Consider the following 56,736-nt stretch of genomic DNA (forward strand, 5'->3'; position numbering starts at 1 on the left):
TCTTGATCCCGGTACGGCCGCCGATCTTCACGAAGACCAACTGCCCGGCAGCTTGCATCCGGTAGAGATTGCTTCGACTCACTCCGCCCAAGAGGGCAGCGGCATCATTGAGCCGGAGAATTGGGCGGTCCTGCCACGGGATGTCAGAACCGGCCTTGATTGCACGCGTGTTTGCTGTCGTCGTCATCTGGACGCCTCGCGAATAGCGGGCTCCAGGCCCGCGCTATTTTTTAGGAAGTGTTTCCATCGCGGTTCTTTCAGGTCATCCGGTTCTACAAATCATATGCGACGTTGGGGCAATATTACTCAATATGGCACAGACGAGCAACGGCAAATTTCACGCTAAGCCATTCAAAACGTAAGACATTTTAAGCTCCAGCGGTCATAACCCACGGGCCTGATTGAGATAATTCGTACTCGTTGCGGTTGGAAAAAATCTGCATCTTTTCCCTCACGCGCCCGGAGCGACTGGCTCGGTGAAACCGGGATCAAACACGGCGAACCGGGCGATCCTAACGCTGCGCACGAGTTAGGGTAAGCGTTGGGGCGAAGCCTCAAAGCGCCCAAATTTATCAATAATTTCAATGCGGAGTGGCGGACAGGGTGGGATTCGAACCCACGGTACGCTTTCACGCACACACGCGTTCCAGGCGTGCGCCTTAAACCACTCGGCCACCTGTCCAGGGGGAACGCGGGGAAAACCACCGCGGTTGGTCGGGCGCGATATATACCGAGGAATTTCGGCGGATCAACCGAAATCTATCAGAATTTTGACATCGGCCGACAATTCCCTATCTATAGGCTCAGTGCGGCGGGCCCTAAAGGCCGTGCCGGGCTTCAGCCGGAGACATTGGTGGTGCGCTTCCTGTTCAGGGTCTTGAGTTTGCTTGCGCTTTGCGTCGGCGTCGTGTTCGGCGTGATCGATGCCATTGCTTCGGTGTCCGCATCGCAGGTCATCATGACGCCGATTTCGGAGGCCTGGATCGAGACGCATCCAGGCTCGCTGATGACACTCGAAGAGCTTGTTGTCGGGCGTCTCGGAGCCGGTGCTTGGCTTGCGCTTCGCGATGTCGTCCTGCCGCAGCCGGCATTTGCCGCCATGCTGGTGCTGTCACTCGCCTTCTGGATGATCGGTTACAAGAGGCCCTCGCCCGCCGGGCGATTTGCAGCTTGAACCGGGTCTTCGGGGCGCCAAAGGCTCGATAGTGCCCGGCAGATTGTAAGTTTTGGTGCGTGCCGACGACCAATGATCCAAGACCGCAGCCGTTTTGTGCGGCGCGCGGGGATCTGCCGGAAAGGCAGAGTAAAATGCAAAACAGGCCGGGAAACGGCCTCAGGAGGTTTCAAGATGTTCCTGATCGACATGTTCAACAAGAAGACCGTGATGCCGACGGCAGAAAACGCCCTGCCTGGCCGGGCTGAGCCGATCCCGACCGCATCGACGCATTTCATCTCGGGCCTGCCGCTGAAGGGTCCGGTGCCTGAGGGGATGAAGACCGCCTATCTCGGCATGGGCTGCTTCTGGGGCGCCGAGCGCCTGCTCTGGCAGACGCCTGGGGTTTATCTCACCGTGTCCGGCTATCAGGGCGGCATCACACCCAACCCGACCTACCAGGAAACCGTGACCGGCCTGACCGGCCATACCGAAGTGGTGAAGGTGGTCTACGACCCCTCGAAGATCACGCTGGAAGGACTGCTGAAAATCTTCTTCGAGGCGCATGATCCGACACAGGGGATGCGCCAGGGCAATGACATCGGCACCACCTATCGCTCCGCGATCTATGTCGAGGACGACGAGGACATGGCCCTTGCGATCGCCGTGCGTGACCGCTTCCAGGACGCGCTGGTGAAAGCCGGGCGCAACAGCCGGGTGACAACGGAGATCGCCCATGCCGGACCGTTCTACTACGCCGAGGACTATCACCAGCAATATCTGGCGAAGAACCCGAATGGCTATTGCGGTCTGCGCGGTACCGGCGTCTCCTGCCCTATCACGCCCGCAGCGTAAGGGCAATTGCCCAAAGGTGCAGCACAAATCCCATTGATCTGACTGATTTTTCAGCGTCCTGCGCTGAAAAATCAGCAGGCTTGTGAATCTTTACCAGATGAAAAAAATCTGGTGAATTTTGAAGCGAGCCATGCAAGGATGAAAGCCAGCCAGGACCTCCGGAACAGGGGGCGGCGGTTCCGCAGACATGTCTTTCTCGTGAGAAAGGCTTGCGGGAGGACCCAACAAGATCAATAGCAACAACAGGGCTGCACCATGAAGAAAACCCTCCTCAGTCTCTTTGCCTTGGCCGCGATGTCGGCGACCGCGCTTGCGGCCGACATCAAGCCGGCGCTGGTCTACGGCACGGGCGGCAAGTTCGACAAATCCTTCAACGAGGCTGCTTACGGTGGCGCCGAGAAGTTCAAGTCCGAAACCGGTATCGACTACCGCGACTTCGAGCCGACCAGCGACACGCAGGGTGAACAGGCAATCCGCAACTTCGCCTCGCGCGGCTTCAACCCGGTCGTCGCCGTTTCCTTCGCCTGGACCTCGGCCATCGAAAAGGTCGCCGCTGAATTCCCGGATACCCAGTTCGTGATCGTCGATTCCGTCGTCGACAAGCCGAATGTCCGTTCGGTTGTCTACAAGGAAGAGGAAGGTTCTTACCTGGTCGGCCTGCTGGCCGGCATGGCTTCCACCACCGGCAAGGTCGGCTTCGTCGGCGGCATGGACATTCCGCTCATCCGCAAGTTCGCCTGCGGCTACGAGCAGGGCGCACGCGCTGCCAAGGCCGACATCCAGGTCTTCCAGAACATGACCGGCACCACGGGCGCTGCCTGGAACGACCCGGTTCGCGGCGGTGAACTCACCAAGAACCAGATCGACCAGGGTGCGGATGTCGTTTACGCGGCAGCCGGCGCGACCGGTCTCGGCGTGCTGCAGACCGCAGCCGACAACGGCAAGCTTTCGATCGGCGTCGATTCCAACCAGAACCACCTGCATCCGGGTTCGGTTCTGACATCGATGGTCAAGCGCGTCGACCTCGCCGTCTACAACGCCTATGCCGATGCCAAGGACGACAAGTTCACGCCTGGCCTGCAGGTTCTCGGCGTCGCACAGGAGGGTGTCGCCTACGCCCTCGACGACAACAACGCCAAGCTGATCACCGAAGAAATGAAGGCCGCCGTCGAGAAGGCTAAGGCCGACATCGCCGCCGGTACCGTCAAGGTCCACGACTACATGTCGGACAATTCCTGCCCGAAGTGATCTAGAATCCGGGCGCAGGACGGCTCCATTGTCGTCCTGCGCCCTTTTTGTATGTCTGGGGGACCGGAATGAATGCAGCGAGCCAGGCACCCGCGATCGAACTGATCGGCATCGACAAGAAGTTCGGTGCGGTGCATGCCAACAAGAATATCAATCTGACGGTCGCCAAGGGCTCGATCCACGGCATCATCGGTGAAAACGGCGCCGGCAAGTCGACACTGATGTCGATCCTCTACGGCTTCTATCAGGCCGATCAGGGATCCATCCAGATCGACGGCAAGCCGATCACGATCAAGGACAGTCAGGCCGCCATCAATTCCGGGATCGGGATGGTGCACCAGCATTTCATGCTGGTCGAGAACTTCACCGTGCTCGAAAACCTGATGCTCGGTGCCGAAGGTGGCGCGCTTCTCGGCAAGGGCACGGATGCGGCCCGCGCGGCGCTGAAGAAGCTGGAGGAAGACTACGAGCTGGACGTGGATCCCGACGCTGTTGTCGAGGAACTGCCGGTTGGCCTGCAGCAGCGCGTCGAGATCCTCAAAGCGCTCTATCGCGGCGCGGAGATCCTGATCCTCGACGAACCGACGGGTGTGCTGACGCCAGCGGAAGCGGATCACCTGTTCAAGATCCTCGGCGTGCTGCGCGATCAGGGCAAGACGGTCATCCTGATCACCCATAAGCTGCGCGAGATCATGGCGATCACCGATACGGTGTCGGTCATGCGCCGCGGCGAAATGGTCGCGACCCGCAAGACGGCCGAAACCACCGTCGAAGAGCTCGCCGAACTGATGGTCGGCCGCCGGGTGCTGCTGCATGTCGAGAAGAAGCCCGCCAATCCGGGCGAGATCTTCCTGTCGGTGCGCAACCTGACGGTCAAGGACAGCCGCGGCGTGGTCATGGTCGACAACGTCTCCTTCGATGTGCGCTCCGGCGAGATCGTCGGGATCGCCGGCGTCGCGGGCAATGGTCAGAGCGAACTTCTCGAAGCGATCACCGGCATTCGCAAGCCGACTGCAGGCGAAATCTGGATCAATGGCCAGAATGTCGCCGGCCTCGACCCGGCGGAACTGCGCGGCATCGGTGTGGCGCATATTCCGGAAGATCGCCACCATATGGGTCTCGTGCTGCCCTTCGAGGAGAGCCAGAACGCCATTCTCGGCTATCATCGAGACGAGCGCTATGGGAAGGGTCCGTTCCTGAACCCCGACCTGATGCGCAAGGCGGCGGTCGAGGAGATCGAGAAATACGATATCCGTCCCCCGAATCCTCGACTGAAGACCGCCAACTTCTCTGGCGGCAACCAGCAGAAGATCGTGGTTGCCCGCGAAATCGAGCGTGACCCGAAGCTCCTGATCGTCGGCCAGCCGACGCGCGGCGTCGACATCGGCGCGATCGAATTCATTCACAAGCGGATCGTCGAGACGCGCGATGCCGGCAAGGCCGTGTTGCTCGTCTCCGTCGAGCTCGACGAGATCCGCTCGCTCTCCGACCGCATTCTGGTGATGTTCGCCGGCAAGGTCGTCGGCGAGAAAACGCCTGACACAGGCGAACAGACACTCGGCCTGATGATGGCCGGCATTGCCGCTTGAGGATTTGATGAGCACTGCATCCGTACCACTTCCGAACTGGATCAATTATGCGCTGCTGCCGCTGATCAACCTCACGCTTGCCTTCCTGGTCTCGGGCCTCGTGGTTTGGATCATCGGGGAAAACCCGTGGGAGGCGCTGAAGCTGATGCTGGAAGGCGCACTCGGCAGCGGTGAAGGCATCGGCTTCACGCTGTTTTATGCCACGAACTTCATCTTTACCGGACTTTCCGTTGCGGTTGCCTATCACGCCGGCCTGTTCAACATTGGCTCGGAAGGCCAGGCCTATCTGGGTGGCCTAGGCGCAGCGCTCGCTGCCCTTGCGCTCGACCATTACGTGCCGTGGTATGTCACCATGCCCTTTGCAATCATGGCGGCCGCCCTGTTTGGTGCGGCCTGGGCTTTCATTCCAGCATGGCTGCAGGCCAAGCGCGGCAGCCATATCGTCATCACGACGATCATGTTCAACTTCATCGGCGCAGCGCTGATGGTCTATCTGCTCGTCAACGTGCTGATCGTGCCGGGTAAGATGGCACCGGAAACCCGCACCTTCCTCGAGGGTGGCCAGCTGCCGAAGCTCGACTGGCTGATTGCAATGTTCGGCGGCAAGCTCGGGCCTGCACCGTTCAACGTGTCCTTCCTCATCGCGCTCGTCATGTGCGTGCTGGTCTGGATCCTGATCTGGCGCACCAAGCTCGGTTTCGAGATGCGCACGCTCGGGATCAGCCGCTCGGCCGCCGCCTATGCCGGCATTCCCTATGTGAAGATCGTCATGATCACCATGCTGATCTCGGGCGGTCTCGCCGGCATGATGGCGCTCAATCCGGTGCTCGGCGCTTCTGCCCGCCTGCAGGTGGAGTTCGTCGCAGGTGCTGGCTTTGTCGGGATCGCCGTGTCGCTGATGGGGCGAAACCATCCGCTCGGCATCGTGCTTGCCGCCATCCTGTTCGGCATTCTCTATCAGGGGGGAGCCTGGCTCTCCTTCGACATGCCGAACATCACCCGCGAGATGATCGTGGTCATCCAGGGTCTGGTGATCCTGTTTGCCGGCGCGCTCGAATTCATGTGCCGCCCGATGATCGTGCGGATCTACCAGACAATGACAAAGGCCTGAGGACGCGACTATGGAATCCTTTGACATGCTCATCAGCATCCTCGGCTCGACGATCCGTCTGTCGATCCCGCTGATCCTGGCTGCCCTTGCCGGTCTCTATTCCGAACGGGCGGGCGTCTTCGATATCGGGCTCGAGGGCAAGATGCTGGCAGCGGCCTTCGCTGCGGCCTGTGTCGCCTATCTCACGGGGTCGGCCTGGCTGGGGCTTATCTCCGGCATCGCCGTCTCGCTGGTGTTCTCGCTGATCCACGGCTTTGCCTCGATCACCAATCGGGGCAACCAGATCGTCTCTGGCGTGGCGCTGAACTTCGTTGCAGCGGGCCTCACCGTCGTGCTCGGCCAGGCCTGGTTCGGCCAGGGCGGACGCACGCCGCAGGTTTCGGGCGAAGGTCGCTTCTCCCCCATCATCCTGCCGGGTGCAGACATGATGCGCGAGGTGCCCTTCATCGGGCCGCTCTATTCGAATGTCATTTCCGGCAACAACATCCTGACCTATATGGCGTTTCTCGCCGTCCCGATCTCTTGGTGGGTGCTCTATCGCACGCGCTTTGGCCTGCGTCTGCGCGCCGTCGGCGAGAACCCGGGTGCCGTGGATACGGCCGGCATCTCGGTCACCTTTCTGCGCTACCGCGCGGTCCTGATGGCCGGCCTGCTCTGCGGCATCGCCGGCACCTATCTCGCGATCGCCCAGTCTGCGGCCTTCATCAAGGATATGTCGGCCGGCAAGGGCTTCATTGCGCTCGCTGCCCTGATCTTCGCCAAGTGGAAGCCGGTGCCGGTGATGTTCGCCTGCCTGCTTTTCGGTTTCCTCGATGCGCTCGCCAACTTCATGCAGGGCAAGTCGATCCCGCTCATCGGCGAAGTGCCGGTCCAGCTCTTCCAGGCCCTGCCCTATATCCTCACCTGCATTCTTCTTGCGGGCTTCATCGGCTCTGCCAACCCGCCGAAGGCCGGTGGCGTTGCATATTCCAAGGAGCGTTGATCATGGCGCATGATCTTTTCGAAGCCGCACGCGACGCGATGAAATTCGCGCATGCGCCCTATTCCAAGTTCCCTGTGGGTGCTGCCATCCGCGCGGACGACGGCAAGATCTACACCGGTGCCAATATCGAGAACCTCTCCTTCCCTCAAGGATGGTGCGCCGAGCCGACAGCAATCGGCTGCATGATCATGGGCGGGGGCAAGAAGATCGTAGAAATGGCTGTCATCGCCGAGAAGTTGGCTCTATGCCCACCCTGTGGCGGTTGCCGGCAGAAGATCTCGGAATTCGCATCCGCCAGTACCAAGATCTATCTCTGTGACGAAGTCGGTGTACAGAAGACCATGACCATGGACGAGCTTCTGCCGCTCAGCTTCAAGACGGACATCCTCGGATGAAGGCGGCCGTCGATCTGCTCGTCGAGCGCCTGAACGGGCTTATGCCGCGCCACGGCATCGTTCTCGGCTCCGGCTTGGGATCTCTGGTGAACGAGGTTCGTGACGCCGTCCGCATCCCCTACTCCGATCTGCCCGGTTTTCCGTTGAGCGGCGTGTCGGGCCATGCCGGCGAGATCGTTGCAGGCTATCTAGGGCGCACGCCCGTGATCATGCTGGCTGGCCGCATGCATTATTACGAACACGGCGACGCGAATGCGATGCGCAAGCCGATTGAAGTGCTGATGGGACTTGGCGTGAAGTCGCTGATCCTGACCAATGCTGCGGGATCGCTGCGCGAAGACATGGCCCCGGGTTCTGTCATGCAGATCACCGATCACATCAACTTCTCCGGCAAGAACCCGCTGATCGGCGAGCCCAGCGACGGGCGCTTTGTCGGCATGACCTCGGCCTATGACGCAGAGCTGCAGGCCGCGATGCGGGCAGCGGCGGAAGCCGAAGGGGTGCCGCTCGCGCAGGGTGTCTATATGTGGTTCTCGGGCCCAAGCTTCGAGACGCCGGCGGAGATCCGCATGGCGCGTATTCTGGGCGCCGATGCCGTCGGCATGTCGACGGTGCCGGAAGTCATTCTCGCCCGTTTCTATGGCCTGAGGGTTGCAGCCGCCTCCGTGATCACCAATTATGGGGCAGGCATGACCGGTGGCGAACTCAGCCACGAAGAAACCAAGGACATGGCGCCGATCGGCGGCAAACGTCTGGCCATCATCCTCAAACGGATGATCGGCGGAGGAAACGACATTGAATAATCAAGAACTGCGCGCCGTGGCCTCACGCGCGCTTGCGCTGCTCGACCTGACCAATCTGAAGGACGACTGCACACCCGACCAGATCGTGACGCTCTGCGAGCGCGCCCAGAGCGCCTTTGGCCCCACGGCTGCAATCTGCATCTGGCCACGCTTTGTCATGCAGGCACGCACCCTGCTCGGCCCCGACAGTCCGATCCGGATTGCAACGGTCGTCAACTTCCCCTCAGGCGACATGAAGACCGAAGACGTGCTGGCCGAAACGCGGGATGCCGTGGCTGACGGCGCCGACGACATCGATCTGGTGATCCCCTACCGGGCGCTGGCGGCTGGTGACGACAAGGCCGTGACCGACATGGTTTCGGCGGTGAAGGGCGCTTGCGGCTCGGCGATCCTGAAGACGATCCTGGAAACGGGCGAACTCAAGGATATCTCGTTGATCCGCCGTGCCTCAGAGCTCTCCATCGCGGCCGGTGCGGATTTCATCAAGACATCGACCGGCAAGGTTGGCACCAATGCGACGCTCGAGGCCGCCGACATCATGCTGCAGGCGATCCGCGACAGCCGCAAGAAAGTTGGTTTCAAGCCGGCCGGCGGCATTTCGACGGTAACGGATGCCGGCCATTATCTCAGGCTCGCCGACACCATCATGGGTGAAGACTGGGTGATGCCGTCGACTTTCCGCTTCGGTGCATCCGGCCTGCTCGACGATATCGTCGCCGTGCTTTCGGGCGAGCAGTCGAGCGCTACTGCATCGGGGTATTGAGCCATGCTTCCCCAGGAAATCATTCGACGCAAGCGTGATGGCGGGACCCTGAGCGCGCAAGAGATTGCCGCCTTCATCAAGGGTCTATCGAAGGAAGCGATTTCCGAGGGGCAGGTCGCGGCCTTTGCCATGGCCGTCTTTTTCAAGGGCATGACGCCAGACGAGATTGTAGCGCTGACGCTTGCCATGCGCGATTCCGGCGACGTGCTCTCCTGGGCAGGCGTCGGGAAGCCGGTCGCCGACAAACACTCGACGGGTGGCGTGGGCGACAATGTCTCACTGATGCTGGCACCGATCGTGGCGGCTTGCGGGCTGGCCGTCCCGATGATTTCGGGCCGCGGCCTCGGCCATACCGGCGGCACCCTCGACAAGCTGCAGTCGATCCCCGGTTACGATGTGATGCCCGACAATGTCACGTTCCGTCGGACGGTGGACCGCGCCGGCTGCGCGATCATCGGCCAGACGGGCGATCTGGCCCCGGCCGACAAGCGGCTCTATGCGATCCGCGACGTGACGGCGACGGTCGAATCCATTCCCCTGATCACCGCCTCCATCCTCTCGAAAAAGCTCGCGGCCGGGCTCGAGAGCCTGGTTCTTGACGTGAAGGTCGGCAACGGCGCCTTCATGGCGAAAGCTGAGGATGCGGAGGCCTTGGCGCGTTCGCTGGTTCGGGTCGCGAACGGTGCGGGTGTGAAGACCACCGCGCTTTTGACCGATATGAACGAGCCGCTTGCCGACTGCGCCGGCAACGCAATCGAAGTGCTGAGCGCCGTGGATTTCCTCAAAGGCCAGAAGAGCGGTACGCGGCTCGAAGAGGTAACGCTCGCGCTCGGTGCCGAGATGCTGGTCAATGCCGGCGTGGAAAGCGATCAGGCGGCTGCTCTTGCCCGTTGCCATCGAGTTCTAGCATCGGGCGAAGCTGCAGAGATCTTCGGCCGCATGGTGTCGGAACTCGGCGGCCCCACTGATTTCATGGACAAGGCGGAAACGTATCGCCCACGGGCCAAGGTTGAGGTCGCCGTTCTTGCCGATGAGGACGGCTATCTTCGGGAGTGCGACACGCGCGGTCTCGGTCTCGCTGTCGTGTCGCTCGGTGGTGGCCGACAGCGCCCCAGCGACAAGATCGATCACGGCGTGGGTCTCTCAGGCTTAAAGCCGCTGGGCACAAAGGTCGCGAAGGGTGAGCCGATCGCCTTCGTGCAGGCGAATGAGGAGGCGACAGCCGCTCAAGCCGCCAAGACCGTGGCGGAGTGCTACCGGATTTCGGAGACGAAGCCGGCTGCGACACCGGTCATTGGCCTCAGGATCGCTGCCGAGTAACGTGCCTCACTGGATCATCCGCAGCGTGCGTTTCTCCGCCGTGTAGGACTTGAGCTTTGTCATGAAACTCATGCCGACAAGCGTGGATGAAAGCGCCTCGTCACCCAGAACGACAGCTTCGACATCACGCACCCGGATGCTGCCGATTTCGACCCGGTCCAGGGTCACGTATGCACCCTTGGTCAAGCCGTTCGCAGTTCTCACCTGATAACGGAAATCGAGCGCTGCCGGGCTGAACCCGAGGCGGCGCGCGGTCGAGACATTGATCGTGACCCTGGAGGCGCCGGTATCGACCATGGCGTCGATCGGCTTGCCATTCATCTTGAATGTCCCCGTGTAGTGGCCGTCGCGCCCCATGGTGAGAACGGTTTGGCCAGACGGAACAGAGGCGGCAGGCTTGCTTGCGACCGCGGCGGGTTCGGCCGTCTCGCGTTCATCCAGCATGGCCTGAACCTTCTCCGCGATCGTCGGCCATTGGCTAGCGGACAATGCGAGCATCATGACTGTGAACAGCGTGCGAGCGAACATCTGTTGTCCCCGTTAGCGAGGCCGGATCGTAGCAGCGGATCAAAAAAAGTTGGATAAGCCGTGACGCGAAACGGCCCGAAACCGAGGTTTCGGGCCGTCAAAGCTTTCGATCTGGTTAAGAAATCACTTCGTTCCGTACATCCGGTCGCCGGCATCGCCGAGGCCGGGCATGATGTAGCCCTTCTCGTTCAGATGGCTGTCGATCGATGCGGTGAAGATCGGTACGTCAGGATGGGCGGCGTGGAAGTTCTTGATGCCTTCGGGGGCAGCCAGCAGGCAGAGGAAACGAATGTTCTTCGCGCCACGCTCCTTCAGCTTTTCGATGGCGGCGATCGAGGAATTGCCGGTTGCGAGCATGGGGTCAACGACGATGATCAGGCGCTCCGACAGGGCATCGGGTGCCTTGAAGTAGTATTCGACGGCCTGGAGCGTCTCGTGATCGCGATAGACGCCGACATGGGCCACACGGGCAGCCGGCACCAGTTCCAGCATGCCTTCGAGCAGGCCGTTGCCGGCGCGCAGGATCGAGGCGAAGACCAGCTTCTTGCCCTCAAGGATCGGTGACTGCATCTCGGTAAGCGGCGTCTCGATCGTCTCCATGGTCAGCTCGAGATCGCGGGTCACCTCGTAGCAGAGGAGCGTGGAGATTTCGCGCAGCAGCCGACGGAAGCTCGAGGTCGACGTTTCCTTGCGGCGCATGATCGTCAGCTTGTGCTGCACGAGGGGGTGATCGATGACTGTTACGCCGTCCATGGTCGAGCCTTCTTTTCTTGTTTTCTGAGGTGCTTCTATTTTCACGTTCTCTTGGACGCCCGCAAGAGCGATGCCGCTTTTTGGGCGGTCTTCAACAGTTGCGGTGTCACAACCGGGCGAGAAGCCGCGCTCGCGTCTCTTCGTCGACGAAAGCGGCCTCGATGGCTGTGCGCGTCATGCCGTCGATCTCGGCATCCGTGAAGCCGAATTCGCTCGAGGCCCAGTCGTATTCCTGGGCGAGTGAGGTGCCGAAGAAGGGCGGGTCGTCGGAATTGATGCAGACCTTGACGCCGGCTTCATGGAACTTCCTCAGCGGATGGCTGGCGAAATCGGGGAAGACCTTGAGCGCAATGTTGGAGCCGGGGCAGACTTCGAGCACGGTGCCGAGATCGACGAGGCGGCGGACAAGCTCGGGATCCTCGATGGCGCGGACACCGTGGCCGATACGCGCAGGCTTCACGAGATCGAGGGCATCGGTGACGCTGAAGGCACCGCAGACCTCGCCGGCATGGATGGTGAGGCCGAGGCCGGCCTCGCGGGCAATATCGAAGGCGCGGGCGTAATCCGCGACGCGGCCCATGCGCTCCTCGCCGGCCATGTTGAACCCCGTCACCAGCGGATTGTTGCTGCGGGCGGCATATTCGGCGGCGGCAATGACGCTCTCGGGGCCAAAATGGCGTTCACCGGTGACGATGATGCGTGCTTCGATGCCGGTCGCGGCCTTGGCGGCCTCGATGCCGGCGGTGATGCCGGAGAGATAGGTGTCAGCGCCGAGGCCGATGCGGTCGCCATGATCGGGCGAGACGATGATCTCGCTGTAGATAGTATCGACGGCTGCGAGCTCACGGAGATAGGTCTCGGTCAGGAGGGCATAGTCCTCTTCCGTGCGAAAGAGGGCCGCCACACGGTCATAGGCCTTGATGAATTCGGCGAAATCATTCCAGGCATAGGTGCCGTCGCGCATGAAGGTCGCGGGGTCGACGCCATATTTCTCGGCCTGGGCGAGCGCCAGCGCCGGCGGCGCCGCACCTTCGATATGACAGTGCAGTTCGGCCTTCTTCATTTGTCTCGTCACAGGAAGCTCCGTCCGTGGCGGCCGGGAGCGATCCCCAGATGCGCCGCGATGGTTTCGCCGATATCGGCATAGGTGTTGCGGACACCGATGTTGCGCGAGCGCACACCGGGGCCAAAGCACATGATAGGCACGCGCTCGCGGGTATGGTCGGTGCCGCGCCAGGTCGGATCGCAGCCGTGATCGGCCGTCATCAGAACCATGTCGCCGGGCTTGAGCTTGCGGTGAACTTCCGGCAGGCGGCGGTCGAAGGCTTCGAGCGCTGCGGCATAACCCGGCACGTCGCGTCGATGGCCGAAGAGCATGTCGAAATCGACGAAATTGGTGAAGACGAGATCGCCGTCTTCTGCCTCGTCCATGACCTTCAGCGTCGCATCCATCAGCGCCATGTTGCCATTGGCTTTGATGACACGGGAGACACCCTGATGGGCGAAGATATCGCCGATCTTGCCAACGGCATGCACCTTGCGACCGGCCTCGACGAGGCGGTCGAGCAGGGTCGGCTCCGGCGGAAGTACGGAATAGTCGCGGCGGTTGCCGGTGCGTTCGAAGGTCTGGACAGTTTCGCCGATGAAAGGACGGGCGATAACGCGGCCGATGTTCAAGGGATCAAGAAGCTTTCGGACGATCTGGCAGAGTTCGAGCAGGCGTTCGAGGCCGAAATGGACCTCGTGGGCGGCGATCTGGAAGACGGAATCGCTCGAGGTGTAGCAGATTGGATTGCCGGTGCGGATATGCTCCTCGCCGAAGCGGGCGATCACCTCTGTGCCGGATGCATGACAATTGCCGAGGATGCCCGGCAGGTTCGCTTCGCGACAGATCGCTTCCACCAGATCTTGAGGGAAAGCTTCTTCGCCCTCCGGAAAATAGCCCCAGTCGAACATCACGGGCGTGCCGGCGATTTCCCAGTGGCCGGAGGGCGTGTCCTTGCCGTGCGAGACTTCGCTTGCGGCGCCATGAAGTCCAAAAACGCGCTCGGGGATCGGCATGGCGTCAGGCGCCTTGCCGCTGGCGAGCCTGGCGGCCTCAATCAGGCCGAGTGCGGACATGTTCGGCAGGACCAGCGGCCCCTGCCGCAACCCCTTGCGGTTGCCGGCGCCAGCCGCACAGAACTCGGCGATATGGCCGAGCGTATCAGAGCCATCATCACCATAGCCGGGCGCATCGGGAGCGCCGCCGATGCCGAAGGAATCGAGAACGAAAAGGAAAGCACGTGCCATGTGAACACCACGGCCGGGTCTGGTTTGTTGTTCTGCCGGCCTTTGACCGCATCCTTAGCGCCTGGACGAAGGCTTGGCAAACGCCTCAGATCAGCAGTTGCCGCATTTGACTTCGGTGCCAAGACGCTGCCGGAAGAAGTATTCCCGCGCGATGGTGAGGCTCTTGGCTTCGGTGCCAGACAGGCCCGGGAGATACATCATCAACTCGTGGCTGACGCTGAGTTCGCTGCGAATAAGAAACGTATCGGCGACGAGCATGTCGGCGGGCACGGGAGCATCCGTGCCGACCGCATAGGGCGCCACACCCGTGGTTGACCAGGACCAGGCGACTTTCGCCGCCTTCGAGGAGTCGATCTTGATCGCGCTGACCTTGATCAGCAGATCCTTCGACGGATAGGGCACGAAGATTGCGCCGGACACATCCGCCATGGCAGCAAGGAAGGTTTTGTCGACCTCTTCCTCTCGCGAGACCAGATCCGCAATCGTGCTGCTCGCCATCGAGGTCTTCTTGGCAACGCTCAGGCCCATGGTGAGCTCGAATGCCATCAGATAGAGCACGATCAACATCGGGGCGACGAGCGCGAACTCGACTCCACCAACGCCCTGTCTGTCGCCAATCAGGCGCCTCCAGGTGCCGACAAGGCCGAGATAGCCCTGCTGAAGGCTCGTCACTCTTCGTCTCAGCGCGGATTTATCTCTGCCGCTCACGGTCATGGATATTTCTCGTTCTGGAAGGCGGTGGTGGCGACGATCAGGAAGTCTGACGGCAGGGACCCATCCGAGGGCCTGATGGTCGTGATGTAGGGACGGACGAGATCGGTGATCACCTGCCAGCGATAATAGGCGCGCAGCATGTTGACCGTATTTGGTCCTCCCGGCGTGAATTTGAAGCTCGTCGGATCGATGTCGGCGAAATTGGCCGTCGAGACACGCGGGATGGTTTTCGGAATATCCGAAAACTTGGTGAAGGCTCGGGCGTCGATATAGAGCTTGCTCGGAGTGGCGATTTCCGCCTCCGAGCATTGAATCATGATGTTCACCTCGTCACAGAACGCCTTGCGGAACTTGGTGACATCCATGTCCGTGGCAGGGCGGTTGAGTTGATAGGTGATCTGACCGGTGCGGATCTGCCGGCCCAGCGTGTTGACCGCATTGGTCACCAGCTGCTCGGCAGCGAAAGCGACGAAGGTTTCGATGATCGCGAAGACGATAAGGAAATAAGGTACAGCGAGGATCGCGAATTCGATCGCTGCGGCGCCGTCCTTCGATCGCGCAAGCTTGCGCCACAGCCGGAAGCGTGGTCTGCGGCGTTCAATCCGATGCTCTCGATCGATATCCTGGCTGGTCATAGCCTTCTTCATCCTCAAAGCTCAGGAGAAGCTACGGGCCAAATATTGATTTTCCGTTTCCCGAATATTTACACTTTGCCATGCCGGATAAACGCAAAAATCGAGAGTATTACGGCGTAGCGCCCGTCTTGGCATGCTCTTCGCAGTTCGGCGTGCAAGAGAGCACTGTTCGCGCGGTGGACTTGAACACCCGCACAGTGCTGGCCTCGTCGATAGATACGAGGATGCGTTCGTCGACGATGGCATTGCCGTCGGCATCCAGCAGGACCAGGTTCGTCGTGCCATAGGAACGGCCTGTCAGGACGATGGTGCGTGCGTCGGCCACGGTCGCATCGGCAACTTCGGCATTGCCGACGATCACCTTGCTCACCGGGCGATCCAGCTTCAGCACCCGTGCGCTGTTCATATAGACGCGCAGGATGCCTTCATCTTGCGCCTGCACAACGGTTGCTGGCGAGACCATGGCCAGGACCAGGGCCATGGCGGCTGCAGCAGCAAGAAGACGATCGGACATGAACGTGCCTTTGAATACGCGCGTGAGGATGTTGCGGGCAGCATGCCGGCTTTTGGTGAATGAAGGGTTAAGTGCAATTCCGCAGCCTCAGGCAGAGCAGCTGTTCGGCTCGGTTATCAAAATTTGCGTCAGGCTTGAGCTGCCCGTTGGCCGAATGTGTGCCATTCAGGCGCAGCCGGAGAGGCCGATGCGTTAACATTTGCCCGCAACGGTGAGGGCCGCACGGTGCCGGACCCGACACGAGAGCGGAGAAGCTCCCGCCAACGCGCTGTTTTGGCTGAGATCTGCAGCATCTTATCGGTCGAAGCCAGTATTCATTTACCACACCGCAGGCTTGCGCCGTTTCACGATGCGGTAACCGTCTTTCTTAAGCCGATGGCAATAGGGCGCCGCTTAGGTTGGCGACATCCGAGCAACGGCAAACAGTTGCCGGCAGTGCTGATCAACCTCGCGGAGTAGGAGAAATAACATGACCAAGCTTTTCGCACGTTTCGTCAAGGACGAGTCCGGCGCAACCGCAATCGAATACGGCCTCATCGCCGCCCTCATCTCGGTCGCCCTGATCACCGGCGCGACGACCCTCGGCGGCGCTCTGAACGACACGTTCCAGAACATCTCCACCCAGATGGAAGGTGCCCGCGACGCCAACTAAGAGTGGCGTAACCACCTGTTTGAAGGCCGCCTATCCAGGCGGCCTTTTCGCATTTGCGGCCTGTCCAGAAGCAGACAAGGCGTCGTTTCCGGAATCTCAATACAAGTCCTTTAAAGAGGCTGACGAGGAGTAGCGACCATGTATTCAGCGATCGTCTTTATCGTCCTGCCAGCCTGTCTGGTTCTGGCAGCGCTCACCGATTTCCTCGAGATGACGATCCCGAACTGGATCTCTCTCCTGCTCATCGGCGCTTTTGTGCTGATCGCACCCTTTAGTGGATTGTCCCTAGTCGAATTCGGCTGGCATCTCGCGGCTGCCCTGCTGGTGTTCCTCGGATGCTTCGCTCTTTTCGCACTCAATGTCATGGGCGGTGGCGATGCCAAGCTGTTGACGGCTGCCGCACTCTGGTTCGGCTTCAACACCTCGCTCTTCGAGTTTCTCGTCTACACGGGATATCTCGGCGGTCTGCTGACCATCGTGGTGATGCTCCTGCGGGCCAACTGGGACAAGCTCGCCACCGTTGGCGTTCGACTTCCGCAAACCCTCATGGTCGCCAAGAAGATCCCTTACGCCATTGCGATCGGCGGAGCAGGCCTGCTGGCCTATCCGAGTTCTCCTCTTGTTGTTGCCGCCATTCAGAAAGCGCTGTGACGAGGACTGAAGAAACCTTCCGTTAACTACGAATGTAAGTCGCTTATTAACCATAAGTACACCAATTCCTGATCAACCTTGGCGCTAGAATCTATTGCGTCGCCCGAGGATCGATCATGAAACCCGCTCGTCTCATCATACTCGCTGTCGCCGTCGTGGCTGCCGGTATGGCCGGTGTCCTTGCCATGCGGCTAAGCGGCAACCAGACCGTGATCGTGCAGGACGCCGTCGTCGAGAAAGAGCCGACCGTCGACGTGCTCGTCTCGGCGGCCAATCTCCCGGTTGGCGCACGCCTCGATGAAAATTCCATGCGCTGGATGGCCTGGCCGGAAGGCAGTGTGGTGGATGGCTTCATCACATCATCGACGCGACCGGATGCCATCGCCGAGCTTGCCGGCGTCGTGGTTCGCCTGCCCGTCTTCGAAGGCGAGCCGCTGCGGCGTGAAAAGATTGCCGATTCTTCTTCCCGTATCCTCTCGTCGCTCCTGCCATCCGGCAAGCGGGCCGTCTCGACCGAAATCTCGGTGGCGACCGGCGCCGGCGGTTTCATCCTGCCGAACGACCGGGTCGACGTGATCATGGTCCGCAAGGGGGACGAGGACAATTTCCTGACGGAGACCGTACTCTCCAATGTTCGCGTGCTGGCCATCGACCAGCAGATCGCGGAAGCGCCTGATGGCTCCAAATCCGTCATCGGCACGACGGCAACCCTCGAACTGACGCCGGACCAGACCAAGGTCATCGCAGTGGCCCAGCAAATGGCGGATCGTCTGTCGCTCGCCCTGCGTTCGGTCGCCGACGCGCAGGAAGAAGATACGTCAGCTGCCGACCATCTGCTCAGTGGCGGAGACGGTCAGCCGATCATCCAGGTCATCAAGTCTGGCGAGGTGGTCAAGTCGACCTCATCGACCGCCAATTCCATGCAATGAGTGGAGACCCATCGTGGCCAGCCTGACACACAAACTCAAGGTATCGCTGACCGCCAGCATCGCCTTTGCCATGGCGATCACCGGCGCTCCGAGCTCCTTTCTTGACCATGGAACCATGGTGCCTGCAGCAGAGGCTGCGCAGCAGACGGTCTTGCGCATTACCAATTCCGGTCCAGGCGCTCGCCGCGCGGTGAAGCTCGGCCTCAACAAGGCGCTGGTTGTGGACCTGCCTGCGGACGCACATGATATTCTGGTGGCGGATCCGGTCATGGCCGATGCCGTGACGCGCTCGTCGCGACGCATCTATCTGTTCGGCAAGATGGTCGGTCAGACCAATATCTTCATTTTCGGTGCAAATGGCGAAGAGATCGTCAGCCTGGACATCCAGATCGAGCGCGACATTACCGGCCTTGAAGCCAATCTGCGCCGCTTCATTCCAGAATCCGACATCAAGGTCGAGATCGTCTCCGACAACATCGTTCTGACCGGCTCTGTACGCACCCCGCAGGACGCCGCGCGGGCCGCTAGCCTTGCAGAAGCCTTCCTCAAGGGCGGTGAAGCGACCACCCGCAACACGACCGCGACCAGCGAGAGCAGCGGCGACGGCGCCGTGGCCATCTATGCCGAGCAGCGGCAAGTTTCGCAGATCGTCAACCTCCTGACGATTGAGGGCGAGGACCAGGTAACGCTGAAAGTCACCGTCGCCGAAGTCAGCCGGCAGGTGCTGAAGCAGCTCGGTTTCTCGGGCAGCATCTCCGACGGTTCGACCGGCATCAGCTATGCCAATCCGTCCAACCTCGGCAATGCCATCGATCCGACGGGCACGGCGACGATCTCGGCCGGCATCGGCGGCCTCGGGCTCAACACCTATATCAACGCCATGGAACAGGCCGGCGTCATGCGCACGCTGGCCGAACCGAGCCTCACCGCAATTTCGGGCGAGCCGGCGAAGTTCTACGTCGGTGGCGAATTCCGGCTTGCCGGACCGCAGGAAGTGTCGAGCGATGAAGAAGGCACTTCCATCCAGCGCACGACGCAAAGCATCGACTACGGTATCGAGCTGAATTTCCGACCGGTCGTTCTGGCACCTGGCCGTATCAGCCTGCAGATCGAGACCAATGTTTCCGAGCCGACCTGGGAGTCCTCACAGGTCACCGGTAACGTTCTCAATCAGGTACCGGGCTCGACCTTCCTGTCGATCCGCAAGCGTGAAGCCTCGACCACCGTCGAACTGCCTTCCGGTGGCTCGATCGTGATTGCCGGTCTCGTTCAGGACAATATTCGCCAGGCGATGTCCGGACTGCCTGGGCTCTCCAAGGTGCCGGTTCTCGGCACGCTGTTCCGCAGCAAGGACTTCCAGCGCAACGAGACCGAACTCGTGATCATCGCGACGCCCTATCTCGTGCGGCCCGTTGCACGCGGCGCCCTGTCGCGGCCGGATGACAACTTCAACCCCGAAAACGACGGCGCGACCTTCTTCCTGAACAAGGTGAACAAGGTCTATGGCCGCCGCGAGAACAACCAACCGACCGGCCAATATCATGGCGCTGTCGGCTTCATCTACAAGTGAACGGCGTGAGGATCGTGATGAAACATTCGGCGCGTCAAGTCAGGGAAAGTCGGCCAGTCATGGCATCAGTGGGTCATTCATTCCAGCACATCCTCCTCGCCGGCCTCGTTCTGGGGACAGCGGTCGCGCTTTCCGGTTGCGGCAGCACGAAGGACCGGATGACGACGTCCGCCGTCCCCGACGACTACCGTACGCGACATCCGATCATGCTGAGCGAAGTGGAACACACGCTCGACGTTCCGATCGCCTCGGGCGACCGGTCGCTGACGGTCGGCGTGCAGGATTCGATCGCCGGATTTGCCGCCGACTATCTGTCGGCATCGACGGGCACGATCCAGATCATGGTGCCGCACGGCTCACCGAATTCCGGCGCAGCGTCGACCATGCGCAAGCAGATCCGCCATGTTCTGATCACGCGGGGCGTTGCGGCCAACAGGATCATCGAAACGTCTTACCAGGCAGAAGCCAACAGCAATGCGGCTCCGGTGCGCCTCAGCTATGTGGCGATTACCGCAATGACCAATCCCTGCGGCGAATGGCCAGAAGACCTGCAGAGCAATACCTTCAGCAACAAGAATTACCACAATTTCGGCTGCGCGACGCAGAGCAACCTCGCCGCACAGATCGCCAATCCGATGGATCTCGTCACCCCCCGCGACATGGCTCCGATCGACGCCACCAGGCGCTCGACCGTCATCGGCCTTTATCGCCGGGGCGCCGACACCTCAACGAATTGATGCGACTGCGGTCCAAGAGGACAGGATGAGAGCATGAACGCGATCGACTATGACATCGGCGAATCCAATGAGGGATATCGGAGCGCTTCCGAGAGCGTGATCGCAGGCGACGTCGAAAGCCTGCGCCCGCTGCCGCGCATCTCGATTCATGCCTTCTGCATCAGCGAAGGCGTGCATCGGACGATGGAGCAATGCGCCGGCGACCGACGCATGGCCCGCGTCAGCATGCGCATCACGCATGGCAATATCGCCGCTGCGGCGAACATGTTCTCCTCGACGCCCACGCCGAACCTCATCATTCTGGAAACCGACGCCGGGCCACGCGACCTGATGACGGAGCTTGCACCGCTGGCCGAAGTCTGCGATCCGAGCTCGCGGGTGATCCTCGTCGGCCGGCACAACGATATCGCGCTCTACCGCGAACTGATCCGCAACGGCATTTCCGAATACATCGTGGCGCCCTTCACCATGGCCGACATGATGAGCTCCATCGCCTCCATCTTCGTTGATCCAGAGGCAGAACCGCTCGGCCGCAGCATCGCCTTCATCGGCGCCAAGGGCGGCGTGGGTTCCTCGACCATCGCGCACAACTGCGCTTTCGGCATTTCCTCGCTGTTTTCGACCGAAACGGTGCTTGCCGACCTCGATCTGCCGTTCGGTACTGCGAATATCGACTTCGACCAGGATCCGGCCCAGGGCATGGCAGAAGCCGTATTCTCGCCAGAGCGTCTCGACGAGGTCTTTCTCGACCGCCTGCTGACGAAATGCGGGCAGAACCTCTCGCTGCTCGCAGCGCCCTCAATGCTCGACCGCGGTTATGACTACGAGCGTGGTGCCTTCCAGCCGATCCTCGACGTTTTGCAGCGGAGTGCTCCGGTGACGGTGCTCGACCTGCCGCATACCTGGGCCGACTGGACCCGCGCGGTGCTCTCCGACGTCGACGAGATCGTCATCACCTGCGCGCCTGATCTCGCCAATCTGCGCAACATGAAGAACATGCTCGACGCGTTGAAGAAGCTGAGACCGCAGGACAAGCCGCCACATCTCATCCTCAACCAGGTAGGCATGCCGAAGCGGCCGGAGATCGCGCCGGCAGACTTTTTCGAACCCCTCGAGCTCGATCCGGTCGCGATCATTCCGTTCGACGCCCAGCTTTTCGGCACCGCTGCCAATAGCGGCCGGATGATCAGCGAGATGGATGGCAAATCGCCGACGGCGGAGACGTTCTCACAGCTCGCGCATCTCGTCACGGGCCGTGCCACTATCAAGAAACCTAAGAAGGCGGGTCTCGGCTCGTTCATCGAAAAGCTGCGCAAGAAGTAGACCGCTAACAGGAACAGGTAGAGCTCATGTTTGGCAAACGCGGAAACGACGGTTTCGGCAAGGGCGGGGCGGGCGTCGGCACGATCCCGACACAGCCGGCTGCTGCTGCGCCCGCGGCACGCTCCAGCACGCTCATCGAGCCCGGCAGCCCGGAAGTCAGCACGCGTCAGCAGGTGACACCGCCTTCGATGCAGACACCCGGCCGCAAGAAGCCGCCGCGGACCGAAGACTATTACGACACCAAGAGCCAGGTGTTCTCCGCGCTCATCGACACGATCGACCTGTCGCAGCTCGCCAAGCTCGATGGCGAAAGCGCGCGTGAAGAAATCCGCGACATCGTCAACGACATCATCACGATCAAGAATTTCGCAATGTCGATCTCCGAGCAGGAAGAACTGCTCGAGGATATCTGCAACGACGTTCTGGGTTATGGCCCGCTTGAACCGCTGCTCGCCCGAGACGACATCGCCGACATCATGGTCAACGGTGCTGGGCAGACCTTCATCGAAGTCGGCGGCAAGACGATCGAATCGGAAATCCGCTTCCGCGACAATTCGCAGCTCCTGTCGATCTGCCAGCGCATCGTCAGCCAGGTCGGTCGCCGTGTCGACGAATCGAGCCCGATCTGCGACGCGCGTCTGCCTGACGGTTCGCGTGTCAACGTCATCGCACCGCCATTGGCGATCGACGGTCCGGCGCTCACCATTCGTAAGTTCAAGAAGGACAAGCTGAACCTCGCCCAGCTGGTCAAGTTCGGCGCGATCACGCCCGAAGGCGCGGAAGTCCTACAGATCATCGGACGCGTTCGCTGCAACGTCGTCATCTCAGGCGGTACCGGCTCGGGTAAGACGACGCTTCTCAACTGCCTCACCGGCTTCATCGACCAGGACGAGCGCATCATCACCTGCGAAGACACGGCCGAACTGCAGCTGCAGCAGCCACATGTGGTACGTCTGGAAACACGCCCGCCGAACATCGAAGGCGAAGGCGAGATCACCATGCGTGACCTCGTCAAGAACTGCCTGCGTATGCGTCCCGAGCGGATCATCGTCGGTGAAGTGCGCGGACCCGAAGTCTTCGACCTCTTGCAGGCGATGAACACGGGTCACGACGGCTCGATGGGCACGATACACGCCAACACGCCGCGCGAATGCCTGAGCCGTATGGAATCGATGATCGCGATGGGCGGCTTCTCGCTGCCGGCAAAAACCGTGCGTGAAATCATCTCCGGCTCGATCGACGTCATCATCCAGGCAGCGCGCCTGCGCGATGGTTCGCGTCGCATCACCCACATCACCGAGGTGATCGGGATGGAAGGCGATGTGATCATCACCCAGGACCTGATGCGCTACGAAATCGACGGCGAAGACGCCAATGGCAAGATCATCGGTCGGCACATGTCGACGGGTATCGGTAAGCCGCATTTCTGGGATCGCGCCCGCTACTACAACGAAGATCGTCGCCTGGCGGCTGCACTCGACGCCATGGAACAGAAGTCCAAGGGGATCTGATCACCATGTTCGGCATCGATCCCACCATTCTCGCCATCGTCCTCCTCGCTGCCGTCTCGACAGGCGCGATCGCCTATGGCGTGCTCTATTCCCGGATCGAAACCGACAAGAAAACCGCGAACCGCATCAACAGGGTGCGATCGGCGGAGACGGACACGGCGCAGATGAAGGCGGCACGCGATCGCGTGCAGGAGATCTCGAAGCGCCGCAAATCGGTTCAGGATTCGCTCAAGGAACTCGAAAAGAAACAGCAACAGGAAAAGACCAAGAAGGCCAATGCCGCAAGCATCAAGGCCAAGCTGGTGCAATCCGGCCTTTCGGTTTCACTCTCCCAATTCTATGTGCTGAGCGGCATTCTGGGCATCGTTGTTCTCGCGATGACTTTTCTCGCGGGGATGCCGACCCTGGTGATCGTCGGCGCCGCCTTCGTTGCCGGTCTCGGTCTGCCGCGCTGGATCGTCGGCTTCCTCGTCAGCCGCCGCCAGAAGAAGTTTCTGGAAGAATTCCCAAACTCCCTCGATGTCATGGTCCGCTCGATCCGGTCGGGTCTGCCGCTGAACGACGCGATCCGCATGATCGCAGCCGATGGCCAGGAACCGGTCAAGACCGAGTTCCGCCGCATCGTCGAATCGCAGCAACTGGGCTTAAGCGTCGCCGATTCGGTCGCCCGTATGCATCAGACCATGCCGCTGTCGGAAGTGAGCTTCTTTGCAATCGTCATCGCGATCCAGGGCCAGGCCGGCGGCAACCTCTCCGAAGCGCTCGCCAACCTTTCGCGCGTGCTGCGCGACCGCAAGAAGATGAAAGCCAAGGTCAACGCGCTTTCGATGGAGGCGAAGGCCTCGGCCGCGATCATCGGCGCCCTGCCCTTCATCGTGGCGTTTCTCGTCTACATCACGTCCCCCGGCTACATCATGATCCTGTTCACCGATTCGCGCGGACACTTGATCCTTGGGATTTCTGCGGTCTGGATGAGCATCGGTCTGCTGGTCATGCGCAACATGATCAACTTCGAGATCTGAGGGGCTGGTAGGATGACCGAAGACTGGGCTGCACAGGTGACCGATCCGGCACTGATCATCGCCGTCCTCGTGGCGCTTGCGGTGTTCGGGACGTTCTACACCATCGCGATGCCGTACATGGAGCGCGGCGATCTCAACAAACGCATGCGCGCCGTGTCGACCGAACGTGACCTCATCCGGGCGCGTGAACGCGCCAAGCTGAATGCCGACGCCGCCCAGGGACGGGCATCGCTGCGCACGACCAACAACAAGTCCGTTCGCAACATCGTCGAACGCTTCAACCTGCGCAAGGCGCTGGTGGACGACACTACGGTGGACAAACTGAAGGCGGCGGGACTTCGGTCGCAAAACGCGCTGAACATGTTCCTTCTGGCGCGCTTCCTGTTGCCGTTCGCAACACTGGCTCTCACGGCCTTCTGGATCTTCGTGCTCGGCAATCTCGCCGAAAAGGCACTGCCGATCCGGCTCTTCGTCACCATTCTCGGCGGTTATCTCGGCTTCTACCTGCCGAACATCTACGTGTCGAACCGCATCACGAAACGCCAGAAATCGATCAAGCGCGCCTGGCCGGATGCGCTGGACCTGATGCTGATCTGCGTGGAATCAGGCATCTCGCTGGAGGCTGCGATGCGGCGCGTCTCGGACGAGATCGGCGAGCAGTCGCCCGAACTCGCCGAGGAAATGGTGCTGACCACGGCGGAACTTTCATTTCTTCCCGACCGCCGCCAGGCGCTCGAAAATCTTGGCACGCGCACGCAACTCGACGGCGTCAAGAACGTCGTTCAGGCCCTCATCCAGGCAGACCGATACGGCACGCCCGTCGCGCAAGCTCTGCGCGTGCTTGCACAAGAGGGCCGCGACGAACGCATGAACGAGGCGGAGAAGAAGGCAGCAGCCCTTCCGCCGAAGCTCACCGTTCCGATGATCCTGTTCTTTCTGCCGGTGCTGATCGCCGTCATTCTGGGGCCCGCAGGGATCCAGGTCTCCGACAGGTTCTGACCGACCTGCTGGTCGCCGTCAGTGGACAGTCGCGAGCTCTTCTTCGAGGAGCTTCAGCGCATCCTGCAGCGCTTCAACCAGGATGTCCGTCAGTTCGTCGGATTTGTTCTCGAGAAGCATCAGCTTGATCGCCATGTCCTGCTGCTCGAAATACTGATCAGGTCCTTCGTTCATCATCATGTCCCCTTAAGGCCGAATCATCTCGGCTGGTTCCACGATGCCGCCGCTTCCTTGTGCCGGGCTTTCACCCGATCCTGCGTCATCCGTCAAGCGTCAGTCTCGACCCCACCGGTCACTGCGGCATTGAAGTTCGAGAAGAACTCGCCTGCAAGCTTCTTGGAGGTCGATTCGATCAAGCGGCTGCCAAGCTGGGCGATCTTGCCGCCGACCTCGGCCTTTACCGTGTAGCTGAGCAGGGTCGCTCCGCCCTCTTCCTCGGTCAGGGTCACGTCTGCACCACCCTTGGCAAAACCGGCAAGGCCACCTTTGCCTTCGCCTGATATCGTATAGGAATGCGGCGGATTGAGATTGTGCAGCTCGACGGCCCCTTCGAACTTTGCCTTGATCGGCCCGATCTTCAGAACGACCTTGGCGGCCATCTGGTTGTCAGAGGTCTTCTCCAGGCTTTCGCACCCTGGAATGGCTTGCTTGAGGATTTCGGGATTATTCAGCGCACGCCAAACGGTTTCCACCGGCGCTTCGATGCGCTCGCTGCCTTGCATGTCCATCCGGTCTTCCTCCCTTGCAGATTGCGGGCTCCCTCCCGCAGCCCTCAGACTGCATGGCGAAGGTAACGGATGCAAGTCTCGTCACGCATCAGCAGGCCCGGCCCTCAGACGAGAACGGCCTGTTCGACGCGGTCCTGAGAGCCGAAGAAGCGGAGGTACCGCTCGACCTCCTCCGGATCACCGGTCGCCTTGCGCGGGTTGTCGGAAAGCTTGACGGCGGGACGGCCGTTGGCTTGCGAGACCTTGCAGACGATGGAAATCGGCTTCAGGCCAGCGATCTCCACGGGCGCGCAGCCAGCGAAATCATTGGTGAGATTGGTACCCCAACCGAAGGACATGCGAACGCGACCGGCAAAGTGGCGGTAAGTATCGATGATCGCATCGACGTCCAAACCGTCCGAGAAGATCAGGAGCTTCTTGCGCGGATCGCGGCCCATTTTCTTCCACCACTCGATGATCTTCTCGCCGCCTTCGATCGGCGGCGCACTGTCCGGTCGGAAACCGGTCCAGTCGGCGACCCATTCCGGTGCATGCTGGAGAAAGGACGTGGTGCCGTAAGCATCCGGTAGGACGATCAGCAGATTACCGCCATAGAGGCGATTCCAGTCTTTCAGAACCTGATAGGGGGCTGCAGCCAGCTGCTCGTCGGTTTCTGCCAAGGCTGCAACGACCATTGGCAATTCATGGGCATTTGTGCCGACGGCCTCGAGATCGGAATCCATGGCAAGCAGCACATTGCTCGTGCCAGTGAAGGCTGGGCCGATACCTTCCTTCAAGGCTTCCACGCACCAGCGCTGCCAGAGGAAGCTGTGACGGCGGCGGGTGCCGAAGTCGGAAATGCGCAGACCCGGCAATTCGCGGAGGCGCTCGACCTTCGACCACATCTTGGCCTTGGCCCGCGCATAGAGCACGTCGAGGGTGAAATAGCCAAGCGAGCGCATGGCGGCGCGCGAGCGCAGCTCATTGATGATGGCGAGTGCCGGGATCTCCCACAGGGTCGTCTCCATCCAGGAGCCGTGGAAGGTCAATTCGTATTGGCCGTCACGCTTGGAAAGTTCGTATTCGGGGAGCTGGAGATTGCCGAGCCAGGCGAGAAATTCAGGCTCGAAGATCTGGGCGCGACCGTAAAACGTGTTACCGGCAAGCCAGATCATTTCCTTCTTGGTCAGTCGCAGCGAGCGAACATGATCGAGCTGGTCACGCAGTTCCTGTTCGTCGATCTCGTCGGCAAGCCTGACCGAAGTCGTGCGATTGATGAGCGTGAAAGTGGCGTTCACCTGCGGATAGAGCTTCCAGATCATCTGGAGCATCAGCAGTTTGTAGAAGTCCGTGTCGATCAGGCTGCGGATGATGGGATCGAGCTTCCAGGCGTGGTTGTAAACCCTGGTTGCGATATCTGTCTTGGTCATGATCGACTGCCTTGCCATCCGCAGGGGGACTACGGGGGACGGCCGAAATGCTTCGGCCGTTTCCGGTGCAGTTATCGGCAATCACCGGGGGAATGTCCAGAGAGCGGCGTTGCGCCGCTCTCTGCTAGGTCTGACCGCGTTACTGGCTGGGTGTCGGGCTGGATTCTGGCACGACCTGATTGTTGTCGCTCGGCGACGGGGCCGTCTGCTCGACAGGCTGGTTGGCCGGCTCGCTCGGTGCAATGGAATTGCCCCACCATTCCGCCGGGATCCAGACGAGCATGGCGAGGATCAGTCCGCCCAGCAGCACGATGAGGACCGGTTTGCCTTTAAAACCCTGACGCGCCTCGGTCGGCGTCATGGGTTCCGGCTGAAGGCCGCGCATGCGACGGTCGGTCGTGTCTGGAAGATCGGTTCGGCTGCTCATGTGGTTGCTCCCTTGTGTCCTGAGGCGCGCAAGGCGCGAATTCTCAAGGGAAACGGGAGCTCAGCGGGGTTTGTTCCCGCAATTCTCGGGCGGCTAATAGCCAGCGGTACGATCGACAACGAATTCAAGCGGCTTGCCAGCCTCGAGCCGAGCGATCTGCGCCTCGACGTGACGGAACAGCGCACGAACATCGGAGGCGGCCGCAGCGTGAGGCGTGACGATCACGTTCGGCATCGACCAGAGGGGACTGTCAGGATCGAGCGGTTCCTTTTCGAAGACATCGACCGAGGCCGATTTCAGCGTGCCGTCCTTGAGGCACTCGATCAATTCGGCTTCCTTCTGGCTGCCGCCACGACCGGCATTGAGAAAGATCGAACCGCCCAAGGGTCCGGCACGGCGGAGCCTCGAAAACAAGGCGCGGTCGTAGATGCCGCGCGTGTCGTCTGTTAGCGGCAGAAGGCCGACCAGGATATCGGTGCGACCGAGGAAGGTGTCGAGCCCCTTTGCGTCGAAGGTTACGACGCCGTCGATCGCCTTTGCGCGACGGGACCAGCCTATGACGTCGAAGCCCATGACCTTGAGCTTGTGAACGGCATCTGCGCCCAAGACCCCAAGGCCCATGACGCCGACCGTGACCTCCCGGGCCTCCGGCTGATCGGCGATCTCGTGCCAGACGCGAGCCTGCTGCTGGCCGGCATAGGCAATACCGTTGCGCAGATGATGGAGGCATTGCCAGACGACCCATTCACTCATGCGGTCCGTCAGGCTTCGATCGACAAAACGGATGATCGGGAGATCCGGCAATTCGTATGCCGAGAGGATGTGATCCACACCGGCACCGCCGGAGAAGATGGCTTTGAGCCCGGTTGCACGACGAAAGAGGGCCGGATCCGGTTTCCAGACCACGGCGAATTCGGCATCCGAGAGATCGCGGTCGGCATTCGCCGGATCACCCATGTCGACAACTGGACGATCGGGGAAGGCCGAGCGAAGCGCGTTGACGACGCTTTCGCGGGCAAAGCGGAGATCGACGACGACGGGGCGTTTTTCGGACATTGCAGACTCACATTATTGGCGGATGCCGCCGGCCTCGACGGCTTCGAGATTGAAGGCGGCGGCCATCAGGGCACGGGTGTAATCGGCCTTAGGCGCGGCGAAGACCTCTGCGGCCGGACCTTTCTCGACGACCTTGCCGCCGCGCATGACGATCAACTCGTTCGCGAGCGCCTTCACCACCTTGAGATCGTGACTGATGAAGAGATAGGCGAGGTCGTGTTTGGCCTGCAGATCGCGCAGGAGATCGACGACCTGCGCCTGGACGGTCATGTCGAGGGCGGAGGTGGGCTCATCAAGCATGACGAAGCGGGGTTTCAGCACCATGGCGCGGGCAATGGCGATACGCTGCCGCTGGCCGCCAGAGAATTCATGCGGATAACGCCAGCGGGTGGCGGGGTCGAGGCCCACTTCTTCGAGCGCCCAGGCAACGCGGCTGTCGCGCTCTTCTGCCGTCAGCTGCCGTTCGTGGACCTTCAGGCCTTCCGCGATGATCTCGCCGACGGACATCCGCGGGCTAAGCGAACCGAAGGGGTCCTGAAAGACGATCTGCAGGCGATCGCGCAGCGGCCGCATCTCGCTGTAGGAGAAGGCATCGATGTCCTTGCCGATGAAGCTGATGCGCCCCTTCGAGGAGATGAGGCGCGAAAGGGCAAGACCGAGCGTCGTCTTGCCGGAACCGGATTCGCCGACGACGCCGAGCGTCTGGCCGGCGCGGAGCGTGAGGTCAACGCCGTCGACCGCCTTCACATGATCGACGGTGCGGCGGAGGAAGCCGGCCTTGATCGGGAACCAGACGCGGATGTCTTCGCCCTGCATGACAATTGGCTTTGTCTCGTCCAGCAACGGTGGTTCGCCGCGCGGCTCCGAGGCGAGCAGTTTCTTCGTATAGGCATGCTGGGGTCGCTCGAAGATATCCTCGACGGGACCTGCCTCGACGATCTTGCCCTTGGTCATGACGCAGACGCGATCGGCAAACTTGCGGACGATGCCGAGGTCATGGGTGATGAAGAGCATGGACATACCGTGCTCTGTCTTGAGGCGACCCAAGAGTTCGAGGATCTGGGCCTGGACTGTGACATCGAGGGCTGTGGTCGGCTCATCGGCGATCAAGAGCTTCGGCCTGTTGGCAAGCGCCATGGCAATCATCACGCGCTGGCGCTGGCCGCCCGAGAGTTCATGCGGGAAGGCGGTCAGTCGCTTTTCCGGCTCTCGAATGCCGACCTGGTGCAGAAGTTCGAGCACGCGGGCGCGAGCGGATGCGCCTTGAAGTCCCTGGTGAAGCGCGAGGATTTCGCTGATCTGCCGCTCGATCGAGTGAAGCGGATTGAGCGAGGTCATCGGCTCCTGAAAGATCATGGTGATGTCGTTGCCGCGTACGGAACGGAGCTCTGGCTCGCTTGCGGTCATCAGGTCGCGGCCGTCGAAGAGGATCTGGCCGGATGGGTGGCTCGCTGCCGGATAGGGGAGAAGTTTCAGAATGGATGCAGCAGAGACCGACTTGCCGGAACCGGATTCGCCGACCAATGCGACGATCTCGCCGCGCTGGATGTCGAAAGAAACTCTGTCGACCGCCAGGCTCTCGCGGCCACCCTGGTGGAAGGCGACGGACAGATCGCGCACGGAGAGAAGGGGTTCGGTCATGCGGTAAGGCTTTCGATCAGGGAGGTGAGTGTGGGCGCATCGGGGCGGAGAACCTTCAAGGGCGTCATCGGAAGTTTGCCGCGAACTGGATGAATGATTTCATCAATGTCGGTCAAACCAGTATCGGCGGAAAGAAAGACTGAGCATCCCGCGAAAATTGCACTCGCAAGGTGGATGGCGTCGGGCAACTTGATTTTGCTTGATTGCGCTCTGATGAGTGACGCGGTCAACAAGACTGCGGTCGATGGCGGAACCGTCTTCAGCCAAAAATCGCCTCCCAACCAGCTTTCATAGGCTTCGATGAGTTCGCGATTGCCGTCCGCAAGAGGCTTCACCAGCAGTTCGCTATAGGTGAGCAAGCTCGTGAAAGGTATCTTCCCAGATATGCGACACGCCGCCAGCAAGGCTGCCAGATGTTCCTGTTCCGGGATCTGGACTTCTTTGAACAGGATCAGGACATTCGTATCGAGATAAATGGAAACAGGCAGCGTCATTCATCATCCCACTCGTCACGCAGTTCGCGGATCCGCTGAACCGCCTCGGCCATGGAACCAGCATGGCTGTAGCGCTCCGGGAAGTCCTGACGATGCCTCAATAGTTTCGTGAGGTTTTCACCCACATCCGTGTCCGTTCCCTCAAGACCGAAGAAGGACGTCAGCGGACTGTCGTCCTCTGGGGTGATTTCAACGGTAACACGCGCCAAACCCGTCTCGGGCAATCCCTCTCGCATATCTTTCGGCAGTTTAGAAACCGGGTAGTGTTCGAGCACGACCTTATTCATCCCAACGCCCTCCGGCAAAGGTGGAACTTTAGCCAGTATAGCGGCGCGGCAGGGATAGCGCGACCCATCACCGGAAGGTCTTTCTCGGGTCGAACGCATCACGCACGGCTTCGCCGACGAAGATCAGCAAAGAGAGCATGATCGACATGGTGAAGAAGGCGGTGAGGCCGAGCCAGGGGGCCTGGAGGTTGCGCTTGCCCTGCGCGATGAGTTCGCCGAGCGAGGGAGAGCCGGGCGGCATGCCGAAGCCGAGGAAGTCGAGCGAGGTGAGCGTGGTAATCGAGCCTGAGAGGATGAAGGGCAGGAAGGTGAGCGTCGCGACCATGGCGTTCGGCAGGAGATGGCGGAACATGATCGTCCAGTTGCCGACGCCGAGCGCACGGGCTGCATTCACATATTCGAAGTTTCGGGCCCGCAAGAATTCGGCGCGCACGATGCCGACGAATCCCACCCAGGAAAAGAGCAGCATGATGCCGAGCAAGACGAAGAAGCCGGGCGGCAGGATGGCTGCGATGATGAGCAGGATGTAGAGAACCGGCATCGACGACCAGATCTCGATGAAGCGCTGCATCAGAAGATCGGTCCAGCCGCCGAAATAGCCCTGCACGGCACCAGCCGTCACCCCGATCGCGGCGGAGGCGAGCGTGAGTGCCAGGCCGAAGAGGATCGAGATGCGGAAGCCGTAGATCATGCGGGCCATGACGTCGCGGGCCTGATCATCCGTGCCGAGCCAGTTCATGTTGCCGAGTACGCAGTTCGGATCCTCGGCGCCGAGCGGATAGGCGGCGCAGCGGGTCTCCTTGTCCATCAGCCAGAAGGGTGCCGTCGGAGCCGAATGCGGGACCTCGGAGTTGACCGTTCGGTAGGAATAGCGGATCGGCGGCCAGACCATCCAGCCATTGGCATTGATCTCGTCGGATATGAAGGGCGAGCGATAGTCGGTGACGGCGAGGAAGCCGCCGAACTTCTCTTCCGGGTAATCGACGACGACGGGGAAGAGGATCTCGCCCTTGTAGGAGGCGATGACAGGTTTGTCGTTGGCGATGAACTCGGCAAACAGGCTGAGTACGAACAGCACCATGAAGATCCAGAAGGACCAGAAGCCGCGCCTGTTCGCCTTGAAGTTCTCAAGCCGCCGACGGTTCGTCGGGTTCAGCCAGCCCTTCTTCGGCGGGGCAATGATGGTGGTTTCGACGGCGGACATCAGAGATCCCTCCGGTCGAAATCGATGCGCGGATCGATCCAGGTGTAGATCAGGTCGGAGATCAGGCCGATCACGAGACCCATCAGCGAGAAGATGTAGAGCGTCGCAAAGACGATCGGATAGTCGCGATTGACGATCGCGAGGTAGCCGAGGCGGCCAAGACCATCGAGCGAGAAGATGTTCTCGATCAAGAGCGATCCGGTGAAGAAGGCCGAGATGAAGGCGCCTGGCAGGCCGGCGATGACGATCAGCATGGCGTTGCGGAAGACGTGACCGTAAAGCACCTGGCGCTCGCCTAGACCCTTGGCGCGGGCAGTCACCACATACTGCTTCTTGATTTCGTCGATGAAGGAGTTCTTCGTCAGCAGCGTGGTTGTGGCGAAGGCCGAAAGCAGGAGGGCGGTCAGCGGCAATGCAAGATGCCAGAAGTAGTCGAGGATCTTCTGCCACCAGGAGAGTTGGTCGAAATTGTCGGAGGTAAGGCCGCGAAGCGGGAACCAGTCGAAGAAGGATCCGCCGGCGAAAAGGACGATCAGCAGGATGCCGAACAGGAAGCCCGGGACGGCATAGCCAACGACGATGATGCCTGATGTCCAGACATCGAAACGGGAGCCGTCGGAGACCGCTTTCCTGATGCCGAGCGGGATCGAAATGGCGTAGGAAATCAGCAGCACCCAGAGGCCGAGCGATATGGAAACCGGCAGCTTCTCTATGATCAGGTCGATGACGGAGGTGTTGCGGAAGAAGCTCTCGCCAAAATCGAAGCGGATGTAATTCCACATCATTTCGAGGAAGCGCTCGAGCGGCGGCTTGTCGAAGCCGAACTGTTTTTCGAGCTTGGCGATCAGCTCCGGATCGAGACCCTGGGCGCCGCGATAACGGGAGCCCCCCTCATCTGCACCGGCGGACTGGCCCAGCATGTCCCCGCCGCCCGAAAGGCGCGCATCCGCGCTGTCACCCTGGCCGCTGAGCTGCGCGATGACCTGCTCGACGGGGCCACCGGGGGCGAACTGGATGACGATGAAGGAGATACCCATGATGCCGATCATTGTGGGTATCATCAGCAGCAGACGCCGGAGAATATAGGCGGTCATGCGGGGCGCCCCCGGTCAGAATCAGATCTGCCCACGATGTCCAAGCTCGTATGGTCCGCCAATATCAATTGCTCCGTTATTCAGCGATTCGCCCGCTACATTCCTAGAGTCTCACGCAGGGGGCGCAAGCCCCGAGCGGAGATCATGGGCTTTTCGCCCACCAGATCGACGGGAAGCCAATTCCATACTCTGGCAAGGGATCTGGACGTGCAAGCTTGGACGCATAGGCGATACGGCTTTCGCCTGAGTAGAACATCGGGATTACGAAGTGATTTGCCAGCAGAACCCTATCCAAGGCATGAACTGCGGCCACCTGGTCTGCGCGCGTGGAAGCAGACATGATCATCCTGATCAATTGATCGACGGCGGGATCGGCAATGCCGGCCAAGTTCCGTGATCCCGGCTGGTTTGCAGAGGCAGAGCCCCAATAAACCAGCTGATCACTTCCCGGATTCATAGTCTGCGGCCAAACACCGAATATCATGTCAAAATCGAAACTGCGGACACGATTGACATACTGGGATGAGTCTACGGTGCGAACGGTTGCGTCGATACCTATCTTCTTCAAGCTCGCGACGTAAGGTAAGACAGTCCTTTCCATTGAGGGGCTGTTGAGAAGTATCTCGAACCGCATAGGCTGGCCGGTCGAAAGGTTGACCATTCGATTGCCCTGGAGCTCCCATCCGGCTTCCCGAAACAACGCGATCGCCTTGCGTAAGTTGTCCCTGACTTTCTGTGGGTCGCCACCAATGGGATTCTCATATGCTTCAGTGAATACACGGGCAGGAATTTGGTCTTTCAGGGTCGTCAAGATCTCAAGTTCTTTTCCCTGCGGTAGCCCGGATGAGGCCAAATCGGTTCCCCAGAAAAAGCTATCGACGCGGTTCAGTCCGCCGTAAGCGAGATTCTTGTTCAAATCCTCGAAGTCATACGCGTAATTCAGCGCCTCTCGGACACGAGCATCTTTGAACTGATCGCGGCGCAAATTCGGGACATAGGCCTGCATGATACCACGCGCTCGAAACTCGTTTGGCAATGCTTCCCGCTTGATCGAGCCATCGCGAACCGCGTCGAAATCATAGCGCGTTGCCCACCGACTTGAGCTGTTTTCTTGGCGGAAGTCGAGATTACCGGCTCGAAAGGCTTCGAATTCAACATCAGCGTCTGCGAAATAGGTGTAGCTTATCGTCCTGAAGTTGTTTCTACCGACATTGATTGGCAAGTCCCTGCCCCAATAGTCGTCCCGAAGCTCGTACCTAATCGATGATCCGGCTTGGAACGAAGCTACTTCATATGGACCAGATGCAAGAGGCGGCTCCAATGATGTCTTCGAGATATCCCGCTGGACTCCTTGGGGATCCTTCGACGAATACCAATGCTTCGGCAGGATAGGGAACTCCCCTACAATGCTCGGCAGCTCCTTGTTGTTCTTCTCATCGAACTTGAATGTAACCTCGCGATCACCGACTTTCTCTGCGGACACGACGTGACGATAGTAGTTCGCGAGGATAGTGCTGTGCTGCTTTGCACTTTCGAAACTAAACACAACGTCTTCGGGCGTTACGGGCGTGCCATCGGCCCATTTTGCCTCTGGGCGGAGGCGAAAGGTCGCTGAAGAAATGTCTGCGGGATAGGTCAGGGCTTCGGCTAACAAGCCATAGCTGACGCCAATTTCGTCGTCGGACGGTAGCAGCAGCGAATCGTAGATTATGCCAATGCCCACTGCTCGATTACCTCTGTCGACCAGTGGGTTGAAACTATCGAATGTGCCTTCGTCGGACATCCTGAGTTCACCCTGTTTCGGCGCCTCGGGATTCACATAGGGCAAATGCGAGAAGTCTGGCGGTAGTCTTGGGGGCTCAAGAACACTGACCGCATGTTGCCAGACAATTTCCTGAGCGATGGTCGGCACTGGTGCAGACGCCAGTGCAGCCAATAGGCCCAGGGTTGCTAGATTGTTGCTCAGACCCATGTTTCGACAGCCCCCTTATCTGCTCTTGTTGCGAAGCAGGATAGGGCAAAACCAGGCAAAAAACAGGGGACTGACAGAGATGTGAGCGTCGTGGCTTCCGCAGATTCACCCCAATTCCGTTTCAGGCTAGACTGACAGGTGATTCACCCCGGCCATCCGGCGGGGATCGAATCCGGATCGACCGGGGACATGCACACGATGAAGAAATCCAGGGGCGCACGCCCGCTCGCCATGGCACTGACGTTTGCCTGCGCATTCGCGACCGTCATCAGCGACACGGCATCTGCCGAAGGACGTCCCGCCAAGGAGCTCTTTGGCGGCATGGCACTGCCGGCGAAGGCGGCCCCCTCGCCCTATGGCTCCTACGCCAAGGGCTGCATTGCCGGCGCGGTCGCCATTCCGACGGACGGACCCACCTGGCAGGCGATGCGGCTTTCGCGCAATCGTCGTTGGGGCCACCCGGAGATGATCGCGCTTCTCGAGCGCTTCTCGAAAGATGCGGTCCAGCTCGGTTGGGGTTCGGGCATTCTGATCGGCGACATCTCGCAGCCGCGCGGCGGGCCGATGCTGTCGGGTCATGCCTCGCATCAGATCGGGCTCGATGCCGATATCTGGTTCACGCCGAAGCCTGCCAATCCGCTCTCAGCACAGCAGCGCGAGGATCTGCCATTTACCTCCATGCTGGAGAAGGACAAGTTCCTGACCGTCGACAAGCGGCTCTGGACCAATACCCATGCCCGGGTCGTCGTGCAGGCCGCGAGCTATCCGCAAGTCGAGCGCATCTTCGTCAATCCGGCGATCAAGAAGAAGCTTTGCGACACCTGGACGGGTGACCGCGCGGTCCTCGGCAAGATCCGGCCCATCTACGGCCATGACGCGCATTTCCATATCCGGATGCGCTGCCCCGAAGGTGCTGCCGGCTGCAAGCCGCAGGCGGCCGTGCCGCCCGGCGATGGCTGCGACCAGTCGCTGGCCTGGTGGTTCACCAAGGAGCCCTGGGCCGCGCCAAAGAAAGACCCCAACGCAAAGCCTGCGCCGAAGCCCCGGGCCATGCAGATCGCCGATCTGCCCAAGGCCTGCGCCATGGTTCTCGACGCGCAGGGACCATCGAGCGAATACGAGGTGACCTATCAGGCAGCGGGTGGGTCGATGCCCGGCAGCGCGGCGTCGGCCTTCACGGCACCGTCGGTCGCAAGGGTGGCTGAACCCTTCGAATTGCCCGCCATCGTTCCGGTCCCCCCGGCCCGGCCGGCCGGTTGGTGAAGACGAGGTTCTCCGGGTGCTTTTCAAGCGCCCCTGCCTGCGCTAGATGGGTCTATCAAATCGATTTAAATCAGCTGGGGTCCCCTCGTGAGCCGCACCCGTTGCATCGCCCTGATCGCGCATGACCAGAAAAAGGAGGACATGGCGGATTTCGCCCGGCATCATCAGGCCAAGCTCATGGGCTGGCGGATCGTCGCGACCGGCACGACCGGCGGCCGGATCAAGGATGCTGTCCCCGAGCTCGATGTGACGCGGCTGAAAAGCGGTCCGCTCGGTGGCGATCAGCAGATCGGCGCATTGATCTCGACCGGCGAGGTGGACATGCTCGTCTTCTTCGTCGACCCCTTGACTCCCATGCCCCATGATGTGGATGTCAAAGCGCTGATGCGTCTGGCGACCGTCTATGACATTCCGATGGCGCTGAACCTCGCAACCGCCGACATCCTGATGCAGACCCTGACTGCCTGAGCAGCGGGGCCCAAGACCGGACAGACCATGGCCCAGACACATCGCGACGACACCCTTCCCTTTCCGATCCTGATTGGTGACATCGGCGGCACCAATGCGCGCTTCTGGATTCTCCTCGACGAAAGTGGCGAGAAGGTCAGCTTCCCCAATGTGGTGAACAAGGATTTCACCACGATCGACGACGCCATCCGCTCGAGTGTTCTGGAGACAACGAGCCACAAGCCGCGTTCACTGATCCTGGCGTTGGCTGGTCCGATCAAGGGGGACGAAGTGCCACTCACCAACTGCCCCTGGGTGGTTCGCCCCAAGGTGCTGATGGCCGATCTGGGCTTTTCCGAAGTGCTGCTGCTCAACGACTTCGAGGCGCAGGCGCTTGCGGCCGCAACGCTCGATGTCGATGATCGTCAACATCTCGGTTCGCTGAGCGAAGCGCCGCTCGGCTCGCGCGTCGTGCTGGGCCCCGGCACAGGGCTCGGCGTCGCAGGACTGGTCCGGGCGCGCGACATGTGGTTTCCGGTTCCGGGCGAAGGCGGTCATGTGGATGTCGGCCCGCGTACAAGCCGCGATCACCAGATCTGGCCGCATCTGACCCCTGTGCGCGACCCCAACGCATCGCTTGGCCGGATCTCGGCCGAAGAACTGCTCTCCGGCCGAGGTCTGATGAACATCTATCGTGCGCTCTGCAAGGCGGACGGCAACCTGACGCCGCGCTACGACGAGCCTGCCGAAGTCTCGGCAGCGGGTATCTCGGGCGCCGATGCGAGAGCGGGTGAGGCGCTCAGCCTGTTTGCCACCTATCTCGGTCGGGTTGCCGGCGATCTCGCGCTGATCTTCATGGCCAAGGGCGGCGTGTTCCTCGCCGGTGGCATCTCGCCGAAGATTCTGCCGGCGCTGCAGAGCGGCGAGTTCCGCGCCGCCTTCGAAGACAAGGCGCCGCACCAGGCGGTCATGCACGGGATCCCGACCTTCGTCGTGACCCATCCGCAGGCGGCCCTGCATGGGCTAGCCGCCTTTGCAACCGCGCCTTCGGATTTCGGGCTTGCGACCGAGGGGCGTCACTGGCGCTGAGCGCCTGTCCCACTATGGTCAAAGGCGCTGCGACTGGCTATAGAGCGGCGGCGCCTTTCGAGGCGTGCAAGGCAACAGGACAGGACATTCTTTTTTGGACGCTCAGGATAGCCAGACCCGTCAGCCAGACATGGACAGCGTCTCCGCTGTCCTGAAGCGCGTGATCTCCGAAAATGGCCGGGACCATGTGGCGGGCTATGCCTTCGCCATTGTCTGCCTGATCACGGTTGCCCTGACCACCGCCTTCACCGCCTGGATCATGGAAGCCGTCATCAACGAGGCCTTTGCCAACCGGCGCGCCGACCTCGTCTGGCTCATCTGCGGATCGATCTTCGCGGCTTTCGTCATTCGCGGCTTTGCCGGATACGGTCAGGCCGTGACGCTGTCGACGATCGGCAACAACATCGTGGCGCGTTACCAGCGTCGCCTGTTTTCCCATCTGATGTCGCTCTCCGTCGGCTATTTCAGCGAGGCAAGATCCGCACGGCTCGCGGCCCAGATCAACGAGAACATCAACGGGATCCGTGACGTTCTCAATATGACGATCACCTCGCTTGCCCGCGACCTCGTGACACTCGTCGCTCTGCTCGCCGTCATGTTTTATCAGGACATCGTCCTGTCGCTGATCGTCTTCACCGTAGCGCCGCCGCTTTTCCTCGGCCTGCGCTATATCTCGCGGCGTCTGCGAAGCGCGACGAAGGAATCGGTCATTCTGAACTCGCATGTTCTCGGCGCGATCCAGGAAGCGGTCCAGGGCATTGCGATCGTCAAGGCCTTCACCATGGAAAGCCAGCTGGAAAACAAGATCCAGTCGACGATCAATGCCGCAGAGGGACGCGCCAACAGGATCGCCCGCCTCAGTGAACGCAACGGACCGCTGACCGAAAGTCTGGCAGGGCTGTCGATTGCCGGCGTCATGGCGTATGCCGCCTATCAATCGATCTATGGCGGCGTGCTGCCGGGCGCCTTCTTCTCCTTCGTCACGGCGCTGCTCCTCGCCTACGAGCCCGCAAAGCGGCTGGCGCGCCTGCAGGTCCATATGGAACGCGCCGCCGTCAATGCACGGATGATCTACGAGATCCTCGACACGCAACCGAACCAGCGGGACAAGGACGGCGCCCAGCAGATGTCGGTGACCGAGGCGAAGATAGAATTCCGTGACGTGACCTTTGCCTACGGCTCGAACGAGCCTGTCTTGCGCAAGCTGCGCTTCACGGCCGAAGGCGGAAAAACGACTGCGCTGGTCGGACCGTCAGGTGCCGGCAAGTCCACGGTCATTACGCTTGTTCCGCGCTTCTACGATCCGGCCGAAGGCGAGATCCTGATCGACGGGCAGAACATTGCTGATGTGACGAAGTCGTCGCTACGCCAGCAACTCGCCTATGTGTCGCAGCAACCCTACCTCTTCGAAGGCACGATCCGCGACAACATCCGCTACGGCCGTCCGGAAGCGACCGATGCTGAGATCGAGGACGCGGCACGGCTTGCAAACGCCCATGACTTCATCCTGGCGCAAGCGCAGGGATACGATACGCCCGTCGGCGAGAACGGCATCACGCTTTCCGGTGGCCAGCGGCAGCGGCTCTCGATTGCCCGCGCGCTGGTACGCAACGCACCGATCCTGCTCCTCGACGAGGCGACGTCCTCGCTCGACACGGAATCGGAAGCAGCCGTGCAACAGGCGCTCGATGCGGCCATGGCCGGCCGGACCGTGATCGTCATCGCGCACCGTCTCTCGACCGTCGTCAATGCCGACAAGATCATTGTCATGCAAGACGGCGAAGTGGTGGAAGAAGGCACGCATGAGAGCCTTGCACAGCGGCAGGGCGGTCTTTACGCTCGCCTCAACAATCTGCAGGCCGCTCCGAACGGCCTGCTCATCAGCCAGGAATAGACCCGCATGAATACGCCCATGAAGCTCGTCGTCGTCGGTGCCGCCGGTCGCATGGGCAAGACGCTGATCAAGCTGATTAGCGAGACGGAAGGCCTCGTGCTGCATGCGGCGGTGGAACGGGCAGGCTCGGCCGCGCTCGGCCAGGATGCCGGCGAACTGGCCGGTGTGCCGAAGCTCGGCGTCGCCGTCACCGACGATCCGCTGGCGGCCTTCGTTCACGCAGACGGCGTCATCGATTTTACCACGCCGGCTTCGACCGTCGAATTCGCTGCACTCGCGGCACAGGCGCGGATCGTGCATGTGATCGGCACCACCGGCTGTCTGCCGGAGCACGAGGAGAAGATTGATGCGGCGGCACGGCATGCGCGGGTGGTCAAATCCGGAAATATGAGCCTTGGCGTTAATCTGCTCTCGGTTTTGATCAAGCAGGCAGCCCAGGCGCTTGATGCCGCCGGCTGGGATATCGAGGTGCTCGAAATGCACCACAAGCACAAGGTCGATGCACCCTCGGGCACGGCGCTTTTGCTCGGCGAAGCAGCGGCCGAGGGGCGTGGCATTTCGCTTGCCGATCATTCGGTCCGGGTGCGCGACGGCCATACCGGGCCGCGCGAGGAAGGTTCGATCGGTTTTGCCACGCTCCGCGGCGGCTCCGTCATTGGCGAGCACTCCGTGCTGTTTGCCAGCGAAGGCGAAATGGTGACCCTGTCTCACAGCGCGACCGATCGTTCGCTGTTTGCTCGTGGTGCGCTGAAGGCCGCCATCTGGGCCCGGGACCAGAAGCCCGGCCGTTATACCATGCTCGACGTGCTCGGGCTCAACTCCACCCCCTGATCGTCAAGAGAGGAATTGTCGATGACCGGTACACTCGTGCTCGTGCGCCATGGCCAGAGCGACTGGAACCTGAAGAACCTGTTCACCGGATGGCGTGATCCTGATCTCACCGAGCTCGGCGTGACGGAAGCCAATGCCGGCGGCAAGGCACTTGCCGACTACGGCATCAAGTTCGACATCGCGTTCACCTCGGTGCTGACCCGCGCGCAAAAAACCTGCGACATCATCCTCGAAAACGTCGGTCAGACCGGCCTTGAGACGATCAAGGACGAGGCGCTGAACGAGCGTGACTACGGTGATCTTTCAGGCCTTAACAAGGACGATGCCCGCGTCAAATGGGGTGAGGAGCAGGTGCATATCTGGCGCCGTTCCTACGACATCCCGCCGCCGGGTGGCGAAAGCCTACGCGACACCGGCGCGCGCGTCTGGCCATACTACATGACCGAGATCCTGCCGCGTGTTCTGCGTGGTGAGAAGGTGCTGGTTGCGGCCCACGGCAATTCGCTGCGCTCGCTGGTCATGGTGCTCGACAAGCTGACCAGGGAGCAGATCCTCAGCGTCAATCTCGCGACCGGCGTTCCCATGGTCTACAAGCTGAACGCGGATTCGACGGTTGCTTCCAAGGAAGTGCTGGGCGACATGTCCGCCGCGCATTGAGCGTCACCACGCTCCCCGAATGAAAGAAGCCGCCCATGAGGCGGCTTCTGCATTTTCAGTGACTGTTCTCAGTTCGCTTGCTTGCGCATGAAGCCCTGGATCAGCTCGGCGAGCGCTTCCGGCTGCTCGACCGATGGGATATGGGCGCAGTCGTCGATCACCTCGAAACGCGCGTCAGGCACCAGCTGGGAGCCGGCCTCGACGGTGGCGGGCGGTGTCGAGCCGTCCTGATCGCCGACGACGAAGAGCGTGGGCACGGTCACAGTCGGCAGGACGTCGGAAAAGTCGGTGTCGCGCAGGGCGGCGCAGGTCGAGAGATAGCCAGCCTTTGACTGGCGCGTCATCATCAGGCGATAGCCAGCCAGTTCATCGGCGCGGTCTTCGTGGAACGCCGGCGTGAACCAGCGCGCCATGGCGCTGTCGGCGGCACTTTCGATCCCGTCCTTCTCGATGCCGACGATGCGCTCGGCCCAGATTTCGGCAGAGCCGATGCGGGGAGCGGTGTCGCAGAGGATGAGCTTTCGGAACAGATCGGGCCGCTCCTCCCAGAGGCCCTGGCAGACGAGACCGCCAACCGAGAGGCCGCAGAAAGTGGCCTTGCGGATGCCGAGTTCGTCGCAGAGGCTGGCGAGATCCGAGACGAGATCGGCCATGCCGAAGGGCTTGTCGGCACCGCCTGAGAGGCCGTGGCCGCGGCTGTCGTAGAATAGCACGGAGACGTCGTCGCCGAGTTCATCGAAGAGCGGCAGCCAGATGCGGAAGTCGGTGCCGAGGCCATTGGAGAAGACGATCAGGTTCTTGGCTTTCGCCTCGCCGATCAGCTCATAGTGGACGACATTGCCGTTGATGGTGGTGAAAGCCAAGTTTCTTACTCCTGTGGGGCCGTTCTCGCCCCGATGTTGTCGTTGGGCCTAAGCCGGAAATTCTCAGTGCGCCTCGTCCCAATTGTGGGCGGCGCGGGCATCGACCTTGAGCGGCACGCGCATGGAAACGGCCGGCATGGCGGCGTTTTCCATGATGTCGACGATGACAGGCATGGCGGCGTCGACTGCCTCGTCCTCGACCTCGAAGATAAGTTCGTCATGCACCTGCAGCAGCATGCGGCAGCGCTCCGACAGGCCAGCAGCGGCCAGTGCCGGCTCGATCTGGATCATGGCGCGGCGGATGACGTCCGCGGCCGAGCCCTGGATCGGGGCGTTGATGGCGGCGCGTTCGTTGAAGGCGCGCATCGAGGGGTTGGACGACTTGATGTCAGGGTAATACGCGCGGCGACCGAAGATGGTTTCCACATAGCCGTGCTCGCGGGCGAAGGCCTTGGTGCTCTCCATGTAGTCCTTGATACCGGGGAAGCGCTCGAAATACTTCTTGATGTAATCACCGGCCTCGGAGCGCTCGATGCTCAGCTGGTTGGCAAGACCGAATGCGGAGATGCCGTAGATGATGCCGAAGTTGATCGCCTTGGCGCGGCGACGGACTTCCGACGGCATGCCCTCGACCGGCACGCCGAACATCTCGGACGCGGTCATGGCATGGATGTCGATGCCGTCCGCGAAGGCCTGGCGCAGCTGCGGAATGTCGGCGACGTGAGCGAGCACGCGCAGTTCGATCTGGCTGTAGTCGGCCGACAAGAGCTTGTGTCCCGGCGTCGAGATGAAGGCCGTGCGGATTTTGCGGCCTTCGGCGGTGCGGACCGGGATGTTTTGGAGGTTCGGCTCTGACGATGACAGGCGACCCGTCGTCGTCGAGGCGAGCGAATAGCCGGTGTGAACGCGCTTGGTCTGCGGATGGATGTATCCGGGAAGAGCGTCCGTGTAGGTGGATTTCAGCTTGGTGAGCTGGCGCCAGTCGACGATCTTGCGCGGCAGCGGCGCACCCTCTGCTGCGAGGTCTTCCAGAACCTGGGCGGAGGTGGACCACTGGCCGGTCTTGGTCTTGGACCCGCCGGGCAGGCCCATACGACCGAACAGGATATCGCCGAGCTGCTTGGGCGAGCCGATGTTGAAGCGCTCGCCGGCGAGTTCGTAGACCTCGTCCTCGGTGGCGGCAGCCTTCTGGGCGAGTTCGCCCGACAGACGCGACAGGATCTGGCGGTCGACGGTAATGCCGCGCTCTTCCATATGGGCAAGCACCGGCACCAGCGGGCGTTCCAGCCGCTCGTAGATTCGCGTCAGTCCTTCGGCGGCGAGGCGGGGTTTCAGCACCATCCAGAGACGCATTGTCACATCTGCATCCTCGGCGGCATAGGCTGTCGCACGGTCGATGTCGACGAGATCGAAGGTTACGGAGGATTTCCCGGAGCCGGCAACGTCTTTGTAGGCGATCGGCGTGTGGCCGAGCCACTTATCCGACAGTGCGTCCATGCCGTGATTGCCCTTGCCGGCGTCGAGCACATAGGACATCAGCATCGTGTCGTCGAAGGACTGGAGCATCACACCGTGGCGCTTCATCACTAGGTAGTCGTATTTCAGGTTCTGCGCGACCTTGAGCACGGAGGGGTCTTCGAGCAGATCCTTTAGTGCCGCGAGCGCCTCCTTCATCGGGATCTGCCCCTCGGCATGACCGCCGCCGAGGAGATCACCGATACCGGTCTTGTGGGCGAGCGGGATATAGGCGGCGCGAATGTCGGTCGAGCCGGGCGAGAGCACATTGTCCTGGATGGCGAGCGAGACGCCAACGAGTTCGGCCTGCATGGGATCGAGCGAGGTCGTCTCGGTGTCGAAGGCGACGAGGCCGGTCTCGCGGGCAGCGGCGATCCAGAGCTCAAGGGTCTCGATGTCGCGGATCGTCACGTAAGCGCTTCTGTCGATCGGCTTGCCGGCGAATGCATTGGCCCGGCTTGCTGCGAGATCGGCTGGTGTCTTGCCGTCAGGGCTTGCTGCCGAGACGGCAACCGCGGTCGCTGAATTCGGTGACACGGATGCGGCAGGCGCTTCGCCAGCGTCGAGATCGGGGCCGCGAGCGGCATCACCCCACTCGACGGGAACGACGGCCGGGTCGATGGCGCCTGCATCGCAGTCGCAGGCTTCGGCGACACGTCGGGTCAGCGTGGTGAATTCCATCGTCTTCAAGAAGGCGATGAGCTTCGGACCGTTCTGCGGTTCGAGCACCAGGTCCTCGAGCTTCATGTCGAGCGGCACATCGGTGCGCAGTTCGACCAGCTGGCGGGAGAGCCGGGCGAGTTCGGCGTTGGCGACAATGTTTTCGCGGCGCTTGACCTGCTTGATCTCACCGGCGCGGGCGAGCAGCGTTTCGAGATCGCCGAACTCTTCGAGAAGCTGCGCTGCCGTCTTCGGACCGATACCGGGAATGCCGGGCACGTTGTCGGTCGAATCGCCGGTCATTGCCTGCAGATCGATCATCTTTTCCGGGGCTACACCCCATTTCTCGATGACATCGGGAATGCCGATCTGCTTGTCCTTCATCGCGTCGTACATATGCACGTTCGCCGTCAGGAGCTGCATCAGGTCCTTGTCGGAGGAGACAATCGTGACGTCGGCGCCAGTCGCTTCCGCCTGGCGGGCGTAGGTGGCGATGATGTCGTCGGCCTCGAAGCCTTCGGTCTCGATGCAGGGCAGGTTGAAGGCTCGGGTCGCATGGCGGATCAGGCCGAATTGCGGGATCAGATCTTCCGGCGGGGCAGAGCGGTTCGCCTTGTAAAGCGGATAGATTTCCTTGCGGAATGTTGTCGACGAATAGTCGAAGATGACCGCGAGATGGGTTGGCGTCACCCCGACATCGGTGTTGCGCGCGTCACGCAGAAGCTTCCACAGCATGTTGCAGAAGCCCGAGACCGCATTGACGGGCAGACCGTCCGACTTGCGGTTGAGGGCCGGGATGGCGTGGAAGGCGCGGAAGATGAAACCCGAGCCGTCGACGAGGAAGAGATGATCGCCTTTTTTCATGTCGGCATGGATAGCGCGGGGCGGCTGAAACGTCCATGACGGTTTGGGTCGAATGCGGCGAAATTCCCTTGAGGGCCGGTGGCGACGATGGTCAGCGCACTACACCGAAACATCACGAAAAGCTTACCGATTTGTAATCTCGTCTTCCCTTGAAAAAACACATTCCAAATCACAATTCCTAGTCATCGGCGACTGATCACGCCGTAGTCTGAAAGAGGCTCGTCCCCCGCCGCTTCAGACTCGGGCAAAGGCCTTATCCCCCTCTCCGGGCCTTTGTCCCCATATTCCGGAGCCGTCGTGGCAGTCCCCGCCTCAAGCCACGACGGCCTCCACCCCTTTCCTAGCAAAAGCCAAAATTAGTCAGCCTCAGAAATGGATCGCATGCGATCATTCCTCGCAGACGAAACCGCGACGACGTGTCGAGCGCCATGGCCCATGACCGTACGATCCCTGACCGCTCCGAATCCGCCACATGGCTGGCGAGCCAGCTTGCGCGCGGGTTTACACGGGCGCTGCAGGCCCGGGCGGCCAAGCTCGGCTTCTCCCCCGGACAGTTTCCGATCCTGCTCGAGCTCTGGGAAGAAGAAGGGTTGACCCAGCGGCAGCTGCTCGACCGGGTCGATGTTGAACAGGCGACGATCGCCAATACGCTTGCTAGGATGGAGCGCGACGGGCTGATCGAGCGCCGCGTTCACCCCAAGGACAAGCGCGCGCAGCAGATTTTCCTGACCGACAAGGCGCGCGACATGCGCGAGGAGGCGCTGGCTGCCGCCGAAGCGGCGGAGCAGGCCATCTTCCAGGGTTTCCGGCGCTTCGAGAAGGAATTGCTAAAGGAATATATCCGCTGGGCGATCGCGAATGCCCGCAAGCTGTGAACGGAAATTCATGCGGCTTTGAGAAAATTTCGCGGTCCCGACGCCTCGAAACGTCATGAGGTTTGGTCTATCGTCCGCCGCACTTTCAAATTTGCAGGACATGACCATGCCCGATCTCTCCCCCATCCTCGCGAAGGCCGACGAGGCCCTGCCGCAGAGCCTCGAACGGTTGTTCGATCTCGTGCGCATTCCCTCCATCTCGACGGATCCAGCCTATAAGGCCGATTGCCGCAAGGCCGGCGAATGGCTGGTGTCGGCGCTCACCGACCTCGGCTTCGAGGCTTCGCTGCGCGATACGCCCGGCCACCCGATGGTGGTTGCTCACCACGATGCCGACCGAGCCGACGCGCCGCATGTGCTGTTCTACGGCCACTACGACGTGCAGCCGGTCGATCCGCTCGATCTCTGGGAAGACGATCCCTTTGCGCCTGCGATCAAGGAGAAGGATGGCCGCAAGGTGATCACCGGTCGTGGCACCTCGGACGACAAGGGGCAGCTGCTCACCTTTGTTGAAGCCTGCCGCGCCTATAAGGCGGTCAAGGGTTCTCTGCCGGTCAAGATCACCATCCTGTTCGAGGGCGAAGAAGAATCCGGCTCGCCGTCGCTGAAGCCATTCCTCGCTGCCAATGCCGACGAGCTGAAGGCCGATTTTGCCCTCGTCTGCGATACCAGCATGTGGGATCGCGAGACGCCGGCAATCGCTGCGGCCCTGCGTGGCTTGGTCGGCGAAGAAGTCACGATCATCGCGGCCGACCGCGACTTGCATTCGGGCCTCTTCGGGGGAGCTGCTGCCAATCCCGTTCATATCCTGACAAAGATCCTGGCCGACCTGCATGACGAGACAGGCAAGGTCACCCTTCCCGGCTTCTATGACGGCGTCGAGGAGACCCCGGCCAATATCAAGGCCTCCTGGGAGAGCCTTGGTCGCACGGCGGAAAGCTTCCTGGGCGAGGTGGGCCTGTCGGTCCCGGCAGGTGAAAAGGGCCGTTCCGTTCTGGAACTGACCTGGGCGCGCCCGACCGCAGAAGTGAACGGCATCATCGGCGGCTATACCGGCGAAGGCTTCAAGACCGTAATTGCGGCCAAGGCCTCGGCGAAGATCTCGTTCCGCCTCGTCGGCACACAGGATCCGGCCAAGGTACGCGAGAGCTTCCGCGCCTTCGTGCAAGCCCGTATTCCGGACGACTGCAAGGTCGAGTTCCACGAGCATGGCGGTTCGCCGGCCATCCAGCTCTCCTATGATTCGCCGGAACTGACCAAGGCGAAGAACGCCCTGTCGGACGAATGGCCAAAGCCGGCCGTGATCATCGGCATGGGCGGCTCGATCCCGATCGTCGGCGATTTCCAGAAGATGCTCGGCATGGATTCGCTGCTGGTCGGCTTTGGCCTGACCGACGACCGCATCCATTCGCCGAACGAAAAGTATGACCTCAACTCGTTCCACAAGGGCATCCGCTCGTGGATCCGCATCCTTGACGGGCTCGCAAACGGCTAAGGCCAGAAAAGCAAAAAGGCCGGTCAAAAACCGGCCTTTCCTTTACGCTTCTACGCTTGCCTGCCAGTACATCCGTGGTCAGGGTCGGAAACGTGCCATTCGATGTCTCGGATGTTGGCCCACCTTCGTGAACCGCATCCCGGATCTAGATGATCGCTCTGGATGCTTAACAACCGGTTAAGTGTTTTGAAGTTCCTGAAACAGGATCTCCGCAAACGCTCTATCGTCTGGTGATCCTGAAATGGGGATGCAAGACTGCCCTTTCAAGAGGCCTATCCGCTTGAATTGCAGATAGAGCTCCGGTTAGACTTCTCCCATGAGCCTCGAATCCGTCCGACAGTTCTTCCGGGAAAACGCACCCGACATCTCCGTCATCGTCACCGAAGCAAGCTCCGCCACCGTGGCGCTTGCGGCCGAAGCGCATGGCGTCGAGCCTGATCAGATCGCCAAGACGATATGCCTGAGGATCGGCGAAGACGTGGTGCTCGTGGTCACCGCGGGCACGAAGCGGCTCGACAATCGCAAGTTCAAGGATCGTTTCGGCGTGAAGCCGCGCATGCTGGATGCGGAAGCGGTGGTCGAAGCGACCAGCCATCCCGTCGGTGGCGTCTGCCCCTTCGGTCTGCCCTCACCTCTCAAGGTCTATTGCGATCAGTCGCTCCAGGCCTTCGACGAGGTGGTTCCGGCCGCAGGTGCGACGAATGCTGCAGTGAAGATTGCGCCGGAGCGCATGAGGTCACTCGTCGATGGAGAATGGGCGGATCTCTGCCAGTAGCTTCACGCGTCGTTCAGAGCTTGTTTACCGGGCTTTAACCACCCCTTAAATCGCCGCAATTACTGTGCAATTGCGCGATCGTCCACCCGACGAGAGACTGGATGATCGTCCGAGATTTCTTGAAGCCATTTCCGCGCCGGTCCTTCCCGGGCAACGCACAACGAGCATCTGGAGCAAGATCACCGCAATGGTGAGCCGAGGCAAATCCCGCGATCGTATTGAACCAAGCTTCGGCGACGAGCGCGAGGACGAGGATTTTCGCCTCGATGCAGACGATCGGGTGATCGGCGGCCGGCCAGTGCGTGCCGGTGGCAAAAAGACGGCGGGTTCGGCGAAGCGCGGCAAGTCCGGCAGCCAGAAGAGCCGCAAAGCGAAAAACAGCGGCGGCGGATTCGGGCTTGGCAAGCTGATCTATTGGGGCTTCGTGCTTTCGATCTGGTGTGGTATCGGCTTGGTGGGTCTGGTCGCCTATTACGGCTCGCAGATGCCGAGCGCCAGCAGCTGGTCGATCCCGGAGCGTCCGCCGAACATGAAGATCGTGTCCGTCGAGGGCACCGTGATTGCAAACCGTGGGGCAACCGGCGGTGAAGCACTGCCGCTCGAGGAAATGTCGCCCTTCATCCCACAGGCGGTGATGGCGATCGAAGACCGTCGCTTCTACTCGCATTTCGGCGTCGATCCGCTCGGGCTTGCCCGCGCGGTGATTACCAACGTGACGAGCGGCCGGGCCGTCCAGGGCGGTTCGACACTGACGCAGCAGCTGGCCAAGAACCTCTTCCTGTCTCCGGAGCGCACGATCGAGCGCAAGGTGCAGGAAGTGCTGCTCGCCTTCTGGCTGGAGCAGAAATACACCAAGGACCAGATCATGGCGATGTATCTGAACCGGGTGTTCTTCGGCTCGAACGCTTACGGCGTCGAAGCGGCATCGCGACGCTATTTCAACAAGTCGGCCCGCGACGTGAACCTCGGCGAGGCCGCCCTTCTGGCAGGTCTGCTGAAGGCGCCCTCACGGCTGTCGCCGGCGCGCGATCCGGAGGCAGCGGAAGCCCGCGCGCAGGTCGTTCTCCAGGCCATGTTCGAAGAAGGCTACATCACTGCCGACGAGATCAAGACCGCCATGTCGCAACCGCCGACCAAGGCCAAGCGCTATTGGAGCGGGGCTGGCCAGTATGTCGCGGATCTCGTACGCGACGAAGTGACCCTGCTGATCGGCCAGGTCACGGAAGATATCCTCGTCGAGACGACGATCGACATGACGCTGGAAAAGAAGGCCGAAGCCGCGTTGACGGAATCGCTTGCGACCGAGGGAGATAAGGTCAATGCCTCGCAGGCGGCGCTCGTTTCCATCGACGGGACCGGGGCCATCCGGGCGCTGGTCGGCGGCCGCGACTATGCCGAAAGCCAGTTCAACCGTGCAGTCAAGGCGAAGCGTCAGCCGGGCTCGGCCTTCAAACCCTTCGTCTATGCCGCCGCCATCGAAAACGGACTTCGGCCGACGTCGGTGCGCAATGACGCGCCGATCCGGATCGGCTCGTGGACACCTGAAAACTACGACCAAAAATATCGGGGACCGGTGACTGCGACGCAGGCGCTTGCCGAATCCCTGAACACGATTGCTGCCCAGCTGGTCATGGAAGTCGGACCCGATCAGGTGATCAAGCTCGCCCATCGGATGGGCATCGAATCGAGCTTGCAGAGCAATGCCTCGATCGCGCTTGGAACATCGGAAGTCTCGCTCCTCGAACTGACGGCGGCCTATGCGCCGTTCATGAACGGCGGCTACAAGGCGACGCCACACATCGTTCGCCGAATCTCGAAGGCGGATGGCAGCCTGCTTTACGAGAACAATTATCTCGAGCCGCCGAAGGTGCTGAACGACGGGGTGGTGGCGATGATGAACGCAATGATGCGCAGCGTCATCGATCACGGCACGGGGAAGAATGCGCGGCTTTCGGGCTGGGAAGCAGCCGGCAAGACCGGTACGACGCAATCCTTCCGTGACGCGCTGTTCGTTGGCTATACGAGCAACCTGACCACCGGCATCTGGTTCGGCAATGATGACGGGCAGTCGATGAAGAAAGTGACCGGCGGCGGGCTTCCGGCCAAGGCCTGGCATGACTTCATGAAGGCGGCACATCAGGGTCTGGCGCCTGCCCCGCTGCCGGGTGGGGACTTCATCGAGCCGTCACCCGCGGAAGATCCCATGACGATCGGCACGATCATTTCGGACGTGCTCCAAGGTGGCCGTGAAGAACGGTATTCCGGCGATCCCGTCTATGCCGAAGGCTATCCCGAAGGTCCCGTCCCTTCCCAGGATGTGACCGGTTCGGCAGGGCCCATACCGCCGGGCGAGGTTGGCGGTGAACAAGGCACGCGCCGAACCACCCTGCTCGACTTGATCCTGGGACAATAAGGGCCACATGAGGACGGCGAGAGGCCGTCGGCCTGACGCAAGGCCGCGATTTTAGCATAGCCTTTCTGTCAAGGACCGAGGGGTGCGGCAAAGCCCATGAAATCGCTGCACCAATCTGTTCTTTTTTACGGGTTTCCAGCGGATTTCCAGCCTTGCAGTCAGAAATTCCGCTTCTTATATACGCGACATAACCGCAGCGGCGCTGCAGTGTATCCCAGACCATCCACGTCGAGGGGCTGTCAGGAATGCCTGATTGGGGTTCCGACGGCCTGCTTCAAGGAGAATATGACATGGCAAAAGTAATCGGTATCGACCTTGGAACGACCAATTCCTGCGTCGCCGTCATGGACGGCAAGGACGCAAAGGTCATCGAGAATTCGGAAGGCGCACGCACCACGCCGTCCATGGTGGCGTTTTCCGACGATGGCGAACGCCTCGTCGGCCAGCCGGCCAAGCGCCAGGCCGTCACCAACCCGACGAACACACTGTTCGCCGTCAAGCGTCTGATCGGTCGTCGCTATGAGGATCCGACCGTCGAGAAGGACAAGGGCCTCGTGCCGTTCCAGATCGTCAAGGGCGACAATGGCGACGCTTGGGTCGAAGCCCAGAACAAGGGTTATTCCCCGTCACAGATCTCGGCCATGATCCTCCAGAAGATGAAGGAAACGGCTGAAGCCTATCTCGGCGAAAAGGTCGAAAAGGCCGTCATCACCGTTCCCGCCTACTTCAACGACGCGCAGCGCCAGGCAACCAAGGATGCCGGCCGCATTGCCGGTCTTGAAGTTCTGCGCATCATCAACGAGCCGACGGCTGCAGCTCTCGCCTATGGCCTCGACAAGAAGGACGGCAAGACCATCGCCGTTTACGACTTGGGCGGCGGTACCTTCGATATCTCGGTTCTGGAAATCGGCGATGGCGTCTTCGAAGTGAAGTCGACCAATGGCGACACCTTCCTCGGCGGTGAAGACTTCGACATGCGTCTCGTCGAATATCTTGCAGCCGAGTTCAAGAAGGATCAGGGCATCGACCTGAAGGGCGACAAGCTTGCCCTGCAGCGCCTGAAGGAAGCCGCCGAAAAGGCAAAGATCGAGCTGTCGTCCTCGCAGCAGACCGAAATCAACCTGCCCTTCATCACGGCAGACGCCTCCGGTCCGAAGCACCTGACGATGAAGCTGACCCGCGCCAAGTTCGAAAGCCTGGTCGACGACCTCGTCCAGCGCACGATCGCACCGTGCAAGGCAGCCCTCAAGGATGCCGGCGTCTCTGCAGCCGATATCGACGAAGTCGTTCTCGTCGGCGGCATGAGCCGCATGCCAAAGGTCCAGGAAGTCGTAAAGCAGCTGTTCGGCAAGGAGCCGCACAAGGGCGTCAACCCGGATGAAGTGGTTGCTCTTGGCGCCGCCATCCAGGCCGGCGTTCTGCAGGGCGACGTCAAGGACGTGCTGCTGCTCGACGTGACCCCGCTGTCGCTCGGCATCGAAACGCTCGGTGGCGTCTTTACCCGTCTGATCGATCGCAACACGACGATCCCGACGAAGAAGAGCCAGACCTTCTCGACTGCCGAAGACAACCAGCAGGCCGTCACCATCCGCGTCAGCCAAGGCGAGCGCGAAATGGCGGCAGACAACAAGCTGCTCGGCCAGTTCGACCTGGTTGGTCTGCCGCCGTCGCCGCGTGGCGTTCCGCAGATCGAAGTCACCTTCGACATCGACGCGAACGGCATCGTCCAGGTTTCGGCCAAGGACAAGGGCACCGGCAAGGAACAGCAGATCCGCATCCAGGCCTCCGGTGGTCTGTCCGACGCCGACATCGAAAAGATGGTGAAGGACGCCGAAGCCAATGCCGAGGCCGACAAGAAGCGTCGCGCCGTGGTCGAAGCCAAGAACCAGGCCGAAAGCCTCGTTCACTCCACCGAAAAGTCGGTCAGCGAGTATGGCGACAAGGTTTCGGAAACCGATCGCAAGGCGATCGAGGATGCGATTGCTGCCCTCAAGGGCGCCATCGAAGCCTCCGAGCCTGATGCCGACGACATCCAGGCCAAAACCCAGACCCTCATGGAAGTTTCCATGAAGCTGGGCCAGGCCATCTACGAGTCCCAGCAGGCCGAAGGCGGTGCAGGTGATGCAGATGGTGGCAAGGACGACAACGTCGTTGACGCCGACTATGAAGAAGTGAAGGACGAAGACGCGAAGAAGTCGGCCTGATGCAGGGCTACTTCGGACGCCGTTCCAAGACCTGGCTGGCCTTCGGGCCAGCCGCATTTTCGTTGATTCTGGCGACCGGTGCCGTGGCACAGGACAGGGGGCAGGTCAGCGCCGTTCACCGCCAGGTGAGCGCCGCCGAGGCCGGTGTGGCCAAGGCGATTTCCGCGAAGGACAGCAATACCCTTTCCCGCATCGGCAACGATCTCGGCAAGATCATCGAAGCTGCGCTTCAGAGGCGTGAGAACGGTGGCGAGGTAACTTCCTGCGACATGGCTGCGCATTCGCTGGCCTTCGCAGCTGTGACGTCCGCAGACGGGCTGATCAGCAAAGGCGAGGCGCGCAAGCTCTTGATGCAGGATGCGATCTCGGCTGCGTCCGACTTCCAGAAAGACATGCAGGCCTGTGACAAGCAGGCCGGCAAGGCGACGGGCAGCCACACGAGCGTTGGGAAAGCTTTGAGAGCTTTGTAATACAATGGCAAAAGCAGATTTCTACGAGACCCTCGGCGTGGGCCGGACGGCGGATGAGAAGGAGCTGAAAAGCGCCTTCCGCAAACTGGCCATGAAATACCACCCGGACAAAAACCCAGGTGACGAAGAGGCCGAGAAGAAGTTCAAGGAACTCAACGAGGCCTATGAAACTCTAAAGGATCCGCAGAAGCGCGCAGCTTATGACCGGTTCGGCCACGCAGCCTTCGAACAGGGCGGCATGGGCGGTGGCGGCTTTGGTGGCGGCGGCGGTTTTGCCGGCGGCGGCTTCTCCGACATCTTCGAGGACATCTTCGGCGAGATGATGGGCGGCGGTCGTGGCGGACGCGCGCGTTCGACCGGTGGTCGCGAACGCGGTGCCGACCTGCGCTACAACATGGAGATCAGCCTCGAAGAGGCCTTCACCGGCAAGACGGCCCAGATCCGGGTCCCGACCTCGATCACCTGTGACGTCTGCACGGGTTCAGGCGCGAAGCCGGGCACGCAGCCCAAGACCTGCACGACCTGTCAGGGCTCTGGCCGCGTGCGTGCGGCCCAGGGCTTCTTCTCGATCGAGCGGACTTGCCCGACCTGTCACGGTCGCGGCCAGACCATCTCGGATCCATGCACCAAGTGCCACGGCCAGGGCCGTGTTACCGAAGAGCGCTCGCTTTCGGTCAGCATTCCCTCTGGTATCGAGGACGGTACGCGCATCCGCCTGCAGGGCGAAGGTGAAGCTGGACTTCGCGGTGGCCCTTCGGGCGATCTCTACATCTTCCTGTCGGTGAAGCCGCACGAGTTCTTCCAGCGCGACGGGGCGGATCTCTATTGCTCCGTGCCGATCTCGATGACGACGGCAGCACTCGGCGGAACCTTCGACGTGGTGACGCTGGATGGGACGAAGTCGCGTGTGACGGTTCCGGAGGGCACCCAGCCCGGCCGGCAGTTCCGCCTCAAGGGCAAGGGCATGCCGGTGCTGCGCTCGACGCAGGTCGGTGACCTCTACATTCAGATCCAGATCGAGACGCCGCAGAAGCTGACCAAGCGTCAGCGCGAGTTGCTGCAGGAATTCGAGCAGCTGTCGTCGAAGGAGAACAATCCGGAATCGACGGGCTTTTTTGCCCGGATGAAGGATTTCTTCGATACGCTCAGCGACTGAGCGTGTCAGAGCGATGACACGATTTGCAAGGGGCGGCCCAAAGGGCCGCCCTTTTTGCATGGGGTCAGGCAGCCAGACGCGGCTGGCGCAGGATGAACCAGGCGAAGTGCTTTTGGATAGCGGGCGCGATGCCATAGACGATCGAGAGCACCATGATGGGCGCCAGAAGAGCCGTGCGCGCCCAGATCGGCCAACCCTCGGTGAGTGGCATCAGGACATACAGAATGGCGGTGACGAAGGGGTAGATGACAAGGAGCATCAAGAGGGCAAGTCGATGCTTTGAAGGCGTCGGGCGGGATGAAGACGAGTTGGACATGGGAGGCTCCATAAGAACGGTACGTTTCGTTTATATTGAAACTGGCCGTTTCGTTCAATAGATTTTTCTGCTAGGGAGATGGCAGAGGAGCACCGACTGTGACGAAGACTGTCCATGACATCACAAAACGCACATCGATTGGGGCGCAGCGGAACCCCGCCAGCGAAGAGGCCATCCTGACGGCAGCGGCCGAGATCCTGCGCGAGGGCGGGTTGTCGGCCTTCTCGATCGAAGCGGTCGCGCGACGGGCGAAGGCCGGAAAGCCGACGATCTATCGCTGGTGGCCCTCCAAAGCCGCACTGCTGCTCGATGTCTATCACAGACAGAAGGGCGAGACCTTCTATGCGGACACCGGCAACACACGCGAGGACCTCATCGTCTTTCTCGAAACTCTGCTCGGCTTCTGGAAGACGAGTGCTGGCGAAGTTTTCCGCTCGATCATCGCTGAAGCCCAGAGCAATCCGGATGCACTGGAGGCATTGCGCGACTATGCGGTCACGCGCTGCCTGGCGAGCGGCGTGATCCTGAATCGCGGCGTGGCACGCGGCGAAATTCGCGAGGGCCTCGACATTCCGCTCGTCATGGAGCTGTTCTCCAGCTTCTGCTGGCAAAGATTGCTGACCGGACGGCTCGATGCATCACGAGAACAGCTTTCGCATCTCGTCGACGCGGTGCTGACAGGCTTTGCGACGAAGGATCGTCGCGCTCAATAGTGTGGTGGGCGGGTGATGGCCGGGGCTTCCAGGCTCTGCTCTTCCAGGGACAGGAAGCGCTCCGTGAGCCGATCGAGCTTGGCGCGGGTCTGTTCGACCACCTTCCACTGCTCGGTCAGCTGATCGGAGAGTTCTTCGATGACGCGCGTCTGATGGGCGACGGTCTCTTCCAGACGCGTGATGCGCTCGTCCTCGGTGTCCATGATCTTCTCCATCGTCTCTCAAGCGGCCTAGATGCCGCAAGTCGGACGCCCCGTCAAACACTGCACGGAAAGGACTGGATCAGCGCTGCTTCTTCTTGCGATACGGCATGGTCATGACCGCAGAGGCGGTCACGGCTGCCGCGAAGGTCAGCGCCAGGGGCACAGCCATCATCACCGTCGGAAGCACGGGGTGGCTGGAGCGCGAGAGCGATGTGCCTAGTCCGCCAAGGTCGAGCCAGACGATGGCAAAGGCGACCAGGAAACCGATTGCTGCCCCGAGCGATGCGTTGAGGGCAAGAAAGCCCAGCATCTCCCAATGGTCGCGGCGGGCTTCCTCGGGGGTGAGATCATCGGAATGCAGAGACATGGCCTGAGCTCCAGAGCAGCCGCAATGCCATCAAACTAACGCATCTGGAAAAGAGTTCCATGTCGCCAACCGCCGCACACCGCAGCACGTCCCAGAATGCGCGCTTGCGCCTTGCCTTCATGGCACATTCGGCCTAGCTCAAGGCGACAGCGAATCCGACCGATGACCCAGAAAACACAGATCCAGCGGCTCAAGCTCACAGACTTCCGGAACTATGCGCAGGCCGGCCTTGCGCTGGACGGACGGCACGTGGTGCTGGTCGGTGACAACGGGGCCGGCAAGACTAACTTCATGGAAGCGATCTC

Annotated in this window: 58 protein-coding genes and 1 tRNA gene (2 of these 59 running past the window's edge); 34 read left to right on the forward strand and 25 right to left on the reverse strand. The window is 61.1% G+C overall.

Annotated elements, in window-relative coordinates; translation table 11 throughout:
- Positions 1–187 carry the 5' portion of a helix-turn-helix transcriptional regulator gene (locus QWE_RS05875; RefSeq protein ID WP_006725176.1) on the reverse strand. Its footprint begins 89 nt before the window's first position, so 187 of the gene's 276 nt are visible here — the first part of the coding sequence; it begins with the start codon at positions 185–187; its stop codon lies beyond the left edge, outside the window.
- Between the two features lie 405 nt (positions 188–592).
- Positions 593–682: transfer RNA gene (locus QWE_RS05880), tRNA-Ser, on the reverse strand.
- Between the two features lie 171 nt (positions 683–853).
- On the opposite strand from QWE_RS05880, the gene QWE_RS05885 reads away from it, so the two are divergent.
- The 10 genes from QWE_RS05885 (at position 854) to deoA (ending at position 10,219) form a co-directional block, all read left to right on the forward strand.
- On the forward strand, positions 854–1,174 hold the full coding sequence (locus QWE_RS05885) for a hypothetical protein (RefSeq protein WP_006725177.1): 321 nt from the start codon (positions 854–856) through the stop codon (positions 1,172–1,174).
- A gap of 174 nt (positions 1,175–1,348) precedes the next feature.
- The gene (gene msrA / locus QWE_RS05890; protein ID WP_006725178.1) at positions 1,349–2,008 is read left to right on the forward strand and encodes a peptide-methionine (S)-S-oxide reductase MsrA; all 660 of its coding nucleotides are present in this window, start codon (positions 1,349–1,351) and stop codon (positions 2,006–2,008) included.
- A 255-nt stretch (positions 2,009–2,263) separates the two neighbouring features.
- Complete coding sequence (locus tag QWE_RS05895; RefSeq protein ID WP_006725179.1) at positions 2,264–3,256, forward strand: BMP family lipoprotein; 993 nt, start codon at positions 2,264–2,266, stop codon at positions 3,254–3,256.
- Positions 3,257–3,324: 68 nt separating this feature from the next.
- The gene (locus QWE_RS05900; RefSeq protein WP_006725180.1) at positions 3,325–4,845 is read left to right on the forward strand and encodes an ABC transporter ATP-binding protein; all 1,521 of its coding nucleotides are present in this window, start codon (positions 3,325–3,327) and stop codon (positions 4,843–4,845) included.
- A gap of 7 nt (positions 4,846–4,852) precedes the next feature.
- Complete coding sequence (locus QWE_RS05905) at positions 4,853–5,956, forward strand: ABC transporter permease (protein WP_006725181.1); 1,104 nt, start codon at positions 4,853–4,855, stop codon at positions 5,954–5,956.
- Between the two features lie 10 nt (positions 5,957–5,966).
- Positions 5,967–6,938, forward strand: coding sequence for an ABC transporter permease (locus tag QWE_RS05910; RefSeq protein WP_006725182.1), 972 nt, complete (start codon positions 5,967–5,969; stop codon positions 6,936–6,938).
- 2 nt (positions 6,939–6,940) lie between these two features.
- A complete protein-coding gene (locus QWE_RS05915) occupies positions 6,941–7,333 on the forward strand; it encodes a cytidine deaminase (protein WP_006725183.1) in 393 nt (130 codons plus the stop codon).
- The gene (locus tag QWE_RS05920) at positions 7,330–8,136 is read left to right on the forward strand and encodes a purine-nucleoside phosphorylase (protein ID WP_006725184.1); all 807 of its coding nucleotides are present in this window, start codon (positions 7,330–7,332) and stop codon (positions 8,134–8,136) included. Before QWE_RS05915 ends, QWE_RS05920 begins: the two co-directional genes overlap by 4 nt.
- Positions 8,129–8,899 (forward strand): deoxyribose-phosphate aldolase, encoded by a 771-nt coding sequence (gene deoC, locus QWE_RS05925; protein WP_006725185.1) that lies wholly within the window; start codon positions 8,129–8,131, stop codon positions 8,897–8,899. The genes QWE_RS05920 and deoC overlap by 8 nt, the downstream gene beginning before the upstream one ends.
- A gap of 3 nt (positions 8,900–8,902) precedes the next feature.
- Positions 8,903–10,219, forward strand: a complete 1,317-nt coding sequence (gene deoA / locus QWE_RS05930; RefSeq protein WP_006725186.1) for a thymidine phosphorylase — start codon at positions 8,903–8,905, stop codon at positions 10,217–10,219.
- 6 nt (positions 10,220–10,225) lie between these two features.
- Here the strand turns inward: deoA and QWE_RS05935 are convergent, their stop codons facing one another.
- From QWE_RS05935 to QWE_RS05965, 7 genes are all read right to left on the reverse strand, one after another.
- The gene (locus QWE_RS05935; RefSeq protein ID WP_006725187.1) at positions 10,226–10,747 is read right to left on the reverse strand and encodes a TIGR02281 family clan AA aspartic protease; all 522 of its coding nucleotides are present in this window, start codon (positions 10,745–10,747) and stop codon (positions 10,226–10,228) included.
- Positions 10,748–10,870: 123 nt separating this feature from the next.
- The gene (upp, locus tag QWE_RS05940; protein WP_006725188.1) at positions 10,871–11,500 is read right to left on the reverse strand and encodes a uracil phosphoribosyltransferase; all 630 of its coding nucleotides are present in this window, start codon (positions 11,498–11,500) and stop codon (positions 10,871–10,873) included.
- Between the two features lie 106 nt (positions 11,501–11,606).
- On the reverse strand, positions 11,607–12,575 hold the full coding sequence (locus tag QWE_RS05945; protein WP_006725189.1) for an adenosine deaminase: 969 nt from the start codon (positions 12,573–12,575) through the stop codon (positions 11,607–11,609).
- Positions 12,572–13,792: a phosphopentomutase gene (locus tag QWE_RS05950; RefSeq protein ID WP_006725190.1), complete on the reverse strand. Its 1,221-nt coding sequence runs from the start codon at positions 13,790–13,792 to the stop codon at positions 12,572–12,574. Before QWE_RS05950 ends, QWE_RS05945 begins: the two co-directional genes overlap by 4 nt.
- A gap of 90 nt (positions 13,793–13,882) precedes the next feature.
- Positions 13,883–14,464: a TadE/TadG family type IV pilus assembly protein gene (locus QWE_RS05955; RefSeq protein ID WP_006725191.1), complete on the reverse strand. Its 582-nt coding sequence runs from the start codon at positions 14,462–14,464 to the stop codon at positions 13,883–13,885.
- A 38-nt stretch (positions 14,465–14,502) separates the two neighbouring features.
- A complete protein-coding gene (locus QWE_RS05960) occupies positions 14,503–15,141 on the reverse strand; it encodes a TadE/TadG family type IV pilus assembly protein (protein ID WP_006725192.1) in 639 nt (212 codons plus the stop codon).
- Between the two features lie 109 nt (positions 15,142–15,250).
- On the reverse strand, positions 15,251–15,622 hold the full coding sequence (locus QWE_RS05965) for a pilus assembly protein N-terminal domain-containing protein (RefSeq protein ID WP_040299653.1): 372 nt from the start codon (positions 15,620–15,622) through the stop codon (positions 15,251–15,253).
- A gap of 502 nt (positions 15,623–16,124) precedes the next feature.
- On the opposite strand from QWE_RS05965, the gene QWE_RS05975 reads away from it, so the two are divergent.
- From QWE_RS05975 to QWE_RS06015, 9 genes are all read left to right on the forward strand, one after another.
- Entirely contained in the window at positions 16,125–16,307 is a 183-nt protein-coding gene (locus tag QWE_RS05975) for a Flp family type IVb pilin (protein ID WP_006725195.1), read from the forward strand.
- 138 nt (positions 16,308–16,445) lie between these two features.
- A complete protein-coding gene (locus tag QWE_RS05980; RefSeq protein WP_006725196.1) occupies positions 16,446–16,958 on the forward strand; it encodes an A24 family peptidase in 513 nt (170 codons plus the stop codon).
- Positions 16,959–17,074: 116 nt separating this feature from the next.
- Positions 17,075–17,887 carry a Flp pilus assembly protein CpaB gene (gene cpaB / locus QWE_RS05985; RefSeq protein ID WP_006725197.1) on the forward strand — a complete coding sequence of 271 codons (813 nt, stop codon included), beginning with the start codon at positions 17,075–17,077 and terminating at the stop codon, positions 17,885–17,887.
- 13 nt (positions 17,888–17,900) lie between these two features.
- On the forward strand, positions 17,901–19,457 hold the full coding sequence (locus QWE_RS05990) for a type II and III secretion system protein family protein (protein WP_006725198.1): 1,557 nt from the start codon (positions 17,901–17,903) through the stop codon (positions 19,455–19,457).
- A 59-nt stretch (positions 19,458–19,516) separates the two neighbouring features.
- Entirely contained in the window at positions 19,517–20,194 is a 678-nt protein-coding gene (locus tag QWE_RS05995; protein ID WP_006725199.1) for a CpaD family pilus assembly protein, read from the forward strand.
- A 33-nt stretch (positions 20,195–20,227) separates the two neighbouring features.
- Positions 20,228–21,517, forward strand: coding sequence for a CpaE/TadZ family protein (locus QWE_RS06000; RefSeq protein ID WP_006725200.1), 1,290 nt, complete (start codon positions 20,228–20,230; stop codon positions 21,515–21,517).
- A gap of 26 nt (positions 21,518–21,543) precedes the next feature.
- A complete protein-coding gene (locus tag QWE_RS06005; RefSeq protein ID WP_006725201.1) occupies positions 21,544–23,028 on the forward strand; it encodes a TadA family conjugal transfer-associated ATPase in 1,485 nt (494 codons plus the stop codon).
- 5 nt (positions 23,029–23,033) lie between these two features.
- Positions 23,034–24,050 (forward strand): type II secretion system F family protein, encoded by a 1,017-nt coding sequence (locus QWE_RS06010; protein WP_006725202.1) that lies wholly within the window; start codon positions 23,034–23,036, stop codon positions 24,048–24,050.
- Positions 24,051–24,062: 12 nt separating this feature from the next.
- Positions 24,063–25,049 carry a type II secretion system F family protein gene (locus tag QWE_RS06015; protein ID WP_006725203.1) on the forward strand — a complete coding sequence of 329 codons (987 nt, stop codon included), beginning with the start codon at positions 24,063–24,065 and terminating at the stop codon, positions 25,047–25,049.
- Positions 25,050–25,067: 18 nt separating this feature from the next.
- On the opposite strand, the gene QWE_RS25460 is transcribed toward QWE_RS06015, so the two are convergent.
- From QWE_RS25460 to QWE_RS06065, 11 genes are all read right to left on the reverse strand, one after another.
- Entirely contained in the window at positions 25,068–25,223 is a 156-nt protein-coding gene (locus tag QWE_RS25460; RefSeq protein WP_167539685.1) for a hypothetical protein, read from the reverse strand.
- Positions 25,224–25,315: 92 nt separating this feature from the next.
- The gene (locus tag QWE_RS06020) at positions 25,316–25,777 is read right to left on the reverse strand and encodes an SRPBCC family protein (protein ID WP_006725205.1); all 462 of its coding nucleotides are present in this window, start codon (positions 25,775–25,777) and stop codon (positions 25,316–25,318) included.
- 104 nt (positions 25,778–25,881) lie between these two features.
- Positions 25,882–27,186: a nicotinate phosphoribosyltransferase gene (pncB, locus tag QWE_RS06025; RefSeq protein WP_006725206.1), complete on the reverse strand. Its 1,305-nt coding sequence runs from the start codon at positions 27,184–27,186 to the stop codon at positions 25,882–25,884.
- 139 nt (positions 27,187–27,325) lie between these two features.
- Complete coding sequence (locus QWE_RS06030; RefSeq protein WP_006725207.1) at positions 27,326–27,613, reverse strand: hypothetical protein; 288 nt, start codon at positions 27,611–27,613, stop codon at positions 27,326–27,328.
- Between the two features lie 93 nt (positions 27,614–27,706).
- A complete protein-coding gene (locus QWE_RS06035) occupies positions 27,707–28,669 on the reverse strand; it encodes a 2-hydroxyacid dehydrogenase (protein WP_006725208.1) in 963 nt (320 codons plus the stop codon).
- Between the two features lie 12 nt (positions 28,670–28,681).
- A complete protein-coding gene (locus QWE_RS06040) occupies positions 28,682–30,310 on the reverse strand; it encodes an ABC transporter ATP-binding protein (RefSeq protein WP_006725209.1) in 1,629 nt (542 codons plus the stop codon).
- Positions 30,307–30,804 carry a type II toxin-antitoxin system VapC family toxin gene (locus tag QWE_RS06045; RefSeq protein WP_006725210.1) on the reverse strand — a complete coding sequence of 166 codons (498 nt, stop codon included), beginning with the start codon at positions 30,802–30,804 and terminating at the stop codon, positions 30,307–30,309. The genes QWE_RS06040 and QWE_RS06045 overlap by 4 nt, the downstream gene beginning before the upstream one ends.
- Positions 30,801–31,091 carry a hypothetical protein gene (locus tag QWE_RS06050; protein WP_006725211.1) on the reverse strand — a complete coding sequence of 97 codons (291 nt, stop codon included), beginning with the start codon at positions 31,089–31,091 and terminating at the stop codon, positions 30,801–30,803. Before QWE_RS06050 ends, QWE_RS06045 begins: the two co-directional genes overlap by 4 nt.
- Positions 31,092–31,158: 67 nt before the next feature.
- Entirely contained in the window at positions 31,159–32,295 is a 1,137-nt protein-coding gene (locus QWE_RS06055; protein WP_006725212.1) for an ABC transporter permease, read from the reverse strand.
- Positions 32,295–33,389, reverse strand: a complete 1,095-nt coding sequence (locus QWE_RS06060) for a microcin C ABC transporter permease YejB (protein WP_006725213.1) — start codon at positions 33,387–33,389, stop codon at positions 32,295–32,297. Before QWE_RS06060 ends, QWE_RS06055 begins: the two co-directional genes overlap by 1 nt.
- 142 nt (positions 33,390–33,531) lie before the next feature.
- A complete protein-coding gene (locus tag QWE_RS06065; protein ID WP_006725214.1) occupies positions 33,532–35,361 on the reverse strand; it encodes an extracellular solute-binding protein in 1,830 nt (609 codons plus the stop codon).
- A 189-nt stretch (positions 35,362–35,550) separates the two neighbouring features.
- Here QWE_RS06065 and mepA point away from each other — a divergent pair, with 189 nt between their 5' ends.
- The 6 genes from mepA to QWE_RS06095 all read left to right on the forward strand — a co-directional run bounded on the left by mepA (position 35,551) and on the right by QWE_RS06095 (position 41,542).
- Entirely contained in the window at positions 35,551–36,624 is a 1,074-nt protein-coding gene (mepA, locus tag QWE_RS06070) for a penicillin-insensitive murein endopeptidase (RefSeq protein ID WP_006725215.1), read from the forward strand.
- A gap of 87 nt (positions 36,625–36,711) precedes the next feature.
- Entirely contained in the window at positions 36,712–37,092 is a 381-nt protein-coding gene (locus tag QWE_RS06075) for a methylglyoxal synthase (protein ID WP_006725216.1), read from the forward strand.
- 27 nt (positions 37,093–37,119) lie between these two features.
- Positions 37,120–38,160 carry a glucokinase gene (locus tag QWE_RS06080; protein ID WP_006725217.1) on the forward strand — a complete coding sequence of 347 codons (1,041 nt, stop codon included), beginning with the start codon at positions 37,120–37,122 and terminating at the stop codon, positions 38,158–38,160.
- Between the two features lie 130 nt (positions 38,161–38,290).
- Positions 38,291–40,054, forward strand: a complete 1,764-nt coding sequence (locus QWE_RS06085) for an ABC transporter ATP-binding protein (RefSeq protein WP_006725218.1) — start codon at positions 38,291–38,293, stop codon at positions 40,052–40,054.
- A gap of 18 nt (positions 40,055–40,072) precedes the next feature.
- Positions 40,073–40,885, forward strand: a complete 813-nt coding sequence (gene dapB, locus QWE_RS06090; protein WP_006725219.1) for a 4-hydroxy-tetrahydrodipicolinate reductase — start codon at positions 40,073–40,075, stop codon at positions 40,883–40,885.
- Positions 40,886–40,906: 21 nt separating this feature from the next.
- Entirely contained in the window at positions 40,907–41,542 is a 636-nt protein-coding gene (locus QWE_RS06095; RefSeq protein WP_006725220.1) for a 2,3-bisphosphoglycerate-dependent phosphoglycerate mutase, read from the forward strand.
- Positions 41,543–41,610: 68 nt separating this feature from the next.
- On the opposite strand, the gene pcaD is transcribed toward QWE_RS06095, so the two are convergent.
- The gene (gene pcaD / locus QWE_RS06100; RefSeq protein WP_006725221.1) at positions 41,611–42,405 is read right to left on the reverse strand and encodes a 3-oxoadipate enol-lactonase; all 795 of its coding nucleotides are present in this window, start codon (positions 42,403–42,405) and stop codon (positions 41,611–41,613) included.
- A gap of 63 nt (positions 42,406–42,468) precedes the next feature.
- Positions 42,469–45,444 (reverse strand): DNA polymerase I, encoded by a 2,976-nt coding sequence (gene polA, locus QWE_RS06105; protein WP_006725222.1) that lies wholly within the window; start codon positions 45,442–45,444, stop codon positions 42,469–42,471.
- Positions 45,445–45,872: 428 nt separating this feature from the next.
- Here polA and QWE_RS06110 point away from each other — a divergent pair, with 428 nt between their 5' ends.
- The 7 genes from QWE_RS06110 (at position 45,873) to dnaJ (ending at position 54,832) form a co-directional block, all read left to right on the forward strand.
- Positions 45,873–46,319, forward strand: coding sequence for a MarR family winged helix-turn-helix transcriptional regulator (locus QWE_RS06110; RefSeq protein ID WP_006725223.1), 447 nt, complete (start codon positions 45,873–45,875; stop codon positions 46,317–46,319).
- A 106-nt stretch (positions 46,320–46,425) separates the two neighbouring features.
- Entirely contained in the window at positions 46,426–47,814 is a 1,389-nt protein-coding gene (locus QWE_RS06115; protein WP_006725224.1) for a dipeptidase, read from the forward strand.
- Between the two features lie 316 nt (positions 47,815–48,130).
- Positions 48,131–48,589: a YbaK/EbsC family protein gene (locus QWE_RS06120; protein WP_006725225.1), complete on the forward strand. Its 459-nt coding sequence runs from the start codon at positions 48,131–48,133 to the stop codon at positions 48,587–48,589.
- Positions 48,590–48,776: 187 nt separating this feature from the next.
- A complete protein-coding gene (locus QWE_RS06125) occupies positions 48,777–51,002 on the forward strand; it encodes a transglycosylase domain-containing protein (RefSeq protein WP_006725226.1) in 2,226 nt (741 codons plus the stop codon).
- A 290-nt stretch (positions 51,003–51,292) separates the two neighbouring features.
- Positions 51,293–53,206 carry a molecular chaperone DnaK gene (gene dnaK, locus QWE_RS06130; protein ID WP_006725227.1) on the forward strand — a complete coding sequence of 638 codons (1,914 nt, stop codon included), beginning with the start codon at positions 51,293–51,295 and terminating at the stop codon, positions 53,204–53,206.
- Entirely contained in the window at positions 53,206–53,676 is a 471-nt protein-coding gene (locus QWE_RS06135; protein ID WP_006725228.1) for a hypothetical protein, read from the forward strand. Before dnaK ends, QWE_RS06135 begins: the two co-directional genes overlap by 1 nt.
- A gap of 4 nt (positions 53,677–53,680) precedes the next feature.
- On the forward strand, positions 53,681–54,832 hold the full coding sequence (dnaJ, locus tag QWE_RS06140) for a molecular chaperone DnaJ (protein ID WP_006725229.1): 1,152 nt from the start codon (positions 53,681–53,683) through the stop codon (positions 54,830–54,832).
- 64 nt (positions 54,833–54,896) lie between these two features.
- Here the strand turns inward: dnaJ and QWE_RS06145 are convergent, their stop codons facing one another.
- Positions 54,897–55,148 (reverse strand): putative antibiotic biosynthesis monooxygenase, encoded by a 252-nt coding sequence (locus QWE_RS06145; RefSeq protein WP_240532505.1) that lies wholly within the window; start codon positions 55,146–55,148, stop codon positions 54,897–54,899.
- Positions 55,149–55,246: 98 nt separating this feature from the next.
- On the opposite strand from QWE_RS06145, the gene QWE_RS06150 reads away from it, so the two are divergent.
- The gene (locus QWE_RS06150) at positions 55,247–55,861 is read left to right on the forward strand and encodes a TetR/AcrR family transcriptional regulator (RefSeq protein WP_006725231.1); all 615 of its coding nucleotides are present in this window, start codon (positions 55,247–55,249) and stop codon (positions 55,859–55,861) included.
- Here the strand turns inward: QWE_RS06150 and QWE_RS06155 are convergent.
- Together QWE_RS06155 and QWE_RS06160 are read right to left on the reverse strand one after the other, a co-directional pair.
- Positions 55,855–56,064: a SlyX family protein gene (locus tag QWE_RS06155; protein ID WP_006725232.1), complete on the reverse strand. Its 210-nt coding sequence runs from the start codon at positions 56,062–56,064 to the stop codon at positions 55,855–55,857. The two genes, QWE_RS06150 and QWE_RS06155, sit on opposite strands and share 7 nt — an antisense overlap.
- A gap of 79 nt (positions 56,065–56,143) precedes the next feature.
- Entirely contained in the window at positions 56,144–56,431 is a 288-nt protein-coding gene (locus tag QWE_RS06160) for a hypothetical protein (protein ID WP_006725233.1), read from the reverse strand.
- 162 nt (positions 56,432–56,593) lie between these two features.
- On the opposite strand from QWE_RS06160, the gene recF reads away from it, so the two are divergent.
- Positions 56,594–56,736: the beginning of a DNA replication/repair protein RecF gene (gene recF, locus QWE_RS06165; protein WP_006725234.1), read on the forward strand. It continues 985 nt past the right edge of the window; the window shows 143 of its 1,128 coding nt (coding positions 1–143); the start codon lies at positions 56,594–56,596; its stop codon lies beyond the right edge, outside the window.

This window comes from Agrobacterium albertimagni AOL15, assembly GCF_000300855.1.
Taxonomy (GTDB): Bacteria; Pseudomonadota; Alphaproteobacteria; order Rhizobiales; family Rhizobiaceae; genus Allorhizobium; species Allorhizobium albertimagni.

Bases quoted from the DNA above. Each gene is read 5' to 3' on its own strand.
- msrA (WP_006725178.1), top strand. From the start codon at position 1,349: ATGTTCCTGATCGACATGTTCAACAAGAAGACCGTGATGCCGACGGCA.
- QWE_RS05895 (WP_006725179.1), top strand. From the start codon at position 2,264: ATGAAGAAAACCCTCCTCAGTCTCTTTGCCTTGGCCGCGATGTCGGCG.
- QWE_RS05900 (WP_006725180.1), top strand. From the start codon at position 3,325: ATGAATGCAGCGAGCCAGGCACCCGCGATCGAACTGATCGGCATCGAC.
- QWE_RS05905 (WP_006725181.1), top strand. From the start codon at position 4,853: ATGAGCACTGCATCCGTACCACTTCCGAACTGGATCAATTATGCGCTG.
- QWE_RS05910 (WP_006725182.1), top strand. From the start codon at position 5,967: ATGGAATCCTTTGACATGCTCATCAGCATCCTCGGCTCGACGATCCGT.
- QWE_RS05915 (WP_006725183.1), top strand. From the start codon at position 6,941: ATGGCGCATGATCTTTTCGAAGCCGCACGCGACGCGATGAAATTCGCG.
- QWE_RS05920 (WP_006725184.1), top strand. From the start codon at position 7,330: ATGAAGGCGGCCGTCGATCTGCTCGTCGAGCGCCTGAACGGGCTTATG.
- deoA (WP_006725186.1), top strand. From the start codon at position 8,903: ATGCTTCCCCAGGAAATCATTCGACGCAAGCGTGATGGCGGGACCCTG.
- QWE_RS05935 (WP_006725187.1), bottom strand. From the start codon at position 10,747: ATGTTCGCTCGCACGCTGTTCACAGTCATGATGCTCGCATTGTCCGCT.
- upp (WP_006725188.1), bottom strand. From the start codon at position 11,500: ATGGACGGCGTAACAGTCATCGATCACCCCCTCGTGCAGCACAAGCTG.
- QWE_RS05950 (WP_006725190.1), bottom strand. From the start codon at position 13,792: ATGGCACGTGCTTTCCTTTTCGTTCTCGATTCCTTCGGCATCGGCGGC.
- QWE_RS05960 (WP_006725192.1), bottom strand. From the start codon at position 15,141: ATGACCAGCCAGGATATCGATCGAGAGCATCGGATTGAACGCCGCAGA.
- QWE_RS05965 (WP_040299653.1), bottom strand. From the start codon at position 15,622: ATGGCCCTGGTCCTGGCCATGGTCTCGCCAGCAACCGTTGTGCAGGCG.
- QWE_RS05975 (WP_006725195.1), top strand. From the start codon at position 16,125: ATGACCAAGCTTTTCGCACGTTTCGTCAAGGACGAGTCCGGCGCAACC.
- QWE_RS05980 (WP_006725196.1), top strand. From the start codon at position 16,446: ATGTATTCAGCGATCGTCTTTATCGTCCTGCCAGCCTGTCTGGTTCTG.
- cpaB (WP_006725197.1), top strand. From the start codon at position 17,075: ATGAAACCCGCTCGTCTCATCATACTCGCTGTCGCCGTCGTGGCTGCC.
- QWE_RS05995 (WP_006725199.1), top strand. From the start codon at position 19,517: ATGGCATCAGTGGGTCATTCATTCCAGCACATCCTCCTCGCCGGCCTC.
- QWE_RS06000 (WP_006725200.1), top strand. From the start codon at position 20,228: ATGAACGCGATCGACTATGACATCGGCGAATCCAATGAGGGATATCGG.
- QWE_RS06005 (WP_006725201.1), top strand. From the start codon at position 21,544: ATGTTTGGCAAACGCGGAAACGACGGTTTCGGCAAGGGCGGGGCGGGC.
- QWE_RS06010 (WP_006725202.1), top strand. From the start codon at position 23,034: ATGTTCGGCATCGATCCCACCATTCTCGCCATCGTCCTCCTCGCTGCC.
- QWE_RS06015 (WP_006725203.1), top strand. From the start codon at position 24,063: ATGACCGAAGACTGGGCTGCACAGGTGACCGATCCGGCACTGATCATC.
- QWE_RS25460 (WP_167539685.1), bottom strand. From the start codon at position 25,223: ATGAACGAAGGACCTGATCAGTATTTCGAGCAGCAGGACATGGCGATC.
- QWE_RS06020 (WP_006725205.1), bottom strand. From the start codon at position 25,777: ATGGACATGCAAGGCAGCGAGCGCATCGAAGCGCCGGTGGAAACCGTT.
- pncB (WP_006725206.1), bottom strand. From the start codon at position 27,186: ATGACCAAGACAGATATCGCAACCAGGGTTTACAACCACGCCTGGAAG.
- QWE_RS06030 (WP_006725207.1), bottom strand. From the start codon at position 27,613: ATGAGCAGCCGAACCGATCTTCCAGACACGACCGACCGTCGCATGCGC.
- QWE_RS06035 (WP_006725208.1), bottom strand. From the start codon at position 28,669: ATGTCCGAAAAACGCCCCGTCGTCGTCGATCTCCGCTTTGCCCGCGAA.
- QWE_RS06040 (WP_006725209.1), bottom strand. From the start codon at position 30,310: ATGACCGAACCCCTTCTCTCCGTGCGCGATCTGTCCGTCGCCTTCCAC.
- QWE_RS06045 (WP_006725210.1), bottom strand. From the start codon at position 30,804: ATGACGCTGCCTGTTTCCATTTATCTCGATACGAATGTCCTGATCCTG.
- QWE_RS06050 (WP_006725211.1), bottom strand. From the start codon at position 31,091: ATGAATAAGGTCGTGCTCGAACACTACCCGGTTTCTAAACTGCCGAAA.
- QWE_RS06055 (WP_006725212.1), bottom strand. From the start codon at position 32,295: ATGTCCGCCGTCGAAACCACCATCATTGCCCCGCCGAAGAAGGGCTGG.
- QWE_RS06060 (WP_006725213.1), bottom strand. From the start codon at position 33,389: ATGACCGCCTATATTCTCCGGCGTCTGCTGCTGATGATACCCACAATG.
- QWE_RS06065 (WP_006725214.1), bottom strand. From the start codon at position 35,361: ATGGGTCTGAGCAACAATCTAGCAACCCTGGGCCTATTGGCTGCACTG.
- mepA (WP_006725215.1), top strand. From the start codon at position 35,551: ATGCACACGATGAAGAAATCCAGGGGCGCACGCCCGCTCGCCATGGCA.
- QWE_RS06080 (WP_006725217.1), top strand. From the start codon at position 37,120: ATGGCCCAGACACATCGCGACGACACCCTTCCCTTTCCGATCCTGATT.
- QWE_RS06085 (WP_006725218.1), top strand. From the start codon at position 38,291: ATGGACAGCGTCTCCGCTGTCCTGAAGCGCGTGATCTCCGAAAATGGC.
- dapB (WP_006725219.1), top strand. From the start codon at position 40,073: ATGAAGCTCGTCGTCGTCGGTGCCGCCGGTCGCATGGGCAAGACGCTG.
- QWE_RS06095 (WP_006725220.1), top strand. From the start codon at position 40,907: ATGACCGGTACACTCGTGCTCGTGCGCCATGGCCAGAGCGACTGGAAC.
- polA (WP_006725222.1), bottom strand. From the start codon at position 45,444: ATGAAAAAAGGCGATCATCTCTTCCTCGTCGACGGCTCGGGTTTCATC.
- QWE_RS06110 (WP_006725223.1), top strand. From the start codon at position 45,873: ATGGCCCATGACCGTACGATCCCTGACCGCTCCGAATCCGCCACATGG.
- QWE_RS06115 (WP_006725224.1), top strand. From the start codon at position 46,426: ATGCCCGATCTCTCCCCCATCCTCGCGAAGGCCGACGAGGCCCTGCCG.
- QWE_RS06120 (WP_006725225.1), top strand. From the start codon at position 48,131: ATGAGCCTCGAATCCGTCCGACAGTTCTTCCGGGAAAACGCACCCGAC.
- QWE_RS06125 (WP_006725226.1), top strand. From the start codon at position 48,777: ATGGTGAGCCGAGGCAAATCCCGCGATCGTATTGAACCAAGCTTCGGC.
- dnaK (WP_006725227.1), top strand. From the start codon at position 51,293: ATGGCAAAAGTAATCGGTATCGACCTTGGAACGACCAATTCCTGCGTC.
- QWE_RS06135 (WP_006725228.1), top strand. From the start codon at position 53,206: ATGCAGGGCTACTTCGGACGCCGTTCCAAGACCTGGCTGGCCTTCGGG.
- dnaJ (WP_006725229.1), top strand. From the start codon at position 53,681: ATGGCAAAAGCAGATTTCTACGAGACCCTCGGCGTGGGCCGGACGGCG.
- QWE_RS06145 (WP_240532505.1), bottom strand. From the start codon at position 55,148: ATGTCCAACTCGTCTTCATCCCGCCCGACGCCTTCAAAGCATCGACTT.
- QWE_RS06155 (WP_006725232.1), bottom strand. From the start codon at position 56,064: ATGGACACCGAGGACGAGCGCATCACGCGTCTGGAAGAGACCGTCGCC.
- QWE_RS06160 (WP_006725233.1), bottom strand. From the start codon at position 56,431: ATGTCTCTGCATTCCGATGATCTCACCCCCGAGGAAGCCCGCCGCGAC.